We start from the raw sequence: 44,171 nt of genomic DNA, 5'->3' as shown, positions 1-44,171 counted from the left end.
AAAGCCGAGCCGCACAAAGCCGAGCCGCACAAAGCCGAGCCGGCAGGCCCAGTGCGAGCCCGGCCAGGCTGAACCCGCCCCACCAGCTGCCTACTCCCCCCGGGCTCCCTCGCACAGGCCGTCCCGTAGCTCCGGGCCACCGGTGTCCAGGGTCGAGCGAAGCGAGATCGCGTCAGCGACGCCCGAAGGGCGCCCTTTACACCGGTGGCCCGGAGTACGACACTCCCCGGCCGAGGGAGCCTCACTCAACCCCCACCCCCAACACCTCCAAGAACGCCGACCCCGCCGGCGCACGCCCGAACCGGCTCCAGACGACGTACTCCACCCGCCCCGGCGCATCCGCGACCTCAACCGTCACCACCCCACTCAACTGCGGCGCATAAGCGGCAGGAAGCATCGCCACCCCCAACCCCTGCCCCACCAACCGATCGATGAAGTCCGCCGTAGTCACCTCGAACGCCACCTCCCGCCGAAGCCCAGCCGCCGCGAACGCCTGGTCCGACTGAACACGCCCAGCCGTCCCCGCCGGCAGGTCGACGAACACCTCCTCGGCCAACCGCCGAAGCTCCACCACCGACTCCCCGGCAAGCGGATGCCCCGGTGCGACCACGGCGACAAGCCGGTCCCGCCCCAACTCGTGCGCACCCACCCCGTGCGGCCGAGCAGTGGTCGGCAACCCAAGAAAAGCCACGTCAAGCACCCCCTGGCGCACCTGCTCCACCAGATCCTCACTGGCCCCCACCCGCAACCCGATCCGCACCCGCGGATACCGCCGACGGAACTCCCCAAGCGCCGCCGGAAGGTCAACCGCCGCCACGGTCGGGATCAATCCCACCGCCAGCCGCCCCCGTACCTCCCCCACCGCCGCCGCGGCCTCGGCGACCGCGCGCTCGGCCGCCGCCAGGCACTGCCGGGCAGCGGGGAGGAACGCCTCCCCGGCCCCCGTGAGCCGCACCCGCCGACTGGTGCGCTCGAAGAGCGGCGCACCCAACTCCCGCTCCAACCGCGCGATCTGATGGCTGAGCGCCGACTGCACCACATGACACCGCTCCGCGGCCCGAGTGAAGCTGTTCGTCTCGGCGACGGCGATCACGTACCGCATCTGCTGAAGCTCCATGCATCTATCTTCCTCATAGATCGATGCGGTGAAAAACATGCATTGGACTCATTGATCACGCCCCGGTGAGATCGAAGGCGTGACAAACCCCGCACTGACCGCCCTCGCGCCCGCCGTGTGGGGCACGACCTACGTCGTCACCACCGAGCTCCTCCCACCCGGGCACCCCCTCTTCGCCGGCCTCCTGCGGGCGTTGCCCGCCGGCCTGGTCGCCCTGGCGATCACCCGCGTACTGCCGAGGGGACGGTGGTGGGGCAAGGCCACGGTGCTCGGTGTGCTGAACATCGGCCTGCTGCTGCCGCTGCTGTTCGTCGCTGCCGAACGCCTCCCCGGCGGTGTGGCCGCCACGCTGGCCGCGGCGCAACCCCTGATCGTCGCCGTCCTCGCGGTGCCTGTCCTGCACGAACGCCTGTCGGCCCGACGGCTGTTCTGGGGCGTGGCCGGCGTGGTCGGGGTCGGGCTCGTGGTGATCGGACCGAGCGCGGCGCTCGACGCGGGCGGCATCGTGGCCGGGCTCGCGGCGGCGGCCTCGATGGCGCTCGGCGTGACGCTCACCAAGCGGTGGGGCCGACCGCCCGGGGCGAGTCCCACGACCTTCGCCGGCTGGCAGCTTACCGCGGGCGGGCTGTTCCTGCTGCCGGTGACGTTCCTCGCCGAGGGGTCGCCGCCTGCGATCGACGCGCCCGCCGCTCTCGGCTACCTGTGGCTGGGGCTGGTCGGCGGCCTGATCGCCTACGTGCTGTGGTTCCGCGGCCTCACCACGCTGCCGGTGACCTCGGTCGCCGTCCTCAGCCTGCTCTCTCCGCTGGTCGCCGCGGTCCTCGGCGCCGTCCTGCTCGACCAGACCCTCGGCCCGGTCCAGCTCCTGGGCTTCGGGCTCTCCCTCGCCGCGATCGTCGCGGCCCAGCTCCCCGAAAGGACAATCGATGTCGAACACGAGGACGGTCCTGGTCACGGGCGCGACCGGCGGCCAGGGTGGCGCCGTCGCGCGTCGGCTGCTGCACGCCGGGTGGGCGGTCCTGGCCCTCGTCCGTGATCCGGGCTCGCCGCGGGCCAGGATCCTGGAGGCGCTCGGCGCGCGGCTGGTCACCGGCGACCTCGACGACCCGGCGTCGCTGCGCGCCGCCGTGCGCGACGTGCACGGCGTGTTCAGCGTGCAGCCCGACGACCCGGCACTCGAGGTGCGGCGGGGCAGGAACGTCGCCGACGCCGCCGCGGCCGCCGGCGTCGAGCACCTGGTGTACAGCTCGGTCGGCGGTGCGGAGCGCCGTTCGGGCGTGGCGAACTTCGAGACCAAGGCCGAGATCGAGGCCCACATCGACGCGCTCGGCCTGCCCGCGACGGTGCTGCGGCCGGTGTTCTTCATGGAGAACTGGCTCTCGGTGCTGGCCCCGGCCGGGAACCGGAAGCGGGTCGGCTCGATCGCCCTGGCCCCGGAGACCAGGCTGCAGATGATCGCGCTCTCCGACATCGGCCGGATCGCCGCGGACGCGTTCGACAACCCGGCCGAGCTCCTCGGCAGGAAAATCGAGATCGCCGGGGACGAGCTACCGGTGCGAGAGGTCGCCGAGGTCTTCACCGCGGTGGACGGCGTCCCGACGCGGATCGAGCGAGGACCGGCCGAACAGCTCGCCGACATGTTCGCCTGGTTGGACGAGGAGGGCTACCGGGCTGACCTACCCGCGCTCCGCGAGCGGTACCCGGGCCTGCTGCCCCTCGAGGCGTGGTTGCGCCACACGCGTGGCGAAGTCACCTAGATTGGGGACATGGGAAAGTCTCACCCAAGGGCCGCGACGGCAGCCTGGTCGTGCTCGACGACCTCACGCTGGCCTACCTCGACTTCGGCGGCAGCCACGCCGAGACCATCGCCCACCTGCGGGAGAACGGCCGCGTCACGATGATGTGGTGTGCGTTCAGCGGCCCGCCGAAGGTGCTGCGGGTGCACGGCCGCGGCGAGCCGGTCTTCCGCGACGACCCGCGATGGGAGACCCTGATCCCGCACTTCGCCGCCGCCGACGGCCCCGCCGCCAGGGCGATCATCCTCGTCCACGCGACGATGGTCAGCGACAGCTGCGGCTTCGCGGTGCCGTTCATGGACTACCGGGCCGAACGCACCCAGCACGCCGAGTACTTCGCCCGCAAGACCGACAGCGAGTTCGCCGCCTACTGCGCGAAGAAGCCGCATGTCGACACCAGCATCGACGGCCTGCCCGCCCTCCCGCTCCCGTTACCCGACAGAACCGCCTGACTACCGCAGGTCTCCCTTGGCCATGGGCACGGGCGTGCGCGACACCAGGCCGAACTCGCTGGCGAGACCCACGGCGGGGTTGAGGCGCAGGACGACGGTCCGCCCGCCGAGCGGGGTGTTCTCCTCACCGACCCGGTAGGACAGCGACGGCCGCTCGGACTCGGGGCTCTGCTCGGTGACCACGCCGCCGAAGATCTCCCGCGCCGCGAGCCAGGTCAGCTCGATCTGGCCGGGGCCGGTCCGGCGCCAGTGGAAGTAGGCGATGTCCGCGTAGTCCGGGCGGCTGAACTGGTACCACCCGTCCCCGCTGGCGAGGAAGCCGAAGGCCTCGTCCTCGAACGTGCTGTGGTGCAGCCCCGACGCCTTCGACGACCACTCGCCGACCAACTCGTCCATGCCGCCATTCTCCACGCGAGCACAGTGGACGGCCGCCGACCCTGGTCACACCCCGATAGGGTGTGGCATGTTCTATGTCGGCTGCTACACCTCCGCCAGCGACGGCAACGGCACCGGGATCACCGCCCTGCGCGCGGACCCGTCCGGCGACCTCACGGTCGTCGCCGAGGTGGCGATGGCCTCGCCCTCCTGGCTTGCCAGGCATCCGACCGCGCCGGTGCTGTACGCGGCCAACGAGTCGGCGGACGGCGGGATCACCACGGTGTCCCTCGACACGTTCGAGGTCGTCGACCGGGTGTCCTCCGGCGGCGCGGACCCCTGCCACCTCGCGGTCACCCCGGACGAGCGCTTCCTGCTGTGCGCCAACTACTCGAGCGGCAGCCTCGCGGTGTTCGGCCTCGACGCCGCGGGCAGCGTCACCGGTCGGACCGAGCTGGTCGAGCACTCCGGCAGCGGCCCCGTCGCCGACCGCCAGGAGGCCGCGCACGTGCACATGGCCGTGTCCGTGGAGACTCCCGCGGGGACGCTGGTGTCGGCGGTCGACCTGGGCACCGACGAGATCCACACCTACCTGCTGTCCGGGGCGGGCACCCTGGAGCCGGTCGCGGTGTCCGCGATGCCGCCGGGCACCGGGCCGCGCCAGCTGGTGCGCCGGCCCGGCACCGACCTGGCCTACGTGCCCGGCGAGCTGTCCGGCACCGTGGTCACCGTCCGCGAGGGTCCGGCCGGCACCTTCACCCCGATCGACGTGACCGGGGCGACGGCGCGGCCCTACCCCGACGGCCCCAACCACGTCGCCCACGCGCAGATCGTCGGCGAGCGGCTGTACGTGTCGAACCGGGGACCGGACCGGGTGACCGAGTTCGACCTGTCCGGCGCCACCCCCGCCGCGCTGGTCGACCATCCCAGCGGCGCCTTCCCACGCCACTTCACGATCACCGACGGGGTCTGCCACGTCGCCGCCCAGCGCGACGACGCGATCGTCTCGTTCCCACTGACCGGCGGTGAGCCGCGCCGGTTCCGCACCGGCACGCCCACCTGCGTGATCGTCGGCTAGACCCGCTGGACCACCGGGTTGCTCAACGTCCCGAGCCCCTCGATCGTGATCGACACGGTCTGGCCGGGCTCCATCGGGCCGACCCCGGCCGGGGTGCCGGTGAGGATGACGTCCAGCGGCCGCAGCGTCATCACCGCGGAGATGTACTCGATCAGGGCCGGGACGTCGTGCAGCAGCAGCGAGGTGCGCGAGTCCTGCTTGACCTCACCGTCGAGCTCGGTGCGGATCGCCACGTCCGAGGGGTCGAAGTTCGTCTCGATCCACGGGCCGAGCGGGCAGAACGTGTCGTGGCCCTTGGCCCTGGTCCACTGGCCGTCGGCCTTCTGCTGGTCGCGCGCCGTCACGTCGTTGGCGATCGTGTAGCCGAGTACCGAGGCCATCGCCCGCTCCGCGGGGATGTCCCGGCCGCCCACGCCGATCACCACGGCCAGCTCGGCCTCGAAGTCCACCCGGGACGAGTCCGGCGGGAGTTTGATCTCCGCGCCGGGGCCGATCACCGCGGTGTTCGGCTTGAGGAACATGATCGGCGCCTCGGGCACCTCGTTGCCCAGCTCCGTCGCGTGCTCGGCGTAGTTGCGGCCGATGCACACGATCTTCGGCGGCAGGAACGGGGTGAGCAGGCGGACGTCGGCCAGCGGCCAACGGGTGCCGGTGAACGTCGGGTCGGTCCAGGGTGTCGTGTTGGGATCGTTGGCGATCTCCACCGCGACGAGGTCGTCCCCCTCGCCGTGGATGGCGGCGAACGCGACACCGGTCGGTGAGGCAACTCGAGCAATACGCACGCCAGCAGCGTACTGACGACCCGGTGGTGCCCCCGGCGCGGGCGCGGCGTCAGGACCCGACCGGGTGGCTCGCCCGGAAGGCCTTGTGCACCAAGGCGTCGCACAGCGCCAGCCAGCTGGCCTCGACGATGTTGCCGTGTACCCCGACCGTCGTCCACTCGCGCTCCCGGTCGGTGGACTCGACCAGCACCCTGGTGACGGCGTCGGTGCCGGGCCGGTCGGTGAGGATGCGCACCTTGTAGTCGGTCAGCGCCACCTCGTCCAGCCACGGCAGGTGCGGGCGCAGCGCCTCGCGCAGCGCCGCGTCCAGCGCGTGCACCGGGCCGTTGCCCTCCGCGGTCGCGATCGCCCGTGCGTCCCCGACGTGGACCTTGACCGTCGCCTCGGACACCACCACCCCGTCGGCTCGGTGGTCGAGGATCACCCGGTAGGACTCCAGGGCGAACGGCGGGGTCTCCACAGTGGCCAGTTCGGCGGGGACGCCTTCGGCGCTGGCGAGCTCCCTGCGCAGCAACAGCTCCAACGACGCGTCGGCGGCCTCGAACGACCAGCCGCGCGACTCCAACTCCTTGACCCTGCGCACCGCGCTGGTCAGCGCGGCCGGCTGGCCGGCCAGGTCGATCCCGAGCTCACGTCCCTTGAGCTCGAGACTGGCCCGGCCGGCCATCTCGGTGACCAGGACCCGCATGTCGTTGCCGACCACCTCGGGGTCGATGTGGTTGTACAGCAACGGGTCCACTTTGATCGCGCTCGCGTGCAGCCCCGCCTTGTGGGCGAAGGCCGACGCCCCGACATAGGCCTGGTGGGTGTCGGGGGCGAGGTTCGCGATCTCGGCGAGGGCGTGCGAGACCCTCGACAGCTCGGGCACGCAGTGCGCCGGGATCACCGGCATACCGAGCTTGGTGACGAGGTTGCCGACCACCGCGAACAGGTCCGCGTTCCCGGCCCGCTCGCCGTAGCCGTTGGCGGTGCACTGGACGTGGGTCGCGCCGGCCTGCACCGCGGCGACGCTGTTGGCCACCGCGCAGCCCGTGTCGTCCTGGCAGTGGATGCCCACCCGGAACCCGGTCCGTGCGATCACCTCGCCGACGGTGTCGGCGAGCCGCAGCGGCAGCTGTCCCCCGTTGGTGTCGCAGAGCACCGCGACGTCGGCACCGGCCTCGACACCCGCGGTGAGCACCCGCAGCGCGCAGTCCGGGTCGTGGGCGAAGCCGTCGAAGAAGTGCTCCGCGTCGAGGAACACCCGCCGCCCCTCGCCGACCAGGAAGGCGACCGTGTCGCGGACCATCGCGGCGGCCTCGGCGGCATCGGTCCGCAGCGCCCGCTCGATGTGCCGCACGTCGGACTTGGCGACCAGCGTGACCACCGGCGCCGCGGAGTCCAGCAACGCCCGGACCTGGGGGTCCTGGTCGGCCTTGGCACCGGGCCGGCGGGTCGCGCCGAACGCGACCAGCGCAGCGTGCCGCAGCTGGAGGTCACCCGCCGCGGCACGGGCGAAGAACTCGGTGTCGGTGGGCAGCGCCCCCGGCCAGCCGCCCTCGATGAAGCCGACGCCCAACTCGTCGAGCAGCCGCGCGACGGCCAGCTTGTCGGCCAGCGAGTAGGTGATGCCCTCCCGCTGCGCCCCGTCCCGCAACGTCGTGTCGAACACGTGGAACGAGTCGCCGAGCGGGGTCTCGGCCGGGGTCGTGCGAGTCACGACGTATCCCTTCACCAGCTGTACCAGGGCACAAAAAAACCTCCCGCGGGGGATGCAGGAGGTCAGCGCGTCGGTTCCGGAATCGGCTATCCGACGCGCCCATCGATAATGATCACGCTGAAAGTGGTCACGGTCGCATGGTGCCACAACGGGCCCGCGCGTACCAACGCGCGGGCCCGTTGTCCTACAGCGTGGGACTCCTCAGAGCTCGGCTCCGGTGGTGGGGTTGTTGGAGGAGACCAGGGCGGCCAGCCGGTCGCCGATGGCGTAGGTGCTGCCGGGCGAGGGGTGGTCCCGCGTCGCCAGGTCGAACGCGACCGACGCCTCGATCCGGCGGGCGGCCTCGTGCTCGCCGAGGTGGTCGAGCAGCAGCGCGACCGACAGCACCGCGGCCGTCGGGTCGGCGACCCCCTGGCCGGCGATGTCCGGGGCACTGCCGTGGACCGGCTCGAACATCGACGGGTTGCGCCGGGTGATGTCGATGTTCCCGCTCGCCGCGAGCCCGATACCGCCGGTCACGGCGGCCACCAGATCGGTGAGAATGTCCCCGAACAGGTTGTCGGTGACGATCACGTCGAAGCGGCCGGGGTCGGTCACCATGTGGATCGTCGCCGCGTCCACGTGCTGGTAGGCCACCGTCACGTCGGGGTGCTGCAGCGACACCTCCTCCACGACCCGCGACCACAGCGACCCGGCGTGGGTGAGCACGTTGGTCTTGTGCACGAGCGTGAGGTGCTTGCGGGGCCTGGCGACCGCCCGCGCGAACGCGTCGCGCACCACCCGCTCGACACCGTAGGAGGTGTTGACGCTGACCTCGGTGGCGATCTCGTACGGGGTGTCCTTGCGCAGCAGGCCGCCGTTGCCCGCGTAGAGGCCCTCGGTGCCCTCGCGGATCACCAGCATGTCGATCTCGCCGGGGCTGGCCAGCGGGCTGGAGACCCCCGGGTAAAGCCTTGCCGGGCGGAGGTTGACGTGGTGGTCGAGCTCGAAGCGCAGCCGAAGCAGCAGCCCGCGCTCGAGGATGCCGCTGGGTACCGACGGGTCGCCGACGGCGCCGAGCAGGATCGCGTCGTGCTGGCGCAGCTCGCCGAGGACCGACTCGGGCAGCAGCTCCCCCGTCGAATGCCACCGGGCGGCCCCGAGGTCGTACTTCGTCACCTCGACATCGGGAACCACCTCACCCAGCACCTTGAGCGCCTCGGCGATCACTTCTGGCCCGATCCCGTCGCCGGGGATCACCGCGAGCCGCATGCACACCTCCCGGAATTTTCGGGCTCAGTTGTCCAGGCGAAGGTTACCGGCACAGTGACCGAACTCCGCTGCTGGCCACCCGACTAGGTGGTGTCGCGGGTGTTTCTCAGCCGAAGTCGACAGCCCGGATGACCGTCGCACGTACCGCGGCACCGATCGACTCCAGCACGGAGTGGTCGACCGGCCGGTCCACCCGCAGCAGCATCATGGCGTCCGCGCCGCCACTCGTCTGGCTGATCTGGGCCGCCTCGACGTTGATCCCGGCGCCGCCGAGCAGGGTTCCCACGGTGCCCATGACACCGGGTCGGTCCGCGTACTCGAGCACCAGCAGCACGCCCTCGGCCCGCAGGTCGAACCCGCGGTTGTTCACCTCGACGATCTTCTCGACCTGAGCGAGGCCGCTGAGCGTGCCGGAGACGTTGAGGATGGTTCCGTCCGCGTAGCCGGCGCGCAGCGTGACGAGGCTGCGGTAGTGCGTGCTCTCCGACTCCTTCTGCAGGGTGACCTCGACGCCGAGCTCCTCGGCGAGCCGGGGCGCGTTGACGAACGTCACCTGGTCGGCGACCACACCGCTGAACACACCCCGCATCGCGGCGAGCGGCAGCACCTGCACGTCCTCATTGGACAGTTCACCGCGGACCTCGATGTTGATGGAGGTCGGCGTGTTACCGCTCAGGGCGGCCAGAACCGCACCGAGCTTCTGGGTGAGGGGCAGGAACGGCCGCACCTCCTCGCCGACGGCGCCGCCGGCGACGTTGACCGCGTCCGGCACGAAGTCGCCGCGCAGCGCGAGCAGAACCGAACGGGCGACGTCGGTCCCGGCCCGGTCCTGGGCCTCGCCGGTGGACGCGCCGAGATGCGGTGTCACCACGACGTTGGGCAGCTCGAACAGCGGGCTCGAGGTCGTCGGCTCGGTGGCGAAGACGTCCACGCCGGCACCACCCACCTGACCCTCGCGCACCGCGTCGGCCAGCGCCTCCTCGTCGATCAGCCCGCCCCGCGCGGCGTTGACGATCAGCACGCCGCGCTTGGTCTTGGCCAGCTGGTCGGCGCCGATGAGCCCCTTGGTCTCGGGCGTCTTGGGCAGGTGGATGGAGATGATGTCGGCCCGGGCCAGCAACTCCTCCAGCTCGACCAGCTCGATTCCCAGCTGGGCGGCCCGCTGCGGGGACACGTAGGGGTCGTAGGCGATCAGCTCGGTGCCGAAGGAGGCGAGACGCTGGGCGAACAGCTGGCCGATCTTTCCCAGGCCGACGACGCCGACCGTCTTGCCCCAGATCTCCACGCCGGAGAACGCACTGCGCTTCCACTCCCCGGCGCGCAGGCTGGCGTCGGCCGGCGGGATGCGTCGGGCCAGCGAGAGCAGCAGCGCGACCGCGTGCTCGGCGGCCGAGACGATGTTCGAGGTAGGCGCGTTGACGACGAGCACGCCGCGGGCGGTCGCCGCGGGCACCTCGACGTTGTCCAGACCGACGCCGGCGCGGGCGACGACCTTGAGCCGGTTGGTCGAGGCGAACACCTCGGCGTCCACCTTCGTGGCGGAGCGCACCAGCAACGCGTCCGCCTCGGCGACCGCGGACAGCAGTGCTGTGCGGTCCGTGCCGTCGACGTGGCGGACCTCCACCTCGTCACCGAAGACTTCGAGCGTCGACGGCGCGAGCTTCTCGGCGATCAGGACAACGGGGCGGCTTGACTGGGTCACGGCGCGAGCTCCATACATTGCCGGTTGTTGGGGGCGCGGTTACGGCGCTGTAACCAACCTGCGGGCAGTCTAGGAGGTCAGGCGAACCGTCCCACCATCCGGTGAGCCAACCGACATCGGCTCGGTGCGCAGCCTGGGCAGGGCGTCCGGCTTCCGGTCGCGAACCCAGCCCACGAGGCGTTCCCGCACGTGACAGCGCAGGTCCCAGAGGGTCGGCGCGTCACTCGCGCTGACCAGTGCGCGTACCCGGACGAGTGAGTGGGTGGCGTCGGTGACCTGGAGAACGCACTCCCGACCGTCCCACAGATTGGTACTTTCGAGTATTTTCCGCAGTTCTCCGCGCATCTCCTCGACCGGCACCGCCCAGTCGAGGTCGAGCTCGACCGTGCCGAGCAGCGCGGCCTCGTGCCGGGTCCAGTTCTCGAACGGCTGCGACATGAAGTGCGAGGTGGGTAACACCAGCCGGCGGTCGTCCCAGATGCGCACGACGAGGTAGGTCAGCGTGATCTCCTCGATCCGGCCCCACTCCCCCTCGACGATGACCACGTCGTCGAGCCGGATGGCGTCGCTGAACGCGATCTGCAGCCCGGCGAACACGTTGCCCAGCAGCGACTGCGCGGCCAGCGCGGCGATCGCCCCGATGACCCCGGCCGAGGCGAGCAGGCTCGTCCCGGCCGCGCGGGCGGCGGGGAAGGTCATCAGCATGGCCGCCAGCGCGAGCACCGCGACCGCGGCCACCGTGACCCGGCGTACCAGGGTGACCTGGGTCTTCACCCGCCGCGCGTGCCGGTTGTCCCGCTCGTCGATCCGCAGCCGGGACAGGGCCGTGTGCTCCATGGCGACGAGCACTCCGCCGAGCAGCCAGGCCCCGCTGGCGATCAGGAGCAGGGTCAGCACGTGGCTCACCGGTTCCCGCCAGCCCTCCGGCAGCTCCGGTCCCACGACCGCCCGCAACACGACCAGCAGCCCGAACAGGCGGAACGGCCGGTGGGTGTGGTCGACGAGCCCGTCGAGCACCGGAACGCGCCGAGCGAGCCGGCGCAGCAGACGACGCAGCAGGTACTCGAAGGTCAGAAAGACCGCGAAGGCGCCGGTGGCGACGGCACCGACGACCAGCATCCGGTGCCAGGTGTCAGACATAGCCCGCCTCTCCGGATTCTTGCGGGCCTCCAGCCAATTCCGCCTCTACCAGGGTTCGTCGAACTCGCCGGCTTTGGCGCCGGCGACAAAGGCGTCCCACTCCGACTCGGTGAACACCAGCACGGTGTCGTCCGGCCCGGTGTGCTTGGAGTTGCGCATCGCGATGTAGGTCTTGCCGTCGGTGTGCGGGACGAACGCGATCTCGACGTACTCACCGTCGGGGTCGGCGTCCGGCTCCGCGGCTCGTTGCCACTCGGCTTCGGTCAGGTCCAGCTTGCCGCGGACGTGCGCCTTGTCGTCGTAGATGGGTGCACTCGCGCGGGTCCCCTCGTCACTCACAGCGACAAACCTACCCTGGAGGCCTCCGATCCGCCGGCCGGAGGCCTCCAGGGGCGTCGGTCAGGCCGTCTCGGTGATCGGGCGGTCGACCCAGGACATCAGGCCGCGCAGCTTGCGGCCGACCTCCTCGATCGGGTGCTGCTCGCCGGCCTCCACCAGCTTGGCGAAGTTGGGCCGGCCCGCGTCGTCCTCGGCCACCCACTCCTTGGCGAAGTCGCCGTTCTGGATCTCGCCGAGGATCTTGCGCATCTCCTCGCGCACCGTGTCGGTGATCACCCGCGGGCCGCGGGTGACGTCGCCGTACTCGGCGGTGTCGGAGATCGAGTAGCGCATACGGGCGATGCCGCCCTCGTACATCAGGTCGACGATCAGCTTGAGCTCGTGCAGGCACTCGAAGTAGGCGACCTCCGGCGCGTAGCCCGCGTTCACCAGGGTCTCGAACCCGGCCTGCACCAGCGCGGTGGTTCCACCGCAGAGCACGACCTGCTCGCCGAACAGGTCGGTCTCGGTCTCCTCCTTGAACGTCGTCTTGATGACGCCGGCCCGGGAGCCACCGATGCCCTTGGCGTAGGCCAGCGCCAGCGCCTGCGCCGAGCCGGAGGCGTCCTGCTCCACCGCGATCAGGCAGGGCACGCCCTTGCCGTCGACGAACTGGCGGCGCACCAGGTGCCCGGGGCCCTTCGGCGCGACCATCGCGACGTCCACGTTGGACGGCGGGGTGATCAGGCCGTAGCGGATGTTGAAGCCGTGCCCGAAGAACAGCGCGTCGCCGTCGTTGAGGTTCGGCGCGATGTCCTCGGCGTAGATCTTCCGCTGGCTGGTGTCCGGCGCGAGGATCATGATCAGGTCGGCCCACTCGGAGACCTCCGCCGGCGTGCCGACGGTCAGGCCCTCCTCCTCGGCCTTGGGCCGCGACTTCGACGACGCGGGCAGTCCGATCCGGACGTCCACACCGGAGTCGCGCAGCGAGAGGGCGTGCGCGTGGCCCTGGCTGCCGTAGCCGATCACCGCGACGCGGCGGCCCTGGATGATCGAGAGGTCCGCATCGTCGTCATAGAAGATCTCGACTGCCATGCTGGTGAGTACTTCCTTCCTTGGGTGAGCCTTGAAGTGTGGGAGCAGAACTAGCGAACGCCGGTAGCGGTGATCGAGCGCGGGCCGCGGCCGATGGCGACCATCCCGGACTGCACCATCTCGCGCACCCCGTACGGCTCGAGCATGCGCAGCAACGCCTCCAGCTTGTCCGCGGTGCCGGTGGCCTCCACGGTCAGCGCCTCCGGGGACACGTCCACCACCTTCGCGCGGAACAGCTGCACGGTCTCCAGTACCTGGGTCCGCACCGTCGCGTCGGCCCTGACCTTCACCAGCAGCAGCTCGCGCTGGACCGAGACACCCGGGTCCAGCTCCACGATCTTGATGACGTTCACCAGCTTGTTGAGCTGCTTGGTCACCTGCTCGAGCGGTAGCTCGTCGACCGCGACCACGATCGTCATCCGGGACACGTCGGCGTGCTCGGTCGGGCCGACGGCGAGGGACTCGATGTTGAAACCGCGCCGGGAGAACAGGCCGGCCACGCGGGCCAGCACACCGGGCTTGTTCTCGACCAGGACGGACAGGGTGTGAGAGCTCATCGTCGCTCCTCTCAGTCCTCGTCGAACAGCGGGCGGATGCCGCGCGCGGCCATGATCTCGTCGTTGCCGGTGCCGGCGGCCACCATCGGCCACACCTGGGCGTCCTTGCCGACCACGAAGTCGATCACGACCGGCCGGTCGTTGATCTCCATCGCCCGGTTGATCACCCGGTCGACGTCCTCTTTGGACTCACAGCGTAGACCGGCGCAGCCGAGCGCCTCGGCGAGCAGGGTGAAGTCCGGGATCCGGTGCTTGTGCGTACCGAGGTCGGTCTGGGAGTAGCGCTCGGAGTAGAAGAGGTTCTGCCACTGCCGGACCATGCCCAGGTTGCCGTTGTTGATCACGGCGACCTTGATCGGCGCGCCCTCGATGGCACAGGTCGCGAGCTCCTGGTTGGTCATCTGGAAGCAGCCGTCGCCGTCGATGGCCCAGACCACCCGGTCGGGCATGCCGAACTTGGCGCCCATCGCGGCCGGCACGGCGAAGCCCATCGTGCCGAGCCCGCCCGAGTTGATCCAGGTGGCCGGCTTCTCGTAGGAGATGAACTGCGCCGCCCACATCTGGTGCTGGCCGACGCCGGCGGTGTAGATCGCGTCCGGGCCGGCGATCTGGCCGATCCGCTGGATCACGTACTGCGGGGAGAGCGCACCGTCGCCCGGCCACTCGTAGCCCAGCGGGAAGGTCTCGCGGATGCCGTCCAGCTGCTGCCACCACGCGCTCAGGTCGGCCCGCGTGCCGCCGTTGTCGTACTCGGCCCGCACGGCGGCGGTCAGCTCGGCGATGATCTCCTTGCAGTCGCCGACGATCGGCACGTCGGCCCGGCGGTTCTTGGAGATCTCGGCCGGGTCGATGTCCGCGTGCACGATCTGTGCGTCCGACGCGAACGAGGCGAGCTGACCGGTCACCCGGTCGTCGAACCGGGCGCCGAGCGCGATCAGCAGGTCGGCCTTCTGCATGGCGGCGACCGCGGCGACCGTGCCGTGCATGCCGGGCATGCCCAGGTTCTGCCGGTGCGAGTCGGGGAAGGCGCCGCGGGCCATCAGCGTGGTGACCACCGGGATGCCGGTCAGCTCGGCCAGCGTCGCGAGCTCGGCCGAGGCGGACGCCTTGATCACGCCGCCGCCGACGTAGAGCACCGGCCGCCGGGCGGCCGCGATCAGCTTCGCGGCCTCGCGGACCTGCTTGCCGTGCGGTCGGGTGGTCGGCTTGTAGCCGGGCAGGCGCAGCTCCGGCGGCCAGGAGAACGAGGTGGCCTCCTGGAGCACGTCCTTGGGAATGTCGACCAGCACCGGGCCGGGCCGGCCGGTGGCGGCGAGATGGAAGGCCTCGGCGATCGTGCGCGGGATCTCCGCGGGGTCGGTCACCAGGAAGTTGTGCTTGGTGATCGGGATCGTGATCCCGCAGATGTCGGCTTCCTGGAAGGCGTCGGTGCCGATGAGGGCACGCGTCTGCTGGCCGGTGATCGCGACGACCGGCACCGAGTCCATGTTGGCGTCGGCGAGCGGGGTGACGAGGTTGGTCGCCCCGGGGCCGGAGGTCGCCATGCACACGCCGACCTTGCCGGTGGCCTGCGCGTAGCCGGTCGCCGCGTGCCCGGCGCCCTGCTCGTGGCGGACCAGGACGTGCCGGACCTTGGTCGAGTCGAGCAGCGGGTCGTAGGCGGGCAGGATCGTGCCCCCGGGAATACCGAACACCACCTCGACGCCTACCGCCTCGAGCGACCGGACGAGCGACTGCGCGCCCGTCACCCGGACGGGTGTACCCGTCGGGGGCGCTGGCTTGGGTCTGGCTCCTGGGGTCCGTGCCGGCCCCGGGGTGGGCACGACCGGGGTCGGCCGCTGTGTCGCACTGGTCATCGGCTTCAGCCTCTGGTGTTATCGGTGATAGCGCAGTGGTCGCGGACTCAGGCTCTCACGCATGAAAAAACCCCCGCCGACCGTGTGGGTCGTACGAGGGTCGCGCGTTCGACGCAGCCTGACTTCCTCAGCGTCGAACGCGCTGGGGAAGTACGAGACCGGTCTGCATGGGCACGCCCGAGACGCTAGTGCGTGGGCAGTACAGCGTCAACACCGTGGGAACGTGATCCCACCTATTGGGCGGTGGCACAATTGCGAGAGTGACCACCGCGCAGCAGCAGACCCCCTCCCGGCTCGTCTTCCGCACCCCCGCGACGGCGGTTCTGGGTGGCCTGCTGCTGATCGTGACGATGACCCCGTTCGCCTCGGCCTCGCCGTGGCTGCTGCCGGCCTACCTCGTCCCGCTCGGCCTCATCGCCGCGGTACTGCGGCTGCGCACGACCGCCGACGCCGACGGCCTGGTCGTGCGCACCCTGTTCCGGCGGCGCCGGCTGCCCTGGAGCGACATCCGCGCGCTGCGCCTGTCCGAGCGGTCCTGGGTCCGAGCGGTGCTCACCAGCGGGACGGAGCAACCGCTGCCGTCGGTGCGTACCCACCACCTGCCCGCGCTCGCGCTGATCAGCGGCGGCCGCCTGGACGACCCCACCGCGCCGCCCGCCAGCGCTCCCGAGACGGAGTCCGGGACCGCATCCCAAGCACCAGCGGCCGCCACGGCCGACGACTAGGACTGGAGGAGCCGTGCCCGAGCTCCGCTCACGCATCACCACCCACGGTCGCAACGCTGCCGGTGCCAGGGCCCTGTGGCGGGCCACCGGCATGACCGACAGCGACTTCGGCAAGCCGATCGTGGCGATCGCCAACTCCTACACCCAGTTCGTGCCCGGCCACGTGCACCTGCGCGACCTCGGCGACATCGTCGCCGAGGCCGTCAGCGCGGCCGGCGGCACGGCGCGGGAGTTCCACACGATCGCCGTGGACGACGGGATCGCGATGGGCCACGGCGGCATGCTCTACTCGCTGCCCTCGCGGGAGATCATCGCCGACAGCGTGGAGTACATGGTCAACGCGCACGCCGCCGACGCGCTGGTGTGCATCTCGAACTGCGACAAGATCACCCCGGGGATGCTCAACGCCGCGATGCGGCTCAACATCCCGACGGTGTTCGTCTCCGGCGGCCCGATGGAGGCCGGCAAGGCCGTCGTCGTCGACGGCGTCGCGCACCCGTCCTCGGACCTGATCACGGCGATCGCGGCCTCGGCCAACGACAGGGTCGACGACCTCGGGCTCTCCGAGGTGGAGCGCTCGGCCTGCCCGACCTGCGGCTCGTGCTCGGGCATGTTCACCGCGAACTCGATGAACTGCCTGACCGAGGCGCTGGGCCTGGCCCTGCCCGGCAACGGCTCGACGCTGGCCACCCACGCCGCCCGCCGGGACCTGTTCTCCCGCGCCGGCACCACGGTCATGGAGCTCGCCCGGCGCTGGTACGCCGAGGACGACGCCACCGCGCTGCCGCGCTCGATCGCCACCCGGGCCGCGTTCGTCAACGCGATGGCGTTGGACATGGCCATGGGCGGGTCGACGAACACCGTGCTGCACATCCTCGCCGCGGCCCGCGAGGGCGAGGTGGACTTCACGCTGGCCGACATCGACGCGATCAGCCGGCGGGTGCCCTGCCTGTCGAAGGTGAGCCCCAACTCCGACTACCACATGGAGGACGTCCACCGGGCCGGCGGCATCCCGGCCATCCTGGGCGAGCTGTGGCGGGCGGGGCTGCTGGAGGAGGACGTGCACACGATCCACAGCCCGACCATGGCGGAGTGGCTGTCGACCTGGGACGTCCGCGCGGCGTCCCCCGCGCCGGAGGCCGTGGAGCTGTACCACGCCGCCCCCGGCGGGGTCCGCACCACCCAGGCGTTCTCCACGGCCAACCGCTGGTCCTCCCTGGACACCGACGCCGCGGGCGGGTGCGTGCGCGACGTCGAGCACGCGTACACCGTGGAAGGCGGGCTGGCCGTGCTGCGCGGCAACCTGGCCGAGAACGGCGCGGTGATCAAGGCGGCGGGCATCGACGAGGAGCTGTTCCGCTTCGAGGGCCCGGCCCGTGTGGTGGAGAGCCAGGAGCAGGCCGTGTCCGTGATCCTCAACCGGGAGATCCAGCCGGGCGAGGTGCTGGTGGTCCGGTACGAGGGCCCCGCCGGTGGTCCCGGCATGCAGGAGATGCTGCACCCGACGGCGTTCCTGAAGGGCGCGGGCCTCGGCCAGAAGTGCGCCCTGATCACCGACGGCCGCTTCTCCGGCGGGACCTCCGGTCTCTCGATCGGCCACATCTCCCCGGAGGCCGCGGGCGGCGGCACGATCGGCCTGGTCGAGGACGGCGACCGGATCCTCATCGACGTGCACGAGCGCCGGCTGGAGCTGCTGGTCTCCGACGAGGTGCTGGCCGACCGGCGGGCCAAGATGGACAGCAGCGAGCGGCCCTGGCAGCCCCGGGACCGCCAACGCCCGGTCACCGCAGCGCTGCGCGCCTACGCCCGCCTCGCCACCGACGCCTCCCAGGGCGCGGTCCGCGACCCCAGCCGCTGAGCCTCGTGTCTCGAGAGCCCCCCGTTCGGGTGAAACGGGGGGCTCTCGCATATGAGCTGGGTCACCGTTTCTCACGATGCGGATGCCGGTAGACCAACAGGTGGACCCGTGGCACGCTGAACCACGTGTCAGCAGCGACCGAAGTCCGCCTCGTGGCCAGGCGTCACGTGGACTTCGTTCGCGTCTCCAGCGCGATGTGCCGACGCGTCAGGTAACCGCGCGCCGCGTTGTCGTGTCAGCCGGCGCCGGGTGCGCCGAGTCGACTCCCACCTTCCCGGGATCTCACGGCGTGTCCGAACGCCCAGAACTCGGAGGTCGGACGGGTGTCAACTCCCACCACGCCGCGCAGGGCATCAGCCGGGCGGGGCAACACCCGGCGCGGCGAGGGGCAGTGGGCGCTCGGCTACCGCGAGCCGCTCAACCCCAACGAGCGGAGCAAGCGCGACGACAACCCGCTCAACGTCCGCGCCCGGATCGAGAACATCTACGCCCACACCGGTTTCGCCGGCATCGACCCGGCCGACCTCCGCGGGCGGTTCCGCTGGTACGGCCTCTACACCCAGCGCCGGCCCGGCATCGACGGCGGCCGCACGGCCACGCTGGAGCCGGAGGAGCTCGACGACGAGTACTTCATGCTCCGCGTCCGGATCGACGGCGGCGCGGTCAGCACCGAGCAGCTCACGGTCATCGGTGAGCTCTCCCAGACCTACGCCCGCGACACCGCCGACATCACCGACCGGCAGAACATCCAGTACCACTGGATCCGCATCGAGGACATGCCGGCGGTGTGGGCGAGGCTCGAGGGTGTCGGCCTCACCACGATGGAGGCCTGCGGCGACAGCCCCCGGGTGATCCTCGGTTCCCCCGTCGCCGGGATCGCCGAGGACGAGATCATCGACGGCACCCCGGCGATCGAGGAGATCACCCGCCGCTTCGTCGGCGACCCGGCCTTCGCGAACCTGCCCCGCAAGTTCAAGACCGCGATCTCGGGTCTGCCCGACGTGGCCCACGAGGTGCACGACGTCGCGTTCGTGGGCGTCCGGCACCCCGAGCACGGGCCGGGCTTCGACGTCTGGGTCGGCGGGGGCCTGTCCACCAACCCGATGATCGGCCAGCGGCTCGGCACCTGGGTCCCGCTGGACGAGGTGGCCGAGGTCTGGGCCGGCGTGATCAGCGTCTTCCGCGACTACGGCTACCGGCGGCTGCGCAACCGCGCCCGGCTCAAGTACCTGGTCAAGGACTGGGGCGCGGCACGGTTCCGCGAGGTGCTGGAGACCGAGTACCTCAAGCGCCCGCTGATCGACGGGCCCGCCCCCGAGGTCCCGGAGCTGCCGCGCGACCACGTCGGGGTCCACCCCCAGCGTGACGGCAACTTCTACGTGGGGGCGGCGCCGGTCGCCGGCCGGGTCTCCGGCTCGACGCTGGTGGCCGTGGCCAAGGCGGCCGAGCGGGTCGGCTCCAACCGAGTCCGGTTCACCCCGCAGCAGAAGCTGGTCGTGCTCGACGTGGCGGAGGCGGAGGTGGCGGGGCTGCGTGCCGAGCTCGCCGCGCTCGGCCTGCAGACCGACCCCTCGCCGTGGCGGCGCGGGGTGATGGCCTGCACCGGTATCGAGTTCTGCAAGCTCGCCATCGTCGAGACCAAGGCCCGCGCGGCGACCCTGGTGGCCACCCTGGAGGAGCGGCTGGCCGACATCACCAGTGCGGTGACCGCGCCGGTCAGCGTGCACATCAACGGCTGTCCCAACTCCTGCGCCCGCATCCAGACCGCCGACATCGGGCTCAAGGGCCAGATCGTCACCGACGAGGACGGCCGCCAGGTGGAGGGCTTCCAGGTCCATCTCGGCGGCGGCCTGGGCCTCGACGCCGGCTTCGGCCGCAAGCTGCGCGGCCACAAGGTCACCGCCGAGGAGCTGCCGGCCTACGTCGAGCGCGTCGTACGCCACTTCGTCGCCCAGCGCGGGCCGCAGGAGCGGTTCGCGCAGTGGGTGGCCCGCGCGGACGACGCGGACCTGCGATGACCGAGCGCGCCACCCCCTTCTACTGCCCCTACTGCGGCGACGAGGACCTTCGCCCGCAGGAGGAGTCGCACGCGGCCTGGCTGTGCACCGGCTGCCGGCGCGTGTTCACCGTGAAGTTCGTCGGTCTCAACCTGGCCACCGAGCATGCGGAGGCGACAACGTGACCACCACGACCAGAACGGCGGAGGAGCTGGCCGCCCTCGCCGGCCGCGCCGCGGTCGACCTGGCCGGCGCGACGGCCGAGGAGACGCTGGCCTGGACCGCGGCCGAGTTCGGACCGCGGTTCATCGTCGCGTCGAACATGCAGGACGCGGTGCTGATCGACCTCGCGGTCCGGGCCCGGCCCGACGTCGATGTGCTGTTCCTGCAGACCGGCTACCACTTCGCCGAGACCATCGGGACCCGCGACGCGATCGCGCTGACCTACCCGCGGATCAGGATCGTCAACGCGGAGGCCGAGCAGTCGGTCGCCGACCAGGAGGCCGAGTTCGGCCCGCTGAACCGGACGGCCCCGGACCGCTGCTGCCACCTGCGCAAGGTCGTGCCGCTGCGGCGGACGCTGGCCAGGTACGAGGCGTGGGTCACCGGCGTGCGCCGGGTCGACGCGCCCACCAGGGCGAACACCCCGATCGTCGACTGGGACGAGCGCAACGGGCTGGTGAAGGTGAACCCGATCGCCGCCTGGTCGGACGCGGAGTTCAACGCATACATCCAGGCCAACGGGATCCTCGAGAACCCGTTGGTGTCCGAGGGTTACCTGTCGATCGGCTGCGCGCCGTGCACCGCCAAACCGCTGCCGGGCGCCGACCCCCGCAGCGGCCGGTGGGCCGGCCTGGCCAAGACCGAATGTGGGTTGCACGGATGACAGTCACAGCCGACCGCACGACCGCACCGAGGACGCTCACCCTCGACGCCCTGGGCCGCCTGGAGTCCGAGGCGATCCACATCATGCGCGAGGTGGCCGGCGAGTTCGACCGGCCGGTGATCCTGTTCTCCGGCGGCAAGGACTCCACCGTGCTGCTGCACCTGGCGGTGAAGGCCTTCTGGCCGGCGCCGGTGCCCTTCCCGCTGCTGCACGTGGACACCGGGCACAACTTCGACGAGGTCATCGAGTTCCGCGACCGCGTGGTGGCGCGGTACGGGCTGCGGCTGGTCGTCGCGCGCGTGCAGGACTGGATCGACGACGGCCGGCTCGCCGAGCGCCCGGACGGCACGCGCAACCCACTGCAGACGGTGCCGCTGCTCGACACGATCGGCGAGCACCGGTTCGACGCGGTGTTCGGCGGCGGGCGCCGGGACGAGGAGCGGGCCAGGGCCAAGGAGCGGATCTTCAGCCTGCGCAACGCGTTCGGGCAGTGGGAGCCGCGCCGGCAGCGCCCGGAGCTGTGGAACCTCTACAACGGCCGGCACCGCCCGGGCGAGCATGTGCGGGTGTTCCCGCTGTCGAACTGGACCGAGCTCGACGTGTGGCGCTACATCGCACGCGAGGACATCGAGCTGCCGTCGATCTACTACGCGCACGAGCGCGAGGTGTACCTCCGCGACGGGATGTGGCTGACCGCCGGGCCCTGGGGTGGGCCCCGCGAGGGCGAGACCGTGGAGCGCAGGACGGTCCGCTACCGCACGGTGGGCGACGGCTCCTGCACCGGCGCCGTGGCGTCCACCGCGTCGACGCTGGACGAGGTGATCGCGGAGGTCGGGGCGAGCCGGCTGACCGAGCGTGGGGCCACCCGCGCCGACGACCGGCTGAGCGAGGCAGCGATGGAGGACCGCAAGCGGGAGGGCTACTTCTGATGGGCGACCTGCTCCGGCTCGCGACGGCCGGCAGCGTCGACGACGGAAAGTCCACCCTGGTGGGGCGCCTGCTGTACGACACCAAGTCCGTCCTGGCCGACCAGCTGGACGCCGTACACCGGGCGAGCGTCGACAAAGGACTGTCTACTCCGGACTTGTCGTTGCTGGTGGACGGACTGCGCTCGGAGCGGGAGCAGGGCATCACCATCGACGTCGCGTACCGCTACTTCGCCACCCCGCGGCGGACCTTCGTCCTGGCCGACACCCCCGGCCACGTCCAGTACACCCGCAACACGGTGACCGGAGCCTCCACCGCGCAGCTCGCGATCCTGCTCGTGGACGCGCGCAAGGGTGTGGTCGAGCAGACTCGGCGGCACGCCGCGGTTCTCGCGCTGCTGGGGGTGCCGCGGCTGGTGCTCGCGGTGAACAAGATCGACCTGACGGAGTACGACCAGGGCACGTTCGAGGTGATCGCGAAGGAGTTCGCCACCTACGCCGCGGCACTGGGCTACACCTCCGACACCGTCCGCACGATCCCGGTCTCCGCGCTGGTCGGTGACAACGTGGTCGACGTCTCGGACCGCACGCCCTGGTACACCGGCCCGACCCTGCTCGAGCACCTGGAGACGGTGCCGGTGGAGCCGGACCCGCACGAGGCCCCGTTCCGCTTCCCCGTGCAGTACGTGATCCGCCCGCGCACACCCGAGCACCCGGACTACCGCGGCTACGCCGGCCAGGTCGCGGCCGGCACCGTCCGGCTGGGTGAGGAGGTCGTCGTGCTGCCCGGCGGCTCACGCACCCGGGTGGCCCGGATCGACACCCGCGACGGGGAGCTGGCCGAGGCCGTCGCGGGCGCCTCGGTGACCCTGTTGCTCGAGCACGAGATCGACATCTCCCGGGGCGACCTGCTCGCGGCCGCGGACGACCCGCCGGTGCTCACCGACGAGCTGGACGCGACGCTGGCCTGGCTCGCCGACAAGCCGCTGCGCCCGGGCGCGCGGGTGCTGGTCAAACACGGCGCCCGCACCGTGCCGGCGATCGTCGGCGAGCTGCGCACGCGCTTCGACGAGCAGAAGCTGTCCACGACCGAGTACCCGGAGTCGTTGGCGCTCAACGAGATCGGTCAGGTCTCGGTGCGCACGGCGGAGCCGGTGCCGGTCGACGAGTACCGCACGCACGGGCGCACCGGCGCGTTCCTGGTGATCGACCCGGGCGACGGCACGACGCTGGCAGCGGGTCTCGTCGGCGCGCCGCTTCCCGTGCTGGGCACGAGCTGATGGCGCCACCGCTCGTCGCCGTCGCACACGGCAGCCGCGACCCCCGCAGCGCGGCCACCGTCTCCGCGCTGGTGGAGGTGCTCCGCCTGCGCGCCCCGGAGCTGGACGTGCGGGCGGCGTTCCTCGACCTGTCCGCGCCGCGGCTGCCCGACGTGCTGACCGCGCTGCACCGCGAGGGCCACCGCGACGTCGTCGTCGTGCCGCTGCTGCTCGGCACGGCCTTCCACGCCAGGGTGGACCTCCCCGCCCTGGTGGCCGAGGCCACGGCACGGCTGCCGCGCCTGTCGGTCGCGGTGTCCGGTGTGCTCGGCCCCGATCCCCGGCTGCCCGCGCTCGCCCTGCGCCGCCTGGCCCAGGCCGGCGCGTACCCCGGCGAGGACGGGCTAGGCGTGGTCCTCGCCGGCGCGGGCTCCTCACACGCTCCGGCGAACGCGGTCGTGGCCGCGGTGGCGGCGGAGTGGGCCGGCTCGTTGGGCTGGGCCGGTGTCACAGCGGCCTTCGCCAGCGCCGCCCGGCCCGACGTGCCGGCCGCGGTGGAGCTGCTCCGCGCCGCCGGCGCCCGGCGATTGGCCGTCGCGTCCTGGTTCCTGGCGCCCGGCCGGCTGCCCGACCGGGTCGCCGCGTTGGCCCGCGCCGCCGACCCGGACGTGGTCCTCGCCGAACCGCTCGGTCCGGACCCGCTGCTCGCCGACCTGGTTCTGGACCGCTTCGCCGAGGCGGCCGCGAGCTACGCCGGTCTCCGCTACGCCTGATCGGCACGTTGTGCGGCGACGGCGGGCCGCGGATAGCGTTGTTCCCCGTGAGGTCCTCATGAAGGCGGCGGACGCCCCGGAGAAGGTGGCGAAGAGCCGGCCGTTGCAGGCCGTGGCCCGCATCGGCCTGGTGATCTACGGTGTGGTCCACCTGCTCGTCGCGTACCTCGCCGTGCAGGTCGCGACCGGTGACCCGCCCGCGGGCGGGGCCGGCGGAGCCGACAAGTCCGGTGCGCTCCAGTCGATCGCGAAGAACACCGGCGGCGACGTGCTGCTGTGGCTGATCGCCGTCGGGCTGGGCGTCAGCGCGCTCTGGCAGCTGGCCGAGGCGGTGTTCGGCACCCGCGCCAACCGTGCGGACCTGCTGCTGCGGGCCATGAACCTCGGCGAGGCTGTCCTGTTCGGCTACCTCGCCTACAGCGCCGCCAAGATCGCCGGCGGCTCCTCGGCCTCGTCCACCGACACCGCCCAGCAGGGCCTGGTCGGCGGGCTGCTGACCAAGTCCTGGGGCAAGCCGGTGGTCATCGCGCTCGGCGTGCTGGTCGTGCTCGCCGCGCTGCTGATCGCCCGGCACGGCCTGGCCAAGCGCTTCTGCCGCGAGCTCGACCTGGCCGGGACGAGCCGGACGACGCGGACGGCCGCGACCCGGCTCGGCCAGGTCGGTTACACCGCTCTGGGCGCGGTCTACGGCGGGGCGGGTGTGCTGCTCATCGTGGCCGCCGTCCAGGCGCAACCGAAGAAGGCCACCGGCCTGGACGCGGCACTGCGCACGCTCGCCGCCCAACCGTTCGGCACCGTGCTGCTGTTCCTGGTCGCCGCCGGCCTGACCGCGTTCGCGGCGTTCAGCTTCTTCGACGCCCGCTTCCGCAAGGCCGACTGAGCCCTCACCCCGTCGCCGCCGCGCGGTCGGTCACCGGGCGGCGGCGCCGCGCTGGTTCGGCCAGCGACGGGGGCAGCCACGCCCCGTCGGCCCGGTAGAGGTCGGTACCCGGCGGCACGATCTCGTCGATCCGGTCGAGCGTCGCGTCGTCGAGGGTGAGCGCCGCGCCCGCGAGCGTCGCCGTGAGCTGCTCCATCGTGCGTGGGCCGATGATCACCGAGGTGACCGCGGGGTGGGCCGCGCTGAACGCCACCGCCAGCTCCGGCAGCGTGACGCCGAGGTCGGCGGCGAGCTCGACCAGCCGCTCGAGCGCCTCGAACTTCGCGGCGTTGGCCGGGATCGACTCGTCGAACCGGCCGGGTGTCAGGCCGGCCCGGCCGGCGGTGAGGTCGACCGGGCGGCCGCGGCGGACCCTGCCGGAGAGGAACCCCGACGCGAGCGGGCTCCACACCAGCACGCCCATTCCCAGCCGCTGGCAGGTCGGCAGCACGGCGCGCTCGACCCCCCTGGCCAGCAGCGAGTAGGGCGGCTGCTCGGTGCGGAAGCGGTGCAGGCCCCGCGCGAGCGAGACGTGGTGCGCCTCGACGATGTCCTCGGCCGGGAACGCCGAGCAGCCGAACGCGCGGATCTTCCCCTGTCGCACCAGGTCGGTGAGGGCGGAGAGCGTCTCCTCGATGTCGGTGCGGTGGTCGGGCCGGTGAACCTGGTACAGGTCGATCCAGTCGGTGCGCAGCCGACGCAGGCTCTCCTCGACCTCCCGGACGATCCAGCGCCGCGAGTTCCCGCCCCGGTTCGGGCCCTCGCCCATGGGGAAGTGCACCTTGGTCGCGAGCACCACGTCGTCGCGCCGCCCCTCGAGCGCCTTGCCGACGATCACCTCGGACTCGCCGGCGGAGTACATGTCGGCGGTGTCGACCATGGTGATCCCCGCGTCGAGCGCGGCGTGCACGATGCGGACGCAGTCGTCGTGGTCGGGGTTGCCGACCGCTCCGAACATCATCGTCCCGAGGCAGTGGACGCTGACCTCGATGCCGGTCCCGCCGAGCGTGCGGTGGCGCATCTGGGCTCCTTTCCCTACGGCTGCGCGAGAACCTAGCTGCTGGAGCGCGCTCCAGGTCAAGTTGCCACATACCCCATAGGGGTATAAAGTCAGCGGTATGAACGAACAATGGAAGTCGGCCGTCAGCGCGACGCTGCACTGCCTCACCGGCTGCGCGATCGGCGAGGTCCTCGGAATGGTCATCGGAACGTCGTTGGGCTGGTCCACCGTGCCGACGGTGGTCCTCTCGGTCGCGCTCGCGTTCCTGTTCGGCTACTCGCTGACCATCCGCCCGGTGCTGCGCGCCGGCCTGGCCTTCGGCGCCGCCCTGTCGGTCACCCTCGCCGCCGACACGCTCTCGATCACCGTCATGGAGGTCGTCGACAACGCGATCATGGTGCTGATCCCCGGCGCGATGGCGGCCGGTCCGCTGTCGGTGCTGTTCTGGGTGAGCCTCGCGATCGCGTTCGCGGTGGCTTTCGTGGTGACGGTCCCGGTGAACAAGTGGCTGATCGGCCGGGGCAAGGGCCACGCCGTGGTGCACCAGTACCACCACACCCACCACTAGGACGCGTCCCGCAGCCGCAGGGCGGCCGCACCGGCCAGCAGCGCGGCCGAGGCCCAGGCCGCCAGCACCCCCAGGCCCTGCCAGGGCCCGATCGGCTGGCTCCCCAGGTCGACCGTGGCCTGGACCGCCAGGCCCGCGGTCATCGGGCTCCACTCCAGCAGCCGCTCACGCCAGTCCGGGTCCGAGACCAGCGAGGCGACGATCGGCGTCAGGAACAGCAGGCCGAGCACCAGACCGACGGCGGTGGCGGCGTCGCGGACGAGGGCGGCGACACCGACGCCCAGCAACCCGACCAGCGCCAGGTACAGCACCGACCCCACGGCGGCGCGCAGCACCGGCCCCTGGGCGATCGACAGGCCCTCCGGCAGCAGGGCGTCGCCCGCCGCAACCGAGGCGCCGACCGCGGCAGTCCCCCCGGCCACCGTGAGCATGCAGACCAGGAACGCCTTCGCCCGCAGGACGGCCAGCCGACGGGGCACGGCGGTCAGCGTCGTGCGGATCATGCCCGTGCCGTACTCGCCGCTCACGGTCGCCACGGCGAGGCCCACCACCGCCGCCTGCCCCAGTGTCACGCCGAGCAGGCTCGTCCTCGCCGGGTCGCCGCCCTCGGCCATGGAGCTCGCGGCGAGGACGCCGAGCAGCGGGGTGAGCGTGACGACGCCGGCGAGCAGCCAGGCGGTGCCGGGGACCGTCCACGCCTTCGTCCACTCCGCGTGCAGCGCGCTCACGCGTCCCTCCTGCGGGTCGCGATCGCGGCAAGCACGACGGCCACCGCCGCGTAGCCGCACAGGACCACGAGACCGCCCGTCGGGGACAGTGGGAAGTAGCCGTCCGCGGGCGTGTAGCTCGCGGCGACCTGCGGGTACTCCTCAACGCTCTGCTGGATGGCGAACGCCGCGGCCGGGGTGACGGTGACCAGCACCTCGGCGGGCCCCGTCGGCAGGACCGACGCGACAGCCAGCAGGTAGGGAAGGACGACGCCCACGACGACCGCTGTGACGGTGAGGGCACCGCGCCGCAGGAACATGCCGAGCGCGACCGCGAGCACGGCGGCCACCGCGAACAGCAGGCCCGTACCCAGCACCAGGCGCAGCTCGGTGAGCCACGTTGTCGGGTGCTGGAAGAAGCCCTCCGCCAGCTCGGCCCGCTCGACGAGCGGGAGCGCCAGCGCCGAGGAGACGGCCCCGACCACGAACGACAACCCGCCGACGACGACGGCCTTCGCGGCGAGTAGCTGACCCCGGCGCGGGTTCGCGGTGAAGCTGGTGCGGATGATGCCGCGCCGGTACTCGCTCGTCGCGAACAGGGCGGCGACGACGAGCACCGCGACCAGCCCCGCGAACGCGCCGACCAGCGCGTTCTCCGCGGTCTTGCCGAGGCTTCCGGCCGAGGCGGGAATCGGGGCGATGTCGCCGGTCCCGGTGATCGTGAGGTCGCCGCCGTCGTCGGTGAAGCCGACCTCGTGCTCGCGTGCCGGGTCGATGCCGACGGCAGTGCCGCGCCAGTCCTCCGCCGCGGCGCCGGTGGTGCGCACCTGGTCGAAGCTGGTGGTGGCGACGGTCGGGGCGCCCCTGTCCAACCGGCCGCCGAAGGTGTTGCTGGTCTCGAGGTGCTGCGGTGAGGAGACGAACATGCCGAGCTCGACCCGCTCGCCGAAGTCGAGCCGGACGGTGCCGACCGTGCTCCAGCGCCGCCCGTCCGAGGAGGTCTCGCCGGTCAGCGTGGTTCCCTCTCGGGTGAGTCGGAGCCACTGTCTGTCCTCGTCGGGCGACGGGCCGGCGATGTCCTCGGTGAAGTCGTACTGCATGCGCACGCCGTGGCCGCCGGTGAGCAGCACCGCCGCGTACCGCGAGCCGCTTGTGGTGCCCTCTTTGAGGAGCAGGCCGGCCTTGGCCCAGGGTTCGGCGTCCCGGAGCGCGCCGACCCGCGCTGTGACGCTGCCGTCGCCGGTGAGGGTCCGGTGTACGAAGTAGAACGTGTCGAACACCGGCGTGCCGTCCGGTCCGATGGGCGGGGTGTTGCCGCGGCACTGCGCTCCGTTGGGACCAGCGCAGTCGAAGCTGCTGCCGAGCGGACCCAGAAGTCCGATCAGGACGGTCAGTGGGATCGCTGTGAGCAGGCCGATGACCCAGCCGCGGACGGTGCGGAACTTGGTCCACTCGGCCCTGATCGAGTTCGTCACGAGCCGGCCGCCCGGAACTCGACGGCCTCGCGGGTCAGCTCCATGTAGGCCTCCTCCAGGGATGCGCGGTGCGGGCTCACCTCGGTGAACGGCACGTCGTTCGCGTTGAGCGCGGCGACGACCCCCGCGGCGGCGAGCCCGCTGACGGTGAGGCTGTCCGCCCCGGTGGCGGCGACCGTGGCACCGGCGGCGGCGAGCACGGTCATCGCCGGGGTCCGCGCGGTGGTGCGCAGACAGACCCGGTCCCCCGACGCCGCGGCGATGAGCGCGGCGACGCTCGTGTCGGCGATGACCCGCCCCCGCCCGACGACGAGCAGGTGGTCCGCGGTGTCCTGCAGCTCGCTCATCAGGTGACTCGACACCAGGACGGCGCGGCCCTCGGCGGCCTTCTGCCGCAGGAAGGTCCGCATCCAGACGATGCCCTCCGGGTCCATCCCGTTGAACGGCTCGTCGAGCATGAGGACCGGCGGGTCTCCCAGCAACGCCGCGGCGATGCCGAGCCGCTGGCGCATGCCCAGGGAGAACCCGCCGGCCCTGCGCCGCGCGGCGGAGGCGATCCCGGTGAGGTGGATGACCTCCTCCACCCGGCTCGCCGGCAGGCCCTGGGAATGGGCGAGCCACCGGAGGTGGTTGCGCGCCGAGCGCGACGGCTGGAGCGCGCCGGCGTCGAGCAACGACCCGACGTGCTCGAGGGGTCGCCGCAGCTCGCGGTAGGGCCGACCGCCGACGTGCGCGTGCCCGGCGTCCGCTGAGTCCAGATCCAGAATGACGCGCATGGTGGTGGACTTGCCCGCCCCGTTGGGCCCGACGAACCCGGTGACCTGCCCGGGGGTGACGGTGAAGGACATCCCGTCCAGGGCGGTGGTCCCCCCGAACCGCTTCCGCACCCCGACGACCTCGATGGTGGCTTCCATGCCCTGGGAGGTTATGGACCGGCGGGCCCCCCGTCGTCCCGGCACGGAGCGATCCCGCCCGCACCCGGGAGGTAGCTCGCGGGAGTGACGCCAGCACGCGCACCAGCGGAGAGAATGGCGCCATGCCCCCGGACGGCCCCGACCATCCCCACTCCGACGAGCTGTCCACAGCCCGCCCCGCGCACCCCCCGAACCGTCGGCCCCACCCGGTAACGTGGAAACCGGGGGGCCCCCGGGAGCGCCGCCGCGAACCTCGCCGCCGGACCTCCGACGCCCCCGCGAACCAGGCGACCGCCCCCCTCCCGCCACTCACCGCGGAAGCGGCCCGGGCAGCGGCCTTCCTCCTCGGGCTCGGCGCGTTCGGCGAGGCGTTGGCGCGAGTGCTCACCGCCGGCGCCGGTCTCCAGTTCGGGGTCTTCCTCTGCCTGCTCGCGCTCGCCGGCACCGTCTCCGTCGGACTGTTCCCACCGGGGCCCGCGGCCCTTCTCGTGGCTGCGGCCGGGTTTCTCTCCCTCGCCCTGCCGCAGGTGCTCACCGTCGGCGCGGCGGTGGCGCTCCTCGTCGGGCTCGTGCGGGTCGGCACGGTATGGGCCCAGGCGTTGGTCCTCCCGTTCGTCGTGCTCGCGGTGACGCGTCCGACCGCCATGACCGTGCTCCTCGGCGCGCTGGCCCCCGCCGCCGCCTGGGCCGGCGTCGCCGCGCGCGCTCGGCGGGAGGCGCTGCTGCACCGGGCCGCCCGGCAGGCCGTCGCCGCCGCGGTCGTGGAGCACACCGCCCGCGGCGAACGGGCGCGGATCGCGCGGGAGCTGCACGACGTCGTCGCCCACCACATCTCGATGATCGCGGTGCAGGCCGAGACCGCGCGGCTGACCACGCCGGACCTCCCTCCCCTTGGCGCGCAACGGTTCTCCGAGATCGGGGAACGGGCACGCAGCGGGCTCACCGAGATGCGGCGGCTGCTCGGCGTGCTCCGGGACGGCACCGAGACCGCAGCGCTCCGGCCCCAGCCCGGGCTCGGCCAGCTCGTCGACCTCCTCGACGACGCGCGCCAGTCGACGGGTGCGCGGCTCATCGTCTCCGGACCACCCGTCCCGCTGGAACCCGGTGTCGAGCTGGCCGCGTACCGGATCGTGCAGGAGGCGCTCACCAACGCCCGCCGGCACGCCCCCGGCGCCGCGGTCGACGTGGAGCTGCGCTACGGCACGGAACTGCGGGTGCGCGTCCGGGACAACGGGCCGGGCCCGGCGACCGCCGCGGGGCACGGACTGGCGGGGATGCGCGAGCGCGCGACCGCGGTCGGTGGCACGCTGCGGGCGGGCCCGCTCACCCTCGGCGGGTTTCTCGTCGAGGCGGTGCTCCCCCTGCCGGCCCCGTGAGACGCGGATGAGCGGAGCGAGCATGGACCCGATCACGATCGTCGTCGCGGACGACCACGAGGTCGTGCGTACGGGGTACGCCGCCCTGCTCGACACCCAGCCCGACTTCGCCGTCGCGGGAACGGCCAGCGACGGCGACGAGGCCGTGGCCCTCTGCCGGGAGCACCGGCCGGACGTCGTGCTGATGGACGTCCGCATGCCCCGGATGGACGGCATCGAGGCCACCCGTCGCCTGGCCGACGGTCCGCGCGTGCTCATCCTCACCACGTTCGACCTCGACGAGTACGTCTACGACGCCCTCCGAGCCGGCGCCAGCGGGTTCCTGTTGAAGGACGTCACCGCCGAGCGCCTGTTCGACGCGGTCCGGTTGGTCGCCGTCGGCGAGGCGCTGCTCGCCCCGACCGTCACCCGCCGCCTGATCGGCGAGTTCGCCCGCCTGCGCCCGCGGCCCCGGCCACCCGAGCTGGCCGCCCTCACCCCGCGCGAGACCGAGGTCCTGCGGCTCGTCGCGGAGGGACTGTCCAATCCGGAGATCGCGCGGCGCCTGGTGGTCACCGAGGAGACGGTGAAGACCCACGTCAGCCGCATGCTCGGCAAGCTCGGACTGCGTGACCGGACCCAGGCCGTGGTGGCCGCCTACGAGTCCGGCCTGGTCGTGCCGGGAGGCCGATAGCATCCAGGCATGGCTGAGCTGGTGCGCTACTCGACGGACAACGGTGTCGCGACGATCACCCTGGACTCCCCGCACAACCGCAACGCGCTGTCGGCGGTGCTGCGCCGGGAGCTGCGCGAGCACCTCGGCGCGGCCGTCGCGGACGACGCGGTGCGGGTGGTCGTGCTCGACCACACCGGTCCGGTGTTCTGCGCGGGCATGGACCTCAAGGAGGCCGGCACCGCCGGCTCGACCACGGCCGGGGTGAACGAGTTCCCGGAGATCCTGACCCAGATACTCACCAGCCCCAAGCCGGTGGTGGCCAAGCTGGCCGGACCGGCCAGGGCAGGCGGTGTCGGCATCGTCGCCGCGGCCGACATCGCGGTCACTGTCGACACCGCGACGTTCGCGTTCACCGAGGTGCGGCTGGGTCTGGTGCCGGCGGTGATCTCGGTGACCGTGCTGCCGCGGCTGCTGCCCCGGGCGGCGCACGAGCTGTTCCTCACCGGCGAGACGTTCGACGCCGCCCGCGCCGTCCACATCGGGCTGGTCAACGCCGCGGTGCCGGCCGACGGGCTCGACGCCGAGGTCCGGCGCTACACCGACATGCTGGTCCTGGGCGGCCCCACCGCGTTGGCGGCCACCAAGCGGATGCTGCGCCAGTCCAGGCCGGTGGACCCGGCAGAGGGCTTCGCCGAGATGCTCGAGCTGTCCGCCGGCTTCTTCGCCGGCGCCGAGGGGCAGGAGGGCATCGCCGCCTTCGCCCAGAAGCGCCGCGCCTCCTGGGTGCCGGTCACCGACCGGTGAGCTCGGCGCGGAACCGTCCGGGCACCGCCGCGTCGCGCAGCACGTCGTCGAGTGCCCGGTAGGTCCGCGGGTCGGCCTCGGCCAGCACCTCCGGGTGCCGCCACACCAGCACGTGCTCCCCGGGCGGCAGCCAGGACAGGTCCCGCAGGCAGTCGTACAGCGCGTCGAGGTTCGCCCCGAACCAGTCCGGGAACGACAACGCGGCCGCGACCGCGGCCATGAACTCGGCCTTCGTGCGGATCCCGGTGCCGTCGATCGTGTGCTCGGTCACGCCGTCACCGCTCCGGGTCCACGACGACGAAGGACTCGTAGTGGTCCTCGGTGTAGTACAGCTCACCCTCGCGTCCGGTCACCAGCCGGCGGGCGCCGCGGTCCTCGCTCCCGGGCGTCGCGACCGTGTACTCGCGGTAGTAGGCCGACCCCTCGCTGGGCAGCAGGCGCTCCCGGTTGCCGAACACGGTGCCGTCCTCGTCGTGCGGAAAGGGTCCACCCCGCTCGATCCGGCGCCAGGTGCCCTCCGCCTCCTGGGGCAGGTCGGACAGCGCGCGCACGGGCAGCCCGGAGTCCGCGCCCGGGAGCACCGGCTCCTCGTCGACCGCCAGCCCCCGGACGAACCAGCCCACGAGCACCAGCGCGACGAGTCCGGCCAGGGCGACCCTGATGCGACGAGAGGACCCCACGGCCCCAGCCTAGGAAATCACCTGCCGGCCGACGCGGCGGGCACCCGCTGCTCGTCCCCGTCCCCCTCGCTGCCGTCCTCCTCGCTGCCGGCCTCCTCGACCATGACCTCCGGGGCGAGCTCCGGAGCGACCTCGAGGACCGGTGGAGCCGAGCCCAAGGGGCGGTCGTCGGCGGGTGAGGGACCGAACAGGGCCGCCGCGTGGTCGATGACCCGGTCGATGAACCAGGCGACGACCAGGCACAGCGGCGCGAGAACGGCCATGACGAGGGCGAACTGGAAGGGGAATGCCAGACCGAGCACCCACAGCTCGACGCCGTTCCACCAGTCCGACAGCATGGCTCCCAGACTAGACCTTCGCCACGTCACGGGTTGGCACACCGGCGAAGTGGGTAAGTTTCGAGGCATGTTCGCCGTCTACGCCGCCGAGGCCAACCCGGAACAGCCGCTCGAGGCGCTGCGGGTGGGCGAGCGGCCGGACCCGGAGCTGCCGCGGGGCTGGGTGGCCGTGTCGGTGCGGGCGGCGTCTCTGAACATGCACGACCTGTGGACGCTGCGCGGGGTCGGCATCAAGGCCGACCAGTTCCCGATGGTCCTGGGCTGCGATGGCGCCGGCGAGCTCGCGGACGGCACCCCGGTGGTGGTGCACGGCGTGGTCGGCGACGCCTCGGTCTACGGCGACGAGACGCTGGACCCGCGCCGAACGCTGCTCACCGAGAAGTACCAGGGCACCTTCGCCGACACGGTGGTCGTGCCCGAGCGCAACGTCCTGCCCAAGCCCGAGGAGCTCTCGTTCAGCGAGGCGGCGTGCATGGGCACCGCCTGGCTGACCGCCTACCGGATGCTGTTCACCAAGTCGGGCCTGCGCCCCGGGCAGACGATGCTCGTCCAGGGCGCGTCGGGCGGGGTGTCGACGGCCCTGGTGGCGTTGGGCCGCGCGGCCGGCATGCGGGTGTGGGTGACCGGCCGCAGCGAGGAGAAGCGCGCCCTGGCCGCACGCCTGGGCGCCCACGAGACGTTCGAATCCGGCGAACGGCTGCCCGAGCGGGTGGACGCCGTGTTCGAGACGGTCGGCAAGGCGACCTGGGGTCACTCGATGCGCTCGGTCCGACCGGGCGGCACCATCGTCGTGTCCGGCTCGACCAGCGGCCCGGACCCGAGCGCGGACCTGCAGCGGCTGTTCTTCACCCAGATCCGGGTCGTGGGGTCGATGATGGGAACCCGGGACGAGCTGGCCGACCTGCTGGACTTCTGCCGGCTGAGCGGAATCCGGCCGCAGATCGGCACCGAGCTGCCCATGACCGACGCGCCCTCGGGATTCGCCCAGATGCTCGCCGGCGAGACCGCCGGGAAGATCGTCTTCACTCGATGAGGTCAGATGCGCACGTTCACGCTGGATGACGCCATCCAGTTGGCCCGACGCGCCCACGAGGGGCAGCTGGACAAGTCGGGCCGGCCCTACATCGCCCACCCGCTGCGGGTGATGGGCGGGGTCACCGGAACCCACCAGCGGATGACCGCCGTACTGCACGACGTGGTCGAGGACACCGACGTGACCCTCGACGACCTCGCCCGGCTGGGTTGCCCGCCGGAGGTGCTCGCAGCGGTCGCCGCGATCAGCAAGGAGCCGGACGAGCCGCAGCAGCGCTACCTGGACCGGGTGAAGGCGAACCCGATCGCGCTGGCCGTCAAGCGCGCGGACATCGCCGACAACATGTCCGCCGACCGCATGGGCCGGCTCGACGACGCGACCCAGGAGCGGCTGCGGCGCAAGTACCACGAGGCGTTGCGGCACCTGGACGGTCAGCCCTCGTCGAGCTGAGCCACCAGCTTCTTCGGCGCGACCGTGCGGTAGGCGTCGGTGACGATCTCGGCGATCTCGTCCCAGTCCGGCTCGACGTCGAGGTACACGCCGAGCCAGCCCCGGTGTCCGACATAGGGCGGCCGGAAGAAGCGCTCGGGCGAGGCCGCGACCAGCTCCTCGGCGACCCCCGGCGGCGCGGCGCACCAGAACGCGAGCCGGGCGTCGTGGTGGTGGTCGGCGTAGGAGACGAACGCCCGGCGCACGAACCAGGTCGGCTCGCCGTGGCTGAGCTTCTCGGTGACCTCGGGCAGCCGCGTGCACAACGCCCGCAACCGGGACAGCGGATCGGTCATGCCCGCACCGTAGCCGCTCTCGAACTAATCTCAGGTCGCTGGTCTTCCAGTGAATAATTCGAGGTCAGATGCCCTGCCCCACCTAGGATGCGGCCATGCGGACCAGGTGGGGAAGCCAGGTGCGGGCAGTGGTGGAGCGCCATCTGCCGGACGTGCCGGTGGAGTCGGTGCTGATGCTGGGAACGGGGAGGGAGAACACGGCCTACGAGGTGAACGGCAGCCTTGTGGTGCGCTTCAGCACCGAGCCCGACCCCGCCCGGCGGTCCGACCTGGTGGAGAACGAGGCCCGGCTGCTGTCGATGGTCGCGGCGATCTCGCCGGTCCCCGTCCCCGTGCCGCGGTTCGTCGACCCGTCCGCCGGCTGCCTCGCCTACGACAAGCTCCCGGGCACCCCGCTGCTGGCCGTCCCGCCGGCCGAGTCCGCACCCCACGCGGAGGGCGTCGCCGCCGAGCTCGGCTCGCTGCTCGCCGCGCTGCACGCGGTACCGCTGGAGCGGGCGGCCGTGCTGGTCGCCCCGGACGAGTTCGCGCCGAGCGCCTGGCTGCGGGAGGCCGCGTCGTTCCAGGCGGTGTGCGGCGAGCAGGTCCCGGCCGCGCACCGGGAGGCCGTCCGGCGCTTCCTGGCCGCGCCGCCGCCCGTGGCCGGCTACGAGCCGGTGTTCTCCCACAACGACCTCGGCATCGAGCACGTCCTGGTGGACGAGGCGACCTGGCGGATCAGCGGGGTCATCGACTGGAGCGACGCCGCCATCGTCGACCCCGCCTTCGACTTCGGCAAGCTCCTGCGGGACCTCGGCCCCGGCGCCCTGATCACGGCCCTGCGGCACTACGACCGAGGGGACACCGCCCGCCTCGCCGAGCGGGCGACGTTCTACGCGCGGTGCACCGTGTTCGAGGACCTCGCCCACGGCCTCGCCACCGACCAGGAGGCCTACGTCGCCAAGTGTCGTGCCTCGCTCACCTGGCTCTTCCCGGACCAGTGAGCTACTTCTTGGCCTTGGCCTTGTCCGGCTCGTCGGTGGACAGCGCGGCGACGAAGGCCTCCTGGGGGACCTCGACCCGGCCGACCATCTTCATCCGCTTCTTGCCTTCCTTCTGCTTCTCCAGCAGCTTGCGCTTGCGGGTGATGTCACCGCCGTAGCACTTCGCCAACACGTCCTTGCGGATCGCGCGAACGGTCTCGCGGGCGATCACCCTGGAGCCGATCGCGGCCTGGATCGGGACCTCGAACTGCTGGCGCGGGATCAGCGTGCGCAGCTTGGCCGCCATCCTGGTGCCGTAGGAGTAGGCCGCCTCCCGGTGCACGATCGCCGAGAACGCGTCCACCGGCTCACCCTGGAGCAGGATGTCGACCTTCACCAGGTCGGCGCTCTGCTCCCCCGCCGGCTCGTAGTCCAGCGAGGCGTAGCCGCGGGTGCGGGACTTCAACGCGTCGAAGAAGTCGAAGATGATCTCGCCGAGCGGCATCGTGTAGCGCAGCTCGACCCGGTCGGTGGACAGGTAGTCCATGCCGCCGAGCACGCCGCGCCTGCTCTGGCAGAGCTCCATGATCGCGCCGATGTAGTCGCTGGGCGCGATCACCGTGCACTTCACCACCGGCTCGTAGACCGCGGCGACCTTGCCCTCCGGCCAGTCCGACGGGTTGGTCACCGTCGTCTCGCCGCCGTCGTCGAGATCGACCCGGTAGACCACGTTGGGCGCGGTGGAGATCAGGTCGAGGTCGGCCTCGCGCTCCAGGCGCTCGCGGACGATCTCCAGGTGCAGCAGGCCCAGGAACCCGCACCGGAACCCGAAGCCGAGTGCGGCGGAGGTCTCCGGCTCGAAGCTCAGCGCGGCGTCGTTGAGGCGCAGCTTGTCCAGGGCCTCCCGCAGGTCGGCGTAGTCCGAGCCGTCGACCGGGTAGAGGCCCGAGTAGACCATCGGCCTCGGCTCGCGGTAGCCCGCGAGCGGCTCGGTGGCGCCGCGGCGCTCGCTGGTCACCGTGTCGCCGACCTTGGACTGCCGGACGTCCTTCACACCGGTGATCAGGTACCCGACCTCGCCGACGCCCAGGCCGGCGCTCGGCTTGGGCTCCGGCGAGATGATGCCGACCTCGAGCAGCTCGTGGGTTGCCCCGGTGGACATCATTCGGATCCGCTGCCGGGGGGTGATCTTCCCGTCCACCACCCGGATGTAGGTCACCACGCCGCGGTAGGTGTCGTAGACCGAGTCGAAGATCATCGCTCGGGCCGGTGCGTCGTCGACTCCCGTGGGCGCCGGCACCAGGCGGACGATCTCGTTGAGCAGCTCCCGCACGCCCTTGCCGGTCTTGGCCGAGACCCGCATCACGTCCGAGGGCTCGCAGCCGACGATGTGGGCGAGCTCGGCGGCGTACTTGTCCGGGTCGGCCGCCGGCAGGTCGATCTTGTTGAGCACCGGGATGATCGTGAGGTCGTTCTCCATCGCGAGGTACAGGTTCGCCAGCGTCTGCGCCTCGATCCCCTGCGCCGCGTCGACCAGCAGGATCGCGCCCTCGCAGGCCTCGAGCGCGCGGGAGACCTCGTAGGTGAAGTCGACGTGCCCGGGGGTGTCGATCATGTGCAGGACGTGGTCGCGGCCGCCGACCTGCCAGGGCAGCCGGACGTTCTGCGCCTTGATCGTGATGCCGCGCTCCCGCTCGATGTCCATCCGGTCGAGGTACTGCGCGCGCATCGCCCGCTCCTCGACCACCCCGGTGAGCTGCAGCATCCGGTCGGCCAGGGTCGACTTGCCGTGGTCGATGTGCGCGATGATGCAGAAGTTCCTGATCACGTCGGGATCAGTGAACGTCGTGTCGGCGAACGTAGTCACTCAGGTTCCTCGGGTGTCATGCGGATACGACACATCGTCCCATGCCGGCTCCGGTGCTCGGGGCGGCACCGGTGACACCCTGGGCGAGTCAGGCGCTGCGGGAGCCGGTCCAGCCGACCTCGAGCGCCTTGCCGAGGTCGTCGAACACCCCTCGGTTGAGCCGGAACGCCTCGTTCGCCTCGGCCAGCAGGTTCTCCTGTTCGTGGGCGTCCCACGGCAGGCCGTCCAGCAGCTCCCGGTAGCGGTCCTTGAACAGCTTTGGCTTCGCCACCCGGTCGAACACGTAGAAGCGGACGCCGTCGGTGGTGAGGTCGTAGACCGAGCGGAGCCGGCGGCGGATGATCTGGCCGCCGGACAGGTCACCCAGGTAGCGGGTGTAGTGGTGGGCGAGGAACGCGCTGGCGGAGTCGAAGCACACCGCACGCAGCCGGTCTGCGTACCGGCGGGTGGCCGGCAACGGGTCGAGCCCCTCGCGCCACCCCGGACCGGCCAGCCACTCGAGGTCGGCCTCGAGCGCGCCGCAGCGGACCAGGTCGTCGGAGACGAACGGACCCACGACCGCGTCCCCGCGCCAGGCCTCGCCCGCCTCCTCGAGCACCCGGTAGAACAGGTAGCTCTGGCCGAGCAACGCGGTGTAGGCGTCGCGGTGGAGGCGCCCGTCGAGCAGCGCCGCGACGAACGGTGCGGACTCGGTCCGCTCGTGCTCCTCCCGCGTCGCGTTCTTCAGCCGCGCGGACAGGGGCTCGGCGGGCTGGCGCTCATCGGACAGAACCACGTCGCCACCCGTCTCTCGTCAAGGTAAGGCTGCCCTTACCGATTACTGCTCCCGCTCAAACTACCCGGACGAGGGACCTGGCGACCAGCCTTGCGGGGGAGATCGACACGAGGCGTCAACGAGCGCGGAGCCGGCGGCGGAGCACGACGGCCAGCCCGAGCAGCACCGCGAGCAGCACCAGCAGCGTGACCACGAGCGGCACCGGCCCGACCGCGAGCAGCAGGTCGGCGAGCTCCGCCTGCGCCTCGCCCACGGCCCCCAGCACCGGGTCCCCCGGGGACCCGCCGAGGTGCAGCACGCGCAGCTCGTGGAACCCGTAGTAGCCCACGTAGGCCCCGGTCAGCACGAGCAACGCCCCACCGGCCCTGGTGACGTACGGCAGTGCCCGCTGGAGGGCGCCGACCAGGGCGGTGCCGGCCAGCGCCGTCGCGACCGCGAGCACCGCGACGACCAGCCCCATGCCCAGCGCGTAGGCGCCGAACGCGAACAGCGAGCCGGCCCGGACGGCGACCCCCGCCGCCGCCAGGAACGGCCCGATCGAGCAGGACAGCGACGCCACCGCGAACGCCACCCCGTAGCCGAGCATCGAGACCAGCCGCGTGCCGGGCGCTCCCCCCACCGGGCTCGGCACCAGCACGCGCAGCTCCCGACCGGCCAGCAGCAGTACCCCGAGCACCACCAGGAGGAGACCCACCAGCACGGTCACCAGGGGCAGCCAGCGCTGCAGCGCTGCCGCGAGCGGCGCGGTGAGCAGCCCGAACACCCCGAACACGGCGACGAACCCGGCGGTCATCACGCCGCTGGCGGCGAGCGCCCGCGCCGGGCGGTCCCCGGCGACCAGGGCCAGGTACCCGGGCAGCATCGCGAAACCGCAGGGGTTCACCGCCGCGAGCATGCCCGCCCCAAGCGCGAAGGCCAGGTCACCCCCCATCAGCGCAGGGCACGAACCCGGGCGAGCAGCTCCTCGGGCTCGAGCAGCTCGGTCTCGACGGTGACCTCGCCGCGAGAGTCGACGAAGGCGTAGGCCGGCTGGTAGGCGACCTCGAACCGGTTCCAGACCGCGAGATCCTCGTCGGCGAGGTGGGTGAAGCCGTCGAGCCCGTACTGGTCGACGAACTCCCGCATCGCGGGGACCTCGTCCTGCGCGGCGACGCCGACGAAACGCGCCCCGCCGGTGCGTGCCGCCTGGGCGATCGTGGGCGCCTCGGCCTGGCAGGTCGGGCACCACGGCGCCCAGAACCAGAGCACGGCGGGCCCGCCCAGCAGGTCGGCGCCGTGGAAGACGTGGCCGTCGAGGGTCTTGGCCTCGAACCGCAGCAGCTCGGGGACCTCCTCCGGGGCGGGCGGCTCGGAGACGGCGTCCGGCGCCGGCGCGGGCTTCGCCGCCCCCGTGGTCGCCGGTGCGGTGCTCGTGGGCGCGGGCGCCTCCGGACCGGCCTCGCGTTGCTCGCCGCCGCAGGCAGTGAGCAGCAGTGCCACCGCCAGGCCGCTCGCCACCAGCGCCGCGCGGGTCATGGCCACACCTCCGGGTCAGCTCTCGTCGCGGGGCCCATCATGCCGCGTGCCGCGTCTGGTCGCGACGAAGTGCACGACCGCGCCGGACCGCAGGATCCGGTCCACCCGCAGGTGGGCCGCGGCCAGCCAGCCACCGAGATCGGCGGGTGTGCCGCCCGGACCGAACAGCCCCAGGCGGCGCAGCACGGCGAGCGCGAGGTCCTGGCGCACCCCGGCGCCGGAGACGACCAGGTCCCCGACGAGGCGCCCGCCCGGGCGCAGGCACCGGGCCAGCTCGCGCACCGCCCGCGCCGGGTCGGGCAGGCAGTGCAGCCCGTTCAGGCACAGGCAGCTGTCGAACGCGCCGGTCGCGAACGGCAGGCGGGTGAGGTCCGCCCTGGCCAGCGCGACCCCGGTCGTCCATGACCTCGCGGCCAGGCGCCGGGTCCGGGCCAGCATCGCCGGGGACACGTCCGCGCCGACGTACCGGACGTCCTGGCCACGGCGCAGCCCGCGCAGGGCGATCCCGCCCCCGCAGGGCACGTCCAGGACGGAGCTACCGGCGGGCAGGTCGGCGAGCCCGCGGACCGTGCGGTGGAGGTGTCGGACGTCGGTGCCCCACAGCAGCCACCCGGCGGGTACGGCCAGCCACGGCCGCTGCACGCCGAAGTCGTAGACGGCGCCGGGTACCCGCCCGGCGGCCGTGGCCCAGGTGCTCATGACTCATCTTTAGCCCCGGCGACGGTCTCCAGCGCGCGGATGAGGACCGCCACGTCCACCGAGGCCAACCCGTATCGCCCGTCGATCCCGGCGCTGACCAGGCCCGACTCCCCGAGCTCCTCGAGGTGGTCGAGCACCTCGGCGGTGCCCGTGCGGGCGACCAGCTCGCCGAGCGAGGCGTTGCCGTCGGCGAGCACGCGCAGCACGGCGAGGCGCCCCCGGGAGGCCAGCGCGAAGGCCACGTCGTAGACCCGCTCGTCCATGCGCACCGCCGGTTCGAAGGATGTCGATAGGAGTCGGAGAAAACCTCGCCAGACGGGAGAACGCCTTCCCGGCGCGGGTGGCGTCGGGAAGGCGTCGATCGGGTTCGGTCGCGGGGAAGGGATTACTTCCAGCCGAGGTCGGTGAGGTCGAGGACGGTGCGCGCCGTGGGGTTCGCGCCGCCCTCCGGAGCCAGCACCACCACCTGCTCGTCCTTGGCGACGGTGCCGATCTTGTCGTCCCCGTTCACGGTGGTCCTGCCGTCCACGGCGTAGGTCTCGGTGAAGCCGTCGACGCTGCGCACGGCGAGGGAGGTGCCGTTGACCGAGGTGACGGTGCCCTTCTGGACGAGCATCGTGGTGGAGCCGCCGCCCTCGGTGGCGAGGACGATCTCGGCGTGGGAGAGGTCCTCGACGTTCAGGTCCTCGAGGGCCTGGAACAGGCCGGCGCCGCCCCAGGGGCCGCCTCCCCAGTCGCCCCGGTCGTGCCCGGCCCACGGCGGGCCGTCGTGCTCCTCGGTCGGTGCTGGTTCGTTCGAGGGCTGCTCGTTCGAGGCGGCGGCCGCGATCCCGAAGGCGCCGACGCTCACCACGGCGGCAACGGCCACCCCGAGGCCGATGCGCCAGCCAAGACGCCTGGACTTGTCGCTCATCGTGTGTCGCTCTCCCATCGGGTTCTCCGGTAACCCCATGGTCGCCGCGATCAGCGGCGTACGCGTCGGACGCTCGGCGAGATCTCGTCTACGCGTACGGCGGTAGCACGCGGGTGGCGGCGTACTCCTGGCGGAGTACCACTGCCCTCACCCACCCCGACGAACACGCCGGCCGACGCCACCACACAGCGCAACCCATCCACCCGGAGCCACCTCGGTGAGGGTCACCCGCACAGCCGCCGGCCCTCCCCGAGCCACCCAACACGAGCGGCTCCCCGGCCGGCCGGAGTCCGACCGGCCCGGGAGCTGGCCCAGCCGGCTCACACGTGCTTGGCCACGACCGCGAGCAGCTCCGGTCCCCGCTCGGCGAGCCGCCGGGCCGCGATCCGGCCCCACCACCACCAACAGAGCACGCCCACCGCGACCCCCGTCGGCACGCCGAGCCACTCCAGGGGTGCCACCCCGGAACCCAGCCACACCACCGCCACCACGGGCAGGGCGACCACGGCCAGCAGCAGCGTGATCGCCAGCTGGAGCAGGACCCGCAGCAGGCCCGGGTTGTTGCCGGCCGAGAACGGGTTCGCGCGCTGGTCGGGCAGCGGGTAGGCGGTGAACACCGACAGCAGGACGACCAGCCCGGACCCGCCGCCGGCCAGGGCCGGCGCGAGCGCGAGCACCCAGGGGTACGTGGCCGGCTCGGTGAGCGCGGGCAGCACGACGACCAGCACAGCGGCCACCGGCGTGATCAGCAGCAGCCAGGCCAGCTGCCGCCCGCGCACGTCGGCCGCGGCCGCCTCCGGCGTGACCAGCGTGAGCCACAGGGCGCTGCCGTCCATCCCGTACAGGTTTCCGGCGAGCAGGCAGCCCACCGTCATCACCACGAGCCCCGTGAAGGGGATCCCCCCGCCGCCCTCGCCCTGCAGGGCCGGCGGCACCGAGGCGACCAGGGCGACGATCACCGCGGACAGCAGCGCCACCCGCCGGCGCGGGTCGCGAAACCAGGTACGCAGCTCCTTGGCCACGACGGCGCCGACCGGCGTGGCGGGCAGCCGGCGCGCGACGGACCCGCTCCCGCGGGCCGAGGGGCCCACGTTGACCGGGACCCGAGTGGTGCGTCGGTGCAGCAGCACCCCCCAGACCGCGAGCAACCCGCCGCCGAGCACGACCAGCCCGGCGAGGGCGGCAAGCACCAGCGGCCACTCCCCGCGCCCGGCGGCGTCCACCGCGACCGGCCCCCAGCCCGAGGGCACCCAGCGCAGCACGGCCGTCAGGGCCGGTGAGTCCCCGTCGACCACCACCGGCCCCAGCGTCTGGACGAGCGCCTGGGCGAAGAAGACCATCACCCCGACCAGGGCAGCGAGCAGCACGCCGAGGTCGCGGCCACGGCGGGACTGGAGCGCCGCGCCGAGTCCCGCCATCGCCACCCGGGACAGCAGCACCGCCAGCGCCAGCTGCAGCGGCAGTGCCAGGACGGCGACCACGACCGCCGGCAGGGAGCCGGCGGCGTGCACGACCAGGGCGCAGAACGCGAGCGCGGTGACGATCGCCGGCACCCCGAGGAAGGCCGCTCCGAGCAGGCCCGCGGCCAGCTGCCGCGGGGTGAACGGGAGCAGGGCGAAGTGCTCCGGGCGCAGGGTCTCGTCCCCACCGCCGGTGAACAGCGGGGCGAACAGCCACCCCAGGGTCCAGAGCAGGAGCAGCCCGGCGAGCACGTCGGTGTCGACGCCGGGGGTGGGGAAGTCGGCTGCTGCGACAAGAACGGTGAGCACCGCCGCGAGCAGCCCCAGGATCGCGCCGCCGACGGTGAGCACGGCCTCCTTGCCACGCAGCGAGTGCCGCAGCACCCGCCACTTCATCCGGATCAGGACTCCAACCACGACAGCCCCTCCGTTCCACCGGTGCGCCCGCCCACGATGTGCACGAAGGCCTCCTCGAGGCTGGTCTCGCCGCGCACCTGCGCCACCGGCCCGGCCGCCACCACCCGGCCCCTGCTGATCACGGCGACGTGCGAGCACAGCTGTTCGACCAGCGCCATCACGTGGCTGGACAGGACCACCGCGCCGCCAGCGGCGACGAAGCGCTGCAGGATCGTGCGGATGGTGGCGGCCGAGACGGGATCGACAGCCTCGAACGGCTCGTCGAGCACGAGCAGCTTCGGCGCGTGCAGCAGGGCCGCGGCCAACCCGATCTTCTTGCGCATGCCCGCCGAGTAGTCGATCACCAGGCGGTTGCGGGCGTCGGCGAGCTCCAGGACCGTGAGCAGCTCGTCGACGCGGGCGGCCACGGTCGCGGCGGGCAGGCCGCGCAGCAGGCCGAGGTAGGTGAGCAGCTCGGCGCCGGTGAGGCGCTCGGGCAGGGACATGCCGTCGGGCAGCACGCCGACCAGTGCCTTGGCCCGCGACGGGTCCTCCCAGACGTCGACGCCGAGGATGCGCGCGGTGCCGGCGTCGGGACGCAGCAGTCCGACGGCCATCGAGAGCGTGGTGGTCTTGCCGGCCCCGTTCGGGCCGACGAGCCCGAAGAAGGAGCCGGTGGGAACGGAGA

49 protein-coding genes (1 of these 49 cut by a window edge) are annotated in these 44,171 nt (G+C 72.3%); 21 read left to right on the top strand and 28 right to left on the bottom strand.

Annotated features, from left to right (window positions below):
* Positions 1–241 precede the first annotated feature (241 nt).
* Positions 242–1,117, bottom strand: a complete 876-nt coding sequence (locus BU204_RS15905; protein ID WP_075126464.1) for a LysR family transcriptional regulator — start codon at positions 1,115–1,117, stop codon at positions 242–244.
* A 70-nt stretch (positions 1,118–1,187) separates the two neighbouring features.
* On the opposite strand from BU204_RS15905, the gene BU204_RS15900 reads away from it, so the two are divergent.
* Genes BU204_RS15900 through BU204_RS15890 form a run of 3 tightly spaced genes read left to right on the top strand, consistent with a single transcriptional unit; the run spans position 1,188 to position 3,365 of the window.
* Positions 1,188–2,153, top strand: coding sequence for an EamA family transporter (locus BU204_RS15900; protein WP_198942887.1), 966 nt, complete (start codon positions 1,188–1,190; stop codon positions 2,151–2,153).
* Positions 2,044–2,874, top strand: coding sequence for an NmrA/HSCARG family protein (locus BU204_RS15895; protein WP_075126453.1), 831 nt, complete (start codon positions 2,044–2,046; stop codon positions 2,872–2,874). The genes BU204_RS15900 and BU204_RS15895 overlap by 110 nt, the downstream gene beginning before the upstream one ends.
* 50 nt (positions 2,875–2,924) lie before the next feature.
* Positions 2,925–3,365, top strand: a complete 441-nt coding sequence (locus tag BU204_RS15890) for a pyridoxamine 5'-phosphate oxidase family protein (RefSeq protein WP_233160351.1) — start codon at positions 2,925–2,927, stop codon at positions 3,363–3,365.
* On the opposite strand, the gene BU204_RS15885 is transcribed toward BU204_RS15890, so the two are convergent.
* Positions 3,366–3,761 (bottom strand): hypothetical protein, encoded by a 396-nt coding sequence (locus BU204_RS15885; RefSeq protein ID WP_075126451.1) that lies wholly within the window; start codon positions 3,759–3,761, stop codon positions 3,366–3,368.
* A 67-nt stretch (positions 3,762–3,828) separates the two neighbouring features.
* Between BU204_RS15885 and BU204_RS15880 the strand changes: the two genes are divergently transcribed.
* Positions 3,829–4,818: a lactonase family protein gene (locus tag BU204_RS15880; protein ID WP_075126450.1), complete on the top strand. Its 990-nt coding sequence runs from the start codon at positions 3,829–3,831 to the stop codon at positions 4,816–4,818.
* Here BU204_RS15880 and BU204_RS15875 read toward each other — a convergent pair.
* The 9 genes from BU204_RS15875 to BU204_RS15835 all read right to left on the bottom strand — a co-directional run bounded on the left by BU204_RS15875 (position 4,815) and on the right by BU204_RS15835 (position 15,218).
* Entirely contained in the window at positions 4,815–5,600 is a 786-nt protein-coding gene (locus tag BU204_RS15875) for a fumarylacetoacetate hydrolase family protein (RefSeq protein WP_075126449.1), read from the bottom strand. The two genes, BU204_RS15880 and BU204_RS15875, sit on opposite strands and share 4 nt — an antisense overlap.
* A 49-nt stretch (positions 5,601–5,649) precedes the next feature.
* Positions 5,650–7,299, bottom strand: a complete 1,650-nt coding sequence (cimA, locus tag BU204_RS15870) for a citramalate synthase (RefSeq protein ID WP_075126463.1) — start codon at positions 7,297–7,299, stop codon at positions 5,650–5,652.
* Positions 7,300–7,500: 201 nt separating this feature from the next.
* Positions 7,501–8,550 (bottom strand): 3-isopropylmalate dehydrogenase, encoded by a 1,050-nt coding sequence (locus BU204_RS15865; RefSeq protein WP_075126448.1) that lies wholly within the window; start codon positions 8,548–8,550, stop codon positions 7,501–7,503.
* 106 nt (positions 8,551–8,656) lie between these two features.
* Positions 8,657–10,252, bottom strand: a complete 1,596-nt coding sequence (gene serA, locus BU204_RS15860) for a phosphoglycerate dehydrogenase (protein WP_075126447.1) — start codon at positions 10,250–10,252, stop codon at positions 8,657–8,659.
* A 69-nt stretch (positions 10,253–10,321) separates the two neighbouring features.
* Positions 10,322–11,392, bottom strand: a complete 1,071-nt coding sequence (locus BU204_RS15855; protein ID WP_075126446.1) for a mechanosensitive ion channel family protein — start codon at positions 11,390–11,392, stop codon at positions 10,322–10,324.
* 45 nt (positions 11,393–11,437) lie between these two features.
* A complete protein-coding gene (locus BU204_RS15850) occupies positions 11,438–11,731 on the bottom strand; it encodes a DUF397 domain-containing protein (protein WP_075126445.1) in 294 nt (97 codons plus the stop codon).
* Between the two features lie 60 nt (positions 11,732–11,791).
* Positions 11,792–12,805 (bottom strand): ketol-acid reductoisomerase, encoded by a 1,014-nt coding sequence (gene ilvC / locus BU204_RS15845; RefSeq protein ID WP_075126444.1) that lies wholly within the window; start codon positions 12,803–12,805, stop codon positions 11,792–11,794.
* 50 nt (positions 12,806–12,855) lie between these two features.
* On the bottom strand, positions 12,856–13,362 hold the full coding sequence (gene ilvN / locus BU204_RS15840) for an acetolactate synthase small subunit (protein ID WP_075126443.1): 507 nt from the start codon (positions 13,360–13,362) through the stop codon (positions 12,856–12,858).
* Positions 13,363–13,373: 11 nt separating this feature from the next.
* Complete coding sequence (locus BU204_RS15835; protein ID WP_075126442.1) at positions 13,374–15,218, bottom strand: acetolactate synthase large subunit; 1,845 nt, start codon at positions 15,216–15,218, stop codon at positions 13,374–13,376.
* Between the two features lie 260 nt (positions 15,219–15,478).
* Between BU204_RS15835 and BU204_RS15830 the strand changes: the two genes are divergently transcribed.
* From BU204_RS15830 to BU204_RS15790, 10 genes are all read left to right on the top strand, one after another.
* Complete coding sequence (locus tag BU204_RS15830) at positions 15,479–15,943, top strand: PH domain-containing protein (RefSeq protein WP_083661349.1); 465 nt, start codon at positions 15,479–15,481, stop codon at positions 15,941–15,943.
* A gap of 13 nt (positions 15,944–15,956) precedes the next feature.
* On the top strand, positions 15,957–17,801 hold the full coding sequence (gene ilvD, locus BU204_RS15825) for a dihydroxy-acid dehydratase (RefSeq protein ID WP_075126440.1): 1,845 nt from the start codon (positions 15,957–15,959) through the stop codon (positions 17,799–17,801).
* Positions 17,802–17,926: 125 nt separating this feature from the next.
* Complete coding sequence (locus BU204_RS42265; RefSeq protein ID WP_408608014.1) at positions 17,927–18,016, top strand: putative leader peptide; 90 nt, start codon at positions 17,927–17,929, stop codon at positions 18,014–18,016.
* 108 nt (positions 18,017–18,124) lie between these two features.
* The gene (locus tag BU204_RS15820) at positions 18,125–19,819 is read left to right on the top strand and encodes a nitrite/sulfite reductase (RefSeq protein WP_075126439.1); all 1,695 of its coding nucleotides are present in this window, start codon (positions 18,125–18,127) and stop codon (positions 19,817–19,819) included.
* Entirely contained in the window at positions 19,816–19,983 is a 168-nt protein-coding gene (locus BU204_RS15815; RefSeq protein ID WP_075126438.1) for an Insertion element protein, read from the top strand. Before BU204_RS15820 ends, BU204_RS15815 begins: the two co-directional genes overlap by 4 nt.
* Entirely contained in the window at positions 19,980–20,684 is a 705-nt protein-coding gene (locus tag BU204_RS15810; RefSeq protein ID WP_075126437.1) for a phosphoadenylyl-sulfate reductase, read from the top strand. Before BU204_RS15815 ends, BU204_RS15810 begins: the two co-directional genes overlap by 4 nt.
* Positions 20,597–21,613, top strand: coding sequence for a sulfate adenylyltransferase subunit CysD (cysD, locus tag BU204_RS15805; RefSeq protein WP_408608013.1), 1,017 nt, complete (start codon positions 20,597–20,599; stop codon positions 21,611–21,613). The genes BU204_RS15810 and cysD overlap by 88 nt, the downstream gene beginning before the upstream one ends.
* Complete coding sequence (locus BU204_RS15800; protein WP_075126435.1) at positions 21,613–22,890, top strand: sulfate adenylyltransferase subunit 1; 1,278 nt, start codon at positions 21,613–21,615, stop codon at positions 22,888–22,890. Before cysD ends, BU204_RS15800 begins: the two co-directional genes overlap by 1 nt.
* On the top strand, positions 22,890–23,642 hold the full coding sequence (locus BU204_RS15795) for a sirohydrochlorin chelatase (RefSeq protein WP_075126434.1): 753 nt from the start codon (positions 22,890–22,892) through the stop codon (positions 23,640–23,642). The genes BU204_RS15800 and BU204_RS15795 overlap by 1 nt, the downstream gene beginning before the upstream one ends.
* Before the next feature lie 58 nt (positions 23,643–23,700).
* Positions 23,701–24,522 (top strand): DUF1206 domain-containing protein, encoded by an 822-nt coding sequence (locus tag BU204_RS15790; RefSeq protein WP_075126433.1) that lies wholly within the window; start codon positions 23,701–23,703, stop codon positions 24,520–24,522.
* Positions 24,523–24,526: 4 nt separating this feature from the next.
* Here the strand turns inward: BU204_RS15790 and BU204_RS15785 are convergent, their stop codons facing one another.
* The gene (locus BU204_RS15785; protein ID WP_075126432.1) at positions 24,527–25,582 is read right to left on the bottom strand and encodes an aldo/keto reductase; all 1,056 of its coding nucleotides are present in this window, start codon (positions 25,580–25,582) and stop codon (positions 24,527–24,529) included.
* 97 nt (positions 25,583–25,679) lie between these two features.
* On the opposite strand from BU204_RS15785, the gene BU204_RS15780 reads away from it, so the two are divergent.
* On the top strand, positions 25,680–26,129 hold the full coding sequence (locus BU204_RS15780) for a DUF4396 domain-containing protein (RefSeq protein ID WP_075126431.1): 450 nt from the start codon (positions 25,680–25,682) through the stop codon (positions 26,127–26,129).
* Here BU204_RS15780 and BU204_RS15775 read toward each other — a convergent pair.
* Genes BU204_RS15775 through BU204_RS15765 form a run of 3 tightly spaced genes read right to left on the bottom strand, consistent with a single transcriptional unit; the run spans position 26,126 to position 29,225 of the window.
* The gene (locus tag BU204_RS15775; RefSeq protein ID WP_075126430.1) at positions 26,126–26,857 is read right to left on the bottom strand and encodes an ABC transporter permease; all 732 of its coding nucleotides are present in this window, start codon (positions 26,855–26,857) and stop codon (positions 26,126–26,128) included. The genes BU204_RS15780 and BU204_RS15775 overlap by 4 nt on opposite strands.
* The gene (locus BU204_RS15770; RefSeq protein ID WP_075126429.1) at positions 26,854–28,311 is read right to left on the bottom strand and encodes a DUF1349 domain-containing protein; all 1,458 of its coding nucleotides are present in this window, start codon (positions 28,309–28,311) and stop codon (positions 26,854–26,856) included. Before BU204_RS15770 ends, BU204_RS15775 begins: the two co-directional genes overlap by 4 nt.
* A complete protein-coding gene (locus BU204_RS15765) occupies positions 28,308–29,225 on the bottom strand; it encodes an ABC transporter ATP-binding protein (protein WP_075126428.1) in 918 nt (305 codons plus the stop codon). Before BU204_RS15765 ends, BU204_RS15770 begins: the two co-directional genes overlap by 4 nt.
* Positions 29,226–29,347: 122 nt before the next feature.
* On the opposite strand from BU204_RS15765, the gene BU204_RS15760 reads away from it, so the two are divergent.
* The 3 genes from BU204_RS15760 to BU204_RS15750 are packed head-to-tail and all read left to right on the top strand — an operon-like array spanning position 29,348 to position 32,060.
* Positions 29,348–30,601 (top strand): sensor histidine kinase, encoded by a 1,254-nt coding sequence (locus tag BU204_RS15760; protein WP_143229531.1) that lies wholly within the window; start codon positions 29,348–29,350, stop codon positions 30,599–30,601.
* Between the two features lie 22 nt (positions 30,602–30,623).
* Positions 30,624–31,274, top strand: a complete 651-nt coding sequence (locus BU204_RS15755; RefSeq protein WP_075126427.1) for a response regulator — start codon at positions 30,624–30,626, stop codon at positions 31,272–31,274.
* Positions 31,275–31,283: 9 nt separating this feature from the next.
* Positions 31,284–32,060, top strand: a complete 777-nt coding sequence (locus tag BU204_RS15750) for an enoyl-CoA hydratase-related protein (protein ID WP_075126426.1) — start codon at positions 31,284–31,286, stop codon at positions 32,058–32,060.
* Here BU204_RS15750 and BU204_RS15745 read toward each other — a convergent pair.
* The 3 genes from BU204_RS15745 to BU204_RS15735 are packed head-to-tail and all read right to left on the bottom strand — an operon-like array spanning position 32,047 to position 33,078.
* Entirely contained in the window at positions 32,047–32,331 is a 285-nt protein-coding gene (locus tag BU204_RS15745; protein ID WP_075126425.1) for a barstar family protein, read from the bottom strand. The two genes, BU204_RS15750 and BU204_RS15745, sit on opposite strands and share 14 nt — an antisense overlap.
* A gap of 4 nt (positions 32,332–32,335) precedes the next feature.
* Positions 32,336–32,740 (bottom strand): ribonuclease domain-containing protein, encoded by a 405-nt coding sequence (locus tag BU204_RS15740; protein ID WP_075126424.1) that lies wholly within the window; start codon positions 32,738–32,740, stop codon positions 32,336–32,338.
* Between the two features lie 17 nt (positions 32,741–32,757).
* On the bottom strand, positions 32,758–33,078 hold the full coding sequence (locus tag BU204_RS15735) for a hypothetical protein (RefSeq protein ID WP_075126423.1): 321 nt from the start codon (positions 33,076–33,078) through the stop codon (positions 32,758–32,760).
* Between the two features lie 67 nt (positions 33,079–33,145).
* Between BU204_RS15735 and BU204_RS15730 the strand changes: the two genes are divergently transcribed.
* Together BU204_RS15730 and BU204_RS15725 are read left to right on the top strand one after the other, a co-directional pair.
* Entirely contained in the window at positions 33,146–34,111 is a 966-nt protein-coding gene (locus BU204_RS15730; RefSeq protein ID WP_075126422.1) for a zinc-binding dehydrogenase, read from the top strand.
* A 6-nt stretch (positions 34,112–34,117) separates the two neighbouring features.
* Entirely contained in the window at positions 34,118–34,561 is a 444-nt protein-coding gene (locus BU204_RS15725; RefSeq protein WP_075126421.1) for an HD domain-containing protein, read from the top strand.
* On the opposite strand, the gene BU204_RS15720 is transcribed toward BU204_RS15725, so the two are convergent.
* Complete coding sequence (locus BU204_RS15720; protein ID WP_075126420.1) at positions 34,543–34,896, bottom strand: MmcQ/YjbR family DNA-binding protein; 354 nt, start codon at positions 34,894–34,896, stop codon at positions 34,543–34,545. The two genes, BU204_RS15725 and BU204_RS15720, sit on opposite strands and share 19 nt — an antisense overlap.
* 95 nt (positions 34,897–34,991) lie before the next feature.
* On the opposite strand from BU204_RS15720, the gene BU204_RS15715 reads away from it, so the two are divergent.
* Entirely contained in the window at positions 34,992–35,879 is an 888-nt protein-coding gene (locus BU204_RS15715; RefSeq protein ID WP_083661347.1) for a phosphotransferase family protein, read from the top strand.
* Position 35,880: 1 nt separating this feature from the next.
* Here the strand turns inward: BU204_RS15715 and lepA are convergent, their stop codons facing one another.
* The 9 genes from lepA to BU204_RS15670 form a co-directional block, all read right to left on the bottom strand.
* The gene (lepA, locus tag BU204_RS15710) at positions 35,881–37,725 is read right to left on the bottom strand and encodes a translation elongation factor 4 (protein WP_075126419.1); all 1,845 of its coding nucleotides are present in this window, start codon (positions 37,723–37,725) and stop codon (positions 35,881–35,883) included.
* A gap of 88 nt (positions 37,726–37,813) precedes the next feature.
* A complete protein-coding gene (locus tag BU204_RS15705; RefSeq protein WP_075126418.1) occupies positions 37,814–38,500 on the bottom strand; it encodes a biliverdin-producing heme oxygenase in 687 nt (228 codons plus the stop codon).
* A 115-nt stretch (positions 38,501–38,615) separates the two neighbouring features.
* The gene (locus tag BU204_RS15700) at positions 38,616–39,431 is read right to left on the bottom strand and encodes a cytochrome c biogenesis protein CcdA (RefSeq protein ID WP_075126417.1); all 816 of its coding nucleotides are present in this window, start codon (positions 39,429–39,431) and stop codon (positions 38,616–38,618) included.
* Positions 39,431–40,015 (bottom strand): redoxin domain-containing protein, encoded by a 585-nt coding sequence (locus tag BU204_RS15695; protein ID WP_075126416.1) that lies wholly within the window; start codon positions 40,013–40,015, stop codon positions 39,431–39,433. The genes BU204_RS15700 and BU204_RS15695 overlap by 1 nt, the downstream gene beginning before the upstream one ends.
* 15 nt (positions 40,016–40,030) lie before the next feature.
* Positions 40,031–40,714 (bottom strand): class I SAM-dependent methyltransferase, encoded by a 684-nt coding sequence (locus BU204_RS15690; RefSeq protein WP_075126415.1) that lies wholly within the window; start codon positions 40,712–40,714, stop codon positions 40,031–40,033.
* Complete coding sequence (locus BU204_RS15685) at positions 40,711–40,977, bottom strand: ArsR/SmtB family transcription factor (RefSeq protein WP_075126414.1); 267 nt, start codon at positions 40,975–40,977, stop codon at positions 40,711–40,713. The genes BU204_RS15690 and BU204_RS15685 overlap by 4 nt, the downstream gene beginning before the upstream one ends.
* 122 nt (positions 40,978–41,099) lie before the next feature.
* Positions 41,100–41,645: a hypothetical protein gene (locus tag BU204_RS15680; RefSeq protein WP_158073468.1), complete on the bottom strand. Its 546-nt coding sequence runs from the start codon at positions 41,643–41,645 to the stop codon at positions 41,100–41,102.
* A 302-nt stretch (positions 41,646–41,947) separates the two neighbouring features.
* Complete coding sequence (locus tag BU204_RS15675) at positions 41,948–43,504, bottom strand: hypothetical protein (protein WP_075126412.1); 1,557 nt, start codon at positions 43,502–43,504, stop codon at positions 41,948–41,950.
* Positions 43,489–44,171, bottom strand: partial view of an ABC transporter ATP-binding protein gene (locus BU204_RS15670; protein ID WP_075126411.1) — the 3' portion only. 73 nt of this gene lie beyond the right edge of the window; the window shows 683 of its 756 coding nt (coding positions 74–756); the start codon falls outside the window, past its right edge; it ends in the stop codon at positions 43,489–43,491. Before BU204_RS15670 ends, BU204_RS15675 begins: the two co-directional genes overlap by 16 nt.

The sequence above is a fragment of the Actinophytocola xanthii genome, from assembly GCF_001921205.1.
Lineage (GTDB): Bacteria > Actinomycetota > Actinomycetes > Mycobacteriales > Pseudonocardiaceae > Actinophytocola > Actinophytocola xanthii.
Note: the sequence above shows the minus strand (reverse complement) of the source record. Positions and strands in the feature narration are given on the sequence as shown.

What these genes read in the sequence shown, in the direction of transcription:
- BU204_RS15905 (WP_075126464.1), bottom strand. Translation starts at nt 1,117, where the DNA reads ATGGAGCTTCAGCAGATGCGGTACGTGATCGCCGTCGCCGAGACGAAC.
- BU204_RS15895 (WP_075126453.1), top strand. Translation starts at nt 2,044, where the DNA reads ATGTCGAACACGAGGACGGTCCTGGTCACGGGCGCGACCGGCGGCCAG.
- BU204_RS15885 (WP_075126451.1), bottom strand. Translation starts at nt 3,761, where the DNA reads ATGGACGAGTTGGTCGGCGAGTGGTCGTCGAAGGCGTCGGGGCTGCAC.
- BU204_RS15880 (WP_075126450.1), top strand. Translation starts at nt 3,829, where the DNA reads ATGTTCTATGTCGGCTGCTACACCTCCGCCAGCGACGGCAACGGCACC.
- BU204_RS15865 (WP_075126448.1), bottom strand. Translation starts at nt 8,550, where the DNA reads ATGCGGCTCGCGGTGATCCCCGGCGACGGGATCGGGCCAGAAGTGATC.
- BU204_RS15855 (WP_075126446.1), bottom strand. Translation starts at nt 11,392, where the DNA reads ATGTCTGACACCTGGCACCGGATGCTGGTCGTCGGTGCCGTCGCCACC.
- ilvC (WP_075126444.1), bottom strand. Translation starts at nt 12,805, where the DNA reads ATGGCAGTCGAGATCTTCTATGACGACGATGCGGACCTCTCGATCATC.
- ilvN (WP_075126443.1), bottom strand. Translation starts at nt 13,362, where the DNA reads ATGAGCTCTCACACCCTGTCCGTCCTGGTCGAGAACAAGCCCGGTGTG.
- BU204_RS15835 (WP_075126442.1), bottom strand. Translation starts at nt 15,218, where the DNA reads ATGACCAGTGCGACACAGCGGCCGACCCCGGTCGTGCCCACCCCGGGG.
- BU204_RS15815 (WP_075126438.1), top strand. Translation starts at nt 19,816, where the DNA reads ATGACCGAGCGCGCCACCCCCTTCTACTGCCCCTACTGCGGCGACGAG.
- BU204_RS15800 (WP_075126435.1), top strand. Translation starts at nt 21,613, where the DNA reads ATGGGCGACCTGCTCCGGCTCGCGACGGCCGGCAGCGTCGACGACGGA.
- BU204_RS15795 (WP_075126434.1), top strand. Translation starts at nt 22,890, where the DNA reads ATGGCGCCACCGCTCGTCGCCGTCGCACACGGCAGCCGCGACCCCCGC.
- BU204_RS15790 (WP_075126433.1), top strand. Translation starts at nt 23,701, where the DNA reads ATGAAGGCGGCGGACGCCCCGGAGAAGGTGGCGAAGAGCCGGCCGTTG.
- BU204_RS15785 (WP_075126432.1), bottom strand. Translation starts at nt 25,582, where the DNA reads ATGCGCCACCGCACGCTCGGCGGGACCGGCATCGAGGTCAGCGTCCAC.
- BU204_RS15780 (WP_075126431.1), top strand. Translation starts at nt 25,680, where the DNA reads ATGAACGAACAATGGAAGTCGGCCGTCAGCGCGACGCTGCACTGCCTC.
- BU204_RS15765 (WP_075126428.1), bottom strand. Translation starts at nt 29,225, where the DNA reads ATGGAAGCCACCATCGAGGTCGTCGGGGTGCGGAAGCGGTTCGGGGGG.
- BU204_RS15760 (WP_143229531.1), top strand. Translation starts at nt 29,348, where the DNA reads ATGCCCCCGGACGGCCCCGACCATCCCCACTCCGACGAGCTGTCCACA.
- BU204_RS15755 (WP_075126427.1), top strand. Translation starts at nt 30,624, where the DNA reads ATGGACCCGATCACGATCGTCGTCGCGGACGACCACGAGGTCGTGCGT.
- BU204_RS15750 (WP_075126426.1), top strand. Translation starts at nt 31,284, where the DNA reads ATGGCTGAGCTGGTGCGCTACTCGACGGACAACGGTGTCGCGACGATC.
- BU204_RS15735 (WP_075126423.1), bottom strand. Translation starts at nt 33,078, where the DNA reads ATGCTGTCGGACTGGTGGAACGGCGTCGAGCTGTGGGTGCTCGGTCTG.
- BU204_RS15730 (WP_075126422.1), top strand. Translation starts at nt 33,146, where the DNA reads ATGTTCGCCGTCTACGCCGCCGAGGCCAACCCGGAACAGCCGCTCGAG.
- BU204_RS15725 (WP_075126421.1), top strand. Translation starts at nt 34,118, where the DNA reads ATGCGCACGTTCACGCTGGATGACGCCATCCAGTTGGCCCGACGCGCC.
- BU204_RS15720 (WP_075126420.1), bottom strand. Translation starts at nt 34,896, where the DNA reads ATGACCGATCCGCTGTCCCGGTTGCGGGCGTTGTGCACGCGGCTGCCC.
- BU204_RS15715 (WP_083661347.1), top strand. Translation starts at nt 34,992, where the DNA reads ATGCGGACCAGGTGGGGAAGCCAGGTGCGGGCAGTGGTGGAGCGCCAT.
- BU204_RS15700 (WP_075126417.1), bottom strand. Translation starts at nt 39,431, where the DNA reads ATGGGGGGTGACCTGGCCTTCGCGCTTGGGGCGGGCATGCTCGCGGCG.
- BU204_RS15695 (WP_075126416.1), bottom strand. Translation starts at nt 40,015, where the DNA reads ATGACCCGCGCGGCGCTGGTGGCGAGCGGCCTGGCGGTGGCACTGCTG.
- BU204_RS15690 (WP_075126415.1), bottom strand. Translation starts at nt 40,714, where the DNA reads ATGAGCACCTGGGCCACGGCCGCCGGGCGGGTACCCGGCGCCGTCTAC.
- BU204_RS15685 (WP_075126414.1), bottom strand. Translation starts at nt 40,977, where the DNA reads ATGGACGAGCGGGTCTACGACGTGGCCTTCGCGCTGGCCTCCCGGGGG.
- BU204_RS15680 (WP_158073468.1), bottom strand. Translation starts at nt 41,645, where the DNA reads ATGGGAGAGCGACACACGATGAGCGACAAGTCCAGGCGTCTTGGCTGG.